Annotated in this window: 59 protein-coding genes (1 of these 59 only partly in view); 34 read left to right on the forward strand and 25 right to left on the reverse strand. The window is 45.3% G+C overall.

The genetic code is table 11. The annotated features are described in order from the left end of the window. From LYZ37_RS15270 to LYZ37_RS15320, 11 genes are all read left to right on the forward strand, one after another. Positions 1–2,091 carry a chemotaxis protein CheA gene (locus LYZ37_RS15270; protein ID WP_272787775.1) on the forward strand — a complete coding sequence of 697 codons (2,091 nt, stop codon included), beginning with the start codon at positions 1–3 and terminating at the stop codon, positions 2,089–2,091. A 48-nt stretch (positions 2,092–2,139) separates the two neighbouring features. Beyond that, on the forward strand, positions 2,140–2,661 hold the full coding sequence (locus tag LYZ37_RS15275) for a chemotaxis protein CheW (RefSeq protein WP_420794647.1): 522 nt from the start codon (positions 2,140–2,142) through the stop codon (positions 2,659–2,661). Next, positions 2,661–3,131, forward strand: coding sequence for a chemotaxis protein CheW (locus LYZ37_RS15280; RefSeq protein ID WP_272787777.1), 471 nt, complete (start codon positions 2,661–2,663; stop codon positions 3,129–3,131). The genes LYZ37_RS15275 and LYZ37_RS15280 overlap by 1 nt, the downstream gene beginning before the upstream one ends. 70 nt (positions 3,132–3,201) lie before the next feature. Beyond that, positions 3,202–5,601, forward strand: coding sequence for an aerotaxis transducer Aer2 (aer2, locus tag LYZ37_RS15285; RefSeq protein WP_272787778.1), 2,400 nt, complete (start codon positions 3,202–3,204; stop codon positions 5,599–5,601). Continuing rightward, complete coding sequence (locus tag LYZ37_RS15290) at positions 5,586–6,443, forward strand: CheR family methyltransferase (RefSeq protein ID WP_272787779.1); 858 nt, start codon at positions 5,586–5,588, stop codon at positions 6,441–6,443. Before aer2 ends, LYZ37_RS15290 begins: the two co-directional genes overlap by 16 nt. Positions 6,444–6,452: 9 nt before the next feature. Continuing rightward, complete coding sequence (locus LYZ37_RS15295) at positions 6,453–7,100, forward strand: chemotaxis protein CheD (RefSeq protein WP_272787780.1); 648 nt, start codon at positions 6,453–6,455, stop codon at positions 7,098–7,100. Next, entirely contained in the window at positions 7,100–8,140 is a 1,041-nt protein-coding gene (locus LYZ37_RS15300) for a protein-glutamate methylesterase/protein-glutamine glutaminase (protein ID WP_272787781.1), read from the forward strand. Before LYZ37_RS15295 ends, LYZ37_RS15300 begins: the two co-directional genes overlap by 1 nt. A 29-nt stretch (positions 8,141–8,169) precedes the next feature. Continuing rightward, a complete protein-coding gene (locus tag LYZ37_RS15305; RefSeq protein WP_272787782.1) occupies positions 8,170–9,333 on the forward strand; it encodes a methyl-accepting chemotaxis protein in 1,164 nt (387 codons plus the stop codon). Positions 9,334–9,378: 45 nt separating this feature from the next. Next, a complete protein-coding gene (locus tag LYZ37_RS15310; RefSeq protein WP_272787783.1) occupies positions 9,379–9,678 on the forward strand; it encodes an STAS domain-containing protein in 300 nt (99 codons plus the stop codon). A gap of 16 nt (positions 9,679–9,694) precedes the next feature. Beyond that, a complete protein-coding gene (locus LYZ37_RS15315) occupies positions 9,695–11,392 on the forward strand; it encodes a fused response regulator/phosphatase (RefSeq protein ID WP_272787784.1) in 1,698 nt (565 codons plus the stop codon). 120 nt (positions 11,393–11,512) lie between these two features. Then, the gene (locus LYZ37_RS15320; protein ID WP_272787785.1) at positions 11,513–13,192 is read left to right on the forward strand and encodes a DUF342 domain-containing protein; all 1,680 of its coding nucleotides are present in this window, start codon (positions 11,513–11,515) and stop codon (positions 13,190–13,192) included. 23 nt (positions 13,193–13,215) lie between these two features. Here the strand turns inward: LYZ37_RS15320 and mnhG are convergent, their stop codons facing one another. From mnhG to LYZ37_RS15375, 11 genes are all read right to left on the reverse strand, one after another. Further along, on the reverse strand, positions 13,216–13,533 hold the full coding sequence (gene mnhG, locus LYZ37_RS15325) for a monovalent cation/H(+) antiporter subunit G (protein WP_272787786.1): 318 nt from the start codon (positions 13,531–13,533) through the stop codon (positions 13,216–13,218). Then, positions 13,533–13,811: a cation:proton antiporter gene (locus LYZ37_RS15330; protein ID WP_272787787.1), complete on the reverse strand. Its 279-nt coding sequence runs from the start codon at positions 13,809–13,811 to the stop codon at positions 13,533–13,535. Before LYZ37_RS15330 ends, mnhG begins: the two co-directional genes overlap by 1 nt. Then, complete coding sequence (locus tag LYZ37_RS15335) at positions 13,804–14,280, reverse strand: Na+/H+ antiporter subunit E (RefSeq protein ID WP_272787788.1); 477 nt, start codon at positions 14,278–14,280, stop codon at positions 13,804–13,806. Before LYZ37_RS15335 ends, LYZ37_RS15330 begins: the two co-directional genes overlap by 8 nt. Next, the gene (locus LYZ37_RS15340; protein ID WP_272787789.1) at positions 14,277–15,773 is read right to left on the reverse strand and encodes a proton-conducting transporter transmembrane domain-containing protein; all 1,497 of its coding nucleotides are present in this window, start codon (positions 15,771–15,773) and stop codon (positions 14,277–14,279) included. Before LYZ37_RS15340 ends, LYZ37_RS15335 begins: the two co-directional genes overlap by 4 nt. Continuing rightward, positions 15,770–16,123, reverse strand: coding sequence for a Na+/H+ antiporter subunit C (locus LYZ37_RS15345; RefSeq protein WP_272787790.1), 354 nt, complete (start codon positions 16,121–16,123; stop codon positions 15,770–15,772). The genes LYZ37_RS15340 and LYZ37_RS15345 overlap by 4 nt, the downstream gene beginning before the upstream one ends. Then, positions 16,123–18,738 carry a hydrogen gas-evolving membrane-bound hydrogenase subunit E gene (mbhE, locus tag LYZ37_RS15350; RefSeq protein WP_420794648.1) on the reverse strand — a complete coding sequence of 872 codons (2,616 nt, stop codon included), beginning with the start codon at positions 18,736–18,738 and terminating at the stop codon, positions 16,123–16,125. The genes LYZ37_RS15345 and mbhE overlap by 1 nt, the downstream gene beginning before the upstream one ends. Positions 18,739–18,988: 250 nt before the next feature. Beyond that, positions 18,989–19,180 (reverse strand): hypothetical protein, encoded by a 192-nt coding sequence (locus tag LYZ37_RS15355; protein WP_272787791.1) that lies wholly within the window; start codon positions 19,178–19,180, stop codon positions 18,989–18,991. A 72-nt stretch (positions 19,181–19,252) separates the two neighbouring features. Further along, positions 19,253–20,191 carry a universal stress protein gene (locus LYZ37_RS15360; RefSeq protein WP_272787792.1) on the reverse strand — a complete coding sequence of 313 codons (939 nt, stop codon included), beginning with the start codon at positions 20,189–20,191 and terminating at the stop codon, positions 19,253–19,255. A 210-nt stretch (positions 20,192–20,401) separates the two neighbouring features. After that, the gene (locus LYZ37_RS15365) at positions 20,402–20,677 is read right to left on the reverse strand and encodes a nitrogenase-stabilizing/protective protein NifW (protein ID WP_004746340.1); all 276 of its coding nucleotides are present in this window, start codon (positions 20,675–20,677) and stop codon (positions 20,402–20,404) included. Between the two features lie 5 nt (positions 20,678–20,682). Then, complete coding sequence (locus tag LYZ37_RS15370) at positions 20,683–21,294, reverse strand: 3'-5' exonuclease (RefSeq protein ID WP_272787793.1); 612 nt, start codon at positions 21,292–21,294, stop codon at positions 20,683–20,685. 150 nt (positions 21,295–21,444) lie between these two features. After that, positions 21,445–22,344, reverse strand: coding sequence for a homocysteine S-methyltransferase family protein (locus LYZ37_RS15375; RefSeq protein ID WP_272787794.1), 900 nt, complete (start codon positions 22,342–22,344; stop codon positions 21,445–21,447). Positions 22,345–22,568: 224 nt separating this feature from the next. Between LYZ37_RS15375 and LYZ37_RS15380 the strand changes: the two genes are divergently transcribed. Together LYZ37_RS15380 and LYZ37_RS15385 are read left to right on the forward strand one after the other, a co-directional pair. Next, the gene (locus LYZ37_RS15380) at positions 22,569–23,093 is read left to right on the forward strand and encodes a TetR/AcrR family transcriptional regulator (protein ID WP_272787795.1); all 525 of its coding nucleotides are present in this window, start codon (positions 22,569–22,571) and stop codon (positions 23,091–23,093) included. Next, entirely contained in the window at positions 23,086–24,138 is a 1,053-nt protein-coding gene (locus tag LYZ37_RS15385; RefSeq protein ID WP_272787796.1) for an alcohol dehydrogenase family protein, read from the forward strand. Before LYZ37_RS15380 ends, LYZ37_RS15385 begins: the two co-directional genes overlap by 8 nt. 21 nt (positions 24,139–24,159) lie before the next feature. On the opposite strand, the gene LYZ37_RS15390 is transcribed toward LYZ37_RS15385, so the two are convergent. Genes LYZ37_RS15390 through LYZ37_RS15400 form a run of 3 tightly spaced genes read right to left on the reverse strand, consistent with a single transcriptional unit; the run spans position 24,160 to position 27,157 of the window. Next, positions 24,160–25,314, reverse strand: coding sequence for a winged helix-turn-helix domain-containing protein (locus LYZ37_RS15390; RefSeq protein ID WP_272787797.1), 1,155 nt, complete (start codon positions 25,312–25,314; stop codon positions 24,160–24,162). Continuing rightward, on the reverse strand, positions 25,311–26,516 hold the full coding sequence (locus LYZ37_RS15395) for a multidrug effflux MFS transporter (protein WP_272787798.1): 1,206 nt from the start codon (positions 26,514–26,516) through the stop codon (positions 25,311–25,313). The genes LYZ37_RS15390 and LYZ37_RS15395 overlap by 4 nt, the downstream gene beginning before the upstream one ends. Then, positions 26,516–27,157 (reverse strand): recombinase family protein, encoded by a 642-nt coding sequence (locus LYZ37_RS15400; RefSeq protein ID WP_272787799.1) that lies wholly within the window; start codon positions 27,155–27,157, stop codon positions 26,516–26,518. Before LYZ37_RS15400 ends, LYZ37_RS15395 begins: the two co-directional genes overlap by 1 nt. A gap of 268 nt (positions 27,158–27,425) precedes the next feature. On the opposite strand from LYZ37_RS15400, the gene LYZ37_RS15405 reads away from it, so the two are divergent. From LYZ37_RS15405 to LYZ37_RS15435, 7 genes are read left to right on the forward strand one after another with little or no spacing between them, the layout of a single operon-like run. Further along, positions 27,426–28,028, forward strand: coding sequence for a DedA family protein (locus LYZ37_RS15405; RefSeq protein ID WP_069668774.1), 603 nt, complete (start codon positions 27,426–27,428; stop codon positions 28,026–28,028). Then, positions 28,012–29,142: a D-alanine--D-alanine ligase gene (locus tag LYZ37_RS15410; RefSeq protein ID WP_272787800.1), complete on the forward strand. Its 1,131-nt coding sequence runs from the start codon at positions 28,012–28,014 to the stop codon at positions 29,140–29,142. Before LYZ37_RS15405 ends, LYZ37_RS15410 begins: the two co-directional genes overlap by 17 nt. A 35-nt stretch (positions 29,143–29,177) precedes the next feature. Beyond that, complete coding sequence (locus LYZ37_RS15415; protein ID WP_171320950.1) at positions 29,178–29,714, forward strand: hypothetical protein; 537 nt, start codon at positions 29,178–29,180, stop codon at positions 29,712–29,714. Between the two features lie 2 nt (positions 29,715–29,716). Then, positions 29,717–30,463 carry an NRDE family protein gene (locus LYZ37_RS15420; RefSeq protein ID WP_272787801.1) on the forward strand — a complete coding sequence of 249 codons (747 nt, stop codon included), beginning with the start codon at positions 29,717–29,719 and terminating at the stop codon, positions 30,461–30,463. Beyond that, positions 30,460–30,897 (forward strand): YHS domain-containing (seleno)protein, encoded by a 438-nt coding sequence (locus tag LYZ37_RS15425; RefSeq protein ID WP_272787802.1) that lies wholly within the window; start codon positions 30,460–30,462, stop codon positions 30,895–30,897. The genes LYZ37_RS15420 and LYZ37_RS15425 overlap by 4 nt, the downstream gene beginning before the upstream one ends. A 20-nt stretch (positions 30,898–30,917) precedes the next feature. Next, positions 30,918–31,370, forward strand: a complete 453-nt coding sequence (locus tag LYZ37_RS15430) for a hypothetical protein (protein ID WP_069668778.1) — start codon at positions 30,918–30,920, stop codon at positions 31,368–31,370. Between the two features lies 1 nt (position 31,371). Then, positions 31,372–33,123, forward strand: a complete 1,752-nt coding sequence (locus tag LYZ37_RS15435) for a lysophospholipid acyltransferase family protein (RefSeq protein ID WP_272787803.1) — start codon at positions 31,372–31,374, stop codon at positions 33,121–33,123. Here LYZ37_RS15435 and LYZ37_RS15440 read toward each other — a convergent pair. Further along, positions 33,108–34,907 (reverse strand): diguanylate cyclase, encoded by a 1,800-nt coding sequence (locus LYZ37_RS15440; RefSeq protein WP_272787804.1) that lies wholly within the window; start codon positions 34,905–34,907, stop codon positions 33,108–33,110. The two genes, LYZ37_RS15435 and LYZ37_RS15440, sit on opposite strands and share 16 nt — an antisense overlap. Further along, the gene (locus LYZ37_RS15445) at positions 34,904–36,055 is read right to left on the reverse strand and encodes a substrate-binding protein (protein WP_272787805.1); all 1,152 of its coding nucleotides are present in this window, start codon (positions 36,053–36,055) and stop codon (positions 34,904–34,906) included. Before LYZ37_RS15445 ends, LYZ37_RS15440 begins: the two co-directional genes overlap by 4 nt. 325 nt (positions 36,056–36,380) lie before the next feature. On the opposite strand from LYZ37_RS15445, the gene LYZ37_RS15450 reads away from it, so the two are divergent. After that, positions 36,381–37,556, forward strand: a complete 1,176-nt coding sequence (locus LYZ37_RS15450) for a lytic polysaccharide monooxygenase (protein WP_272787806.1) — start codon at positions 36,381–36,383, stop codon at positions 37,554–37,556. Positions 37,557–37,642: 86 nt separating this feature from the next. Here the strand turns inward: LYZ37_RS15450 and LYZ37_RS15455 are convergent, their stop codons facing one another. After that, positions 37,643–38,188, reverse strand: a complete 546-nt coding sequence (locus LYZ37_RS15455) for a nuclear transport factor 2 family protein (RefSeq protein WP_272787807.1) — start codon at positions 38,186–38,188, stop codon at positions 37,643–37,645. 12 nt (positions 38,189–38,200) lie between these two features. Continuing rightward, positions 38,201–39,064 (reverse strand): alpha/beta hydrolase, encoded by an 864-nt coding sequence (locus tag LYZ37_RS15460; RefSeq protein WP_272787808.1) that lies wholly within the window; start codon positions 39,062–39,064, stop codon positions 38,201–38,203. A 226-nt stretch (positions 39,065–39,290) separates the two neighbouring features. Here LYZ37_RS15460 and LYZ37_RS15465 point away from each other — a divergent pair, with 226 nt between their 5' ends. Both LYZ37_RS15465 and LYZ37_RS15470 read left to right on the forward strand, forming a co-directional pair. After that, positions 39,291–40,199, forward strand: a complete 909-nt coding sequence (locus LYZ37_RS15465; protein WP_272787809.1) for a helix-turn-helix domain-containing protein — start codon at positions 39,291–39,293, stop codon at positions 40,197–40,199. Between the two features lie 123 nt (positions 40,200–40,322). Then, positions 40,323–40,937: a TetR/AcrR family transcriptional regulator gene (locus tag LYZ37_RS15470; protein WP_272787810.1), complete on the forward strand. Its 615-nt coding sequence runs from the start codon at positions 40,323–40,325 to the stop codon at positions 40,935–40,937. 4 nt (positions 40,938–40,941) lie between these two features. On the opposite strand, the gene LYZ37_RS15475 is transcribed toward LYZ37_RS15470, so the two are convergent. Together LYZ37_RS15475 and LYZ37_RS15480 are read right to left on the reverse strand one after the other, a co-directional pair. Next, entirely contained in the window at positions 40,942–41,637 is a 696-nt protein-coding gene (locus tag LYZ37_RS15475) for a hypothetical protein (RefSeq protein ID WP_272787811.1), read from the reverse strand. A 33-nt stretch (positions 41,638–41,670) separates the two neighbouring features. Next, complete coding sequence (locus LYZ37_RS15480) at positions 41,671–41,901, reverse strand: hypothetical protein (RefSeq protein ID WP_272787812.1); 231 nt, start codon at positions 41,899–41,901, stop codon at positions 41,671–41,673. Between the two features lie 258 nt (positions 41,902–42,159). Here LYZ37_RS15480 and LYZ37_RS15485 point away from each other — a divergent pair, with 258 nt between their 5' ends. Beyond that, positions 42,160–43,866: a S8 family peptidase gene (locus tag LYZ37_RS15485; protein ID WP_171320403.1), complete on the forward strand. Its 1,707-nt coding sequence runs from the start codon at positions 42,160–42,162 to the stop codon at positions 43,864–43,866. A 64-nt stretch (positions 43,867–43,930) separates the two neighbouring features. Here LYZ37_RS15485 and LYZ37_RS15490 read toward each other — a convergent pair whose 3' ends face one another. Then, positions 43,931–44,623 (reverse strand): MOSC domain-containing protein, encoded by a 693-nt coding sequence (locus tag LYZ37_RS15490; RefSeq protein WP_239853997.1) that lies wholly within the window; start codon positions 44,621–44,623, stop codon positions 43,931–43,933. Between the two features lie 88 nt (positions 44,624–44,711). Here LYZ37_RS15490 and LYZ37_RS15495 point away from each other — a divergent pair, with 88 nt between their 5' ends. Then, the gene (locus tag LYZ37_RS15495; protein WP_272787813.1) at positions 44,712–45,518 is read left to right on the forward strand and encodes an AraC family transcriptional regulator; all 807 of its coding nucleotides are present in this window, start codon (positions 44,712–44,714) and stop codon (positions 45,516–45,518) included. On the opposite strand, the gene LYZ37_RS15500 is transcribed toward LYZ37_RS15495, so the two are convergent. Further along, positions 45,515–45,997, reverse strand: a complete 483-nt coding sequence (locus LYZ37_RS15500) for an Lrp/AsnC family transcriptional regulator (RefSeq protein WP_272787814.1) — start codon at positions 45,995–45,997, stop codon at positions 45,515–45,517. The genes LYZ37_RS15495 and LYZ37_RS15500 overlap by 4 nt on opposite strands. 121 nt (positions 45,998–46,118) lie before the next feature. Between LYZ37_RS15500 and LYZ37_RS15505 the strand changes: the two genes are divergently transcribed. From LYZ37_RS15505 to LYZ37_RS15515, 3 genes are all read left to right on the forward strand, one after another. Further along, positions 46,119–46,724: a LysE family translocator gene (locus LYZ37_RS15505; protein ID WP_272787815.1), complete on the forward strand. Its 606-nt coding sequence runs from the start codon at positions 46,119–46,121 to the stop codon at positions 46,722–46,724. 148 nt (positions 46,725–46,872) lie between these two features. Continuing rightward, positions 46,873–47,700, forward strand: a complete 828-nt coding sequence (locus LYZ37_RS15510; RefSeq protein WP_272787816.1) for an AraC family transcriptional regulator — start codon at positions 46,873–46,875, stop codon at positions 47,698–47,700. A gap of 33 nt (positions 47,701–47,733) precedes the next feature. Beyond that, positions 47,734–48,342: a LysE family translocator gene (locus LYZ37_RS15515; protein WP_272787817.1), complete on the forward strand. Its 609-nt coding sequence runs from the start codon at positions 47,734–47,736 to the stop codon at positions 48,340–48,342. Positions 48,343–48,396: 54 nt separating this feature from the next. On the opposite strand, the gene LYZ37_RS15520 is transcribed toward LYZ37_RS15515, so the two are convergent. After that, a complete protein-coding gene (locus LYZ37_RS15520) occupies positions 48,397–49,188 on the reverse strand; it encodes an MBL fold metallo-hydrolase (RefSeq protein ID WP_272787818.1) in 792 nt (263 codons plus the stop codon). A gap of 99 nt (positions 49,189–49,287) precedes the next feature. Between LYZ37_RS15520 and LYZ37_RS15525 the strand changes: the two genes are divergently transcribed. Further along, positions 49,288–50,247, forward strand: coding sequence for a GlxA family transcriptional regulator (locus LYZ37_RS15525; RefSeq protein ID WP_272787819.1), 960 nt, complete (start codon positions 49,288–49,290; stop codon positions 50,245–50,247). Positions 50,248–50,371: 124 nt separating this feature from the next. On the opposite strand, the gene LYZ37_RS15530 is transcribed toward LYZ37_RS15525, so the two are convergent. Continuing rightward, complete coding sequence (locus tag LYZ37_RS15530; RefSeq protein WP_272787820.1) at positions 50,372–51,334, reverse strand: transcriptional regulator; 963 nt, start codon at positions 51,332–51,334, stop codon at positions 50,372–50,374. Positions 51,335–51,561: 227 nt separating this feature from the next. Between LYZ37_RS15530 and LYZ37_RS15535 the strand changes: the two genes are divergently transcribed. The 5 genes from LYZ37_RS15535 (at position 51,562) to LYZ37_RS15555 (ending at position 54,873) form a co-directional block, all read left to right on the forward strand. Next, on the forward strand, positions 51,562–51,732 hold the full coding sequence (locus LYZ37_RS15535) for a hypothetical protein (protein WP_272787821.1): 171 nt from the start codon (positions 51,562–51,564) through the stop codon (positions 51,730–51,732). Positions 51,733–52,104: 372 nt separating this feature from the next. Then, positions 52,105–52,872, forward strand: coding sequence for a hypothetical protein (locus LYZ37_RS15540; RefSeq protein ID WP_272787822.1), 768 nt, complete (start codon positions 52,105–52,107; stop codon positions 52,870–52,872). Next, positions 52,869–53,534: a hypothetical protein gene (locus LYZ37_RS15545; protein WP_272787823.1), complete on the forward strand. Its 666-nt coding sequence runs from the start codon at positions 52,869–52,871 to the stop codon at positions 53,532–53,534. The genes LYZ37_RS15540 and LYZ37_RS15545 overlap by 4 nt, the downstream gene beginning before the upstream one ends. After that, positions 53,531–53,800 carry a hypothetical protein gene (locus tag LYZ37_RS15550; RefSeq protein ID WP_272787824.1) on the forward strand — a complete coding sequence of 90 codons (270 nt, stop codon included), beginning with the start codon at positions 53,531–53,533 and terminating at the stop codon, positions 53,798–53,800. Before LYZ37_RS15545 ends, LYZ37_RS15550 begins: the two co-directional genes overlap by 4 nt. A gap of 8 nt (positions 53,801–53,808) precedes the next feature. Then, positions 53,809–54,873, forward strand: a complete 1,065-nt coding sequence (locus tag LYZ37_RS15555; RefSeq protein WP_272787825.1) for a DUF6765 family protein — start codon at positions 53,809–53,811, stop codon at positions 54,871–54,873. Between the two features lie 122 nt (positions 54,874–54,995). On the opposite strand, the gene LYZ37_RS15560 is transcribed toward LYZ37_RS15555, so the two are convergent. Further along, positions 54,996–55,494 carry the end of a YdcF family protein gene (locus LYZ37_RS15560; protein WP_272787826.1) on the reverse strand. Its footprint extends 599 nt past the window's final position, so only the last 499 of its 1,098 coding nucleotides appear in the window; its start codon lies beyond the right edge, outside the window; the stop codon is at positions 54,996–54,998.

Raw genomic sequence — 55,494 nt, forward strand, 5'->3', positions numbered from 1 at the left:
ATGGCTTTAGATATGGAACAGCTGCGCAAGATGTTTTACGAGGAGTGTCGTGAAAATCTTGAGGTGCTTGAAGATGTATTACTTAATTTAGATCCGACTCAGGTAGAAGAAGAGTCAATCAACACCATATTTCGTGCGGCCCACTCGATCAAGGGAGGGGCAGGGACGTTTAACCTACTTGATATCAGCGAGTTTACCCATAACGTCGAAGCCTATCTCGATTTGGTGCGCAATAACGAGCGTTCACTTTCTGCTGAAACTGTCGACCTATTGCTTAAGAGTGGTGACTGTATTCACAGCATGCTCGAAGGTCACGAGTTGGGTAATGAAGTCAACGTTGCGCTAAAAGAAGAAGTCGGACTCAAATTAGCCGAGTTACTCGGTGAAGCCCCAACAGATACCGCAGATGTTCAACCGGAACAGAATCAACAAGCTAGTGCTAGTAGCACGGATTCGAGTCAGTCTTGGATTATCACCTTCTCTCCTCACCCTGAGATGTTTTTCAGTGGTAATGACCCATTACGCATTCTGCGCGAACTGAAAGAATTAGACGAGTCTTGCCAGATTATTGCGGATACAACAAAACTGCCTGACATCGATGACATTGAAGCTGAGCTCTGTTTCCTATCTTGGACCGCTAGCCTAGATAGCAGCGTTGAAGAGGCGCAAATTCAAGAGGTGTTCGAGTGGGTTGAAGATGAGTGTGATCTCACCATTGAAAAAGCACCTGCTCAGCAAGCGGAAGAACCGTCCGCAGATATTGTTGAAAATGCAGTAGATCAAACTCAAGCTGAGAGCGCAGAAGTCTCTGCTCCTGAAGCGACGAATAGCGCAAAAAGCAAAGAACCCAATAAATCGACTAAGGTGGCTAAATCAGACTCTAATGTCAGTTCTATTCGTGTCGATATCGATAAAGTCGATAGCTTGATCAACTTAGTCGGTGAGCTCGTGATTACGCAATCCATGCTGACTGAAATTGGCAACGACTTCACGATTGAAAAGCTAGAGAAGCTTAAGACGGGCTTAGATCAGTTGCTGCAAAACAGTAAAGACCTGCAAGAAAATGTCCTGAATATTCGAATGTTACCGATGAGCTTCGCGTTCAGTCGTTTTCCGCGCCTTGTCCGTGACTTATCGAGCCGATTGGATAAGCAAGTAGATTTGCAAATTAAAGGTGAGCAAACCGAACTGGACAAAACGGTTCTAGAACGCATTGTTGATCCTTTAGTTCACTTAGTCAGAAATGGTATCGACCATGGCATAGAGCAGCCCGAGCAGCGTCTGGAAGCAGGCAAGATCGAGATGGGAACTATCGAGCTAAATGCCTATCACCAAGGTGGCTCGATTGTTATTGAAATCAAGGATGATGGTGCGGGGCTAAATTGTGACAAGCTATGGAACAAAGCTCTCGAAAAAGGCGTACTTGCCGCGGATTCTCGCCGAGAAGAGTATTCCGATAAACAGATCATGAATCTGATTTTTGCCCCTGGTTTTTCAACCGCTGAAGAAGTCTCAGATATATCGGGTCGCGGCGTCGGTATGGATGTCGTGCGGCGAAATATTGAAGAGCTTGGCGGACATATTGAAGTGGAATCTGCGCTAGGAGAGGGGAGCTGCTTTACTATCAGTTTGCCTTTAACACTTGCCATTCTCGATGGACAGCTAGTCAGAGTGGGTGGAGAAGTGTATGTGATCCCACTTCTTACGATTGTTGAATCAATTCAAATTGATCCTAACTGTATCAAGCTTGCGTCTGGAGGAATCGAACTCTACCGCCTTCGTGAAGAAAACATCCCGATTCTTCGTCTTCAAGACGAACTCGAAATGGGCAGTAGCGAAGGCTTAGAGCAACGTATTCTCTGTTTTGTTGAAGCTGCTGGTAATCGAGTTGGCTTGTTACTCGATGAACTGCTTGATCAGCAACAGGTAGTCATCAAAAGCTTAGAATCCAATTACAGCAAAGTCGCGGGTATCTCGGGTGCGACCATTTTAGGGGATGGCTCGGTATCGCTCATTCTCGATATTCAGGGGCTAATCACTAACTTTTTGAAAAGAGCCTCCGAAACCACTCACAAAGGCGTGGCAGCCTAAGGAGCGAGCATGGAAGCAGTGACCAGCGAAGTAACCAATATTCATGATATGTCGGATGCCACTAAGCAGAGTATTGAAGCTCAGGCGGAAACATTATTAGACAATGTTAGTGGAGAGGTGAGTGAAAGTGCTGACTTTCTTAGCTTTAAACTCGCTCACGAGTTGTATGGTGTAGAAATTAAAGATGTAGAAGAGATTCGAGTGTGGGAGCGCCCAACCCCAATACCGAGAGCGCCTGAATATGTACGTGGCGTGATTAACTTGCGTGGGATGATTGTCCCTGTGGTTGATCTTAGATTGAGGTTTTCTGTTGGAACCAATGATTATCGCCCGACAACCGTGGTTATTGTACTCCGTTACAGCGATGAAGATCAGGAGCGCTTGATGGGGCTTGTGGTCGATGGAGTGAGCGATGTGGTCAGTCGTGGAGATAACGATCTCTACCCTGCGGTTGGAGAGTCTAAAGTCACGCCTTACCTACAAGGTCTTATCAATGTGGGTGACCACGTTATGTCACTACTCGATACTGAAGAACTACTTAATATTGACCGAATTCTGAGGGCTGAATAATGATTATGACAGAAGAGTTTCTCAGCTTTGTTTTGGAAGACGAAGAGTACGGTGTGCCTATTTTGGATGTACGAGAAGTTCGCGGATGGAATGCCGTTCGTCAAGTCCCAAATTCTCCAGAGTACATGAAAGGCGTGCTAGAGATTCGAGGGGAATACGTCCCTATCGTCGATCTCAGAATGCGCTTTGGTTTGTCTCCGGCAGAGATAGGTTCGACGACCGTTGTCATCGTCTTAAACGACTCACATAAACACCCGCTTGGCATTATTGTCGACGGTGTGTCAGAAGTTTACCCGTTAACAGAAGAACAAATTAAACCGTCACCACATGTTTCCACCAACGTCGATCATAGCTACGTGCGCGGCATTGCATCGGTAACTAACGGGCACTTAATACTTATTCACTTGGAGGCTCTATTTGATGTAGCCGAGCTTCCTGTACCCAACCAAGAGGAAGAGAGTTGGGCCTAATACCAAGGTGAATGCGGTCTATTTGTTTTGGTAATACACGTCAGAAGAAGCAACCAGTGAGGGAAAACTCATGGCATTTTGGAATCGGAAAACAGCGCCTGCTGCTCAATTTGAAGCGCCAACGCAGGATACACTAACTGAAGAATTTGAACCTGAGCAAGAACAAGGTGTCACCAAGGAACAGCTTTTCTCTGCATTAAATGCAGCGCAAACAGCTTTGATGATGATTGACCGTGACTTTAATATCACTTATCTCAATCAAAAATCCATTGACCTACTAAAAACTCACGAAGCTTTGTTTCAATCCATCTGGCCCAACTTTCGTGCTACGGAAGAGTTCCTATTAGGCTATTGCATTGATTTGTTCCATTCCAATCCAAGTCATCAACGCCAGATGTTGTCTAATCCATCCAACTTGCCGTATACCACCAACATTCAAGTTAAAGACGTTCTGATTGAGCTTAACGTCGGTGCTATTATCGATGCTCAAGGCAACTATGTCGGTAACACGCTTGAATGGTCTGACGTTACTGATAGTGTAAAGCGTGATAATGAAATTGCTCGATTACAGGCTGCGGTTCATCAAGCGCAAACCGCTATGGTGATGATCGATAGAGACTTCTTAATCACTTACGCTAATGAAGAAACCATCAATTTATTTAGAAAGCATGAGTCAACGATGCGCACTGTGTGGTCGGGCTTTACGGCGAGTGAAGAGTGGTTAATGGGGCGCTGTATTGATGAGTTCCATCGAAACCCTGCTCATCAAAGACAGCTACTCGCTGATCCCAACAATCTTCCGTACAGCACCGATATCTCGATTGCCGACCTTAAGATTGAGCTCAATGTCGCTGCGATTAACGATTCACAAGGCAACTATATCGGCAACACCTTGGAGTGGCGAGATGTGACGGAAGAAAGGGCGAAAGAAGAAGAGATTGGTCGTTTGGCCTCTGCCGTTTCAGGTATGACGACTAACATCATGATGGCAGATAAAGATGGCATCATTACCTATCTCAACCCTGCGTTACAAACCTTGCTCAGCAGCCGAGAAAGCGATCTGAAGAAAGTATTGCCTGGGTTTGATGCCAGTAAACTGGTTGGCAGGAACATTGATGTATTCCATAAGAACCCTGGTCACCAGCGAGGCATTATCACTAACCCTGATCGTCTACCATTCTCTTCCAACATTGCAGTCGGTGGACTTGAGTTTAATCTGACTTGTATTGCTATGCGTGATGGTGAGGGGAACTACATCGGTCCTGCACTCCAGTGGGTTGATATTACCGAGCAGCAAGATGGTCAACGTCAAGTTGAATCGCTAATTCAAAAAGCCATTGCTGGTGATTTGAACGAACGTATCGATACCAGCGTCTACAACGGGTTTATGAAAGAGTTAGGTGATGGTATCAATAACCTACTCGATACAATGGTAACGCCAATCGGTCAATGTATTGATGTAATGAGCCAAGTCGCTGATGGCAATCTTAATACCACAATGCCCGAAGATAATACCGGTGAGTTTGCTCGACTTTCAAATGCGGTGAACACGTCGATCCTCAACTTAAGAAACATGGTTGATAAGATCACTCAATCTTCTGCCCGAGTGGCGACTGCGTCTACAGAGATTGCCGAAGGTAATAATGACCTTAGCCAACGTGTTGAAGCTCAAGCTTCTAACCTAGAAGAGACAGCAGCAAGTATGGAGCAGATGACGGCGACAGTACGTCAAAATGCAGACAATGCGAAAGGCGCTAATGAGCTGTCTGATGATGCTGCGAAGAAAGCCGGAAAAGGTGGGGAAGTCGTTGGACAGGCAGTTTCTGCCATGGCTGAGATTAATACCGCCAGTAAGAAGATTGCTGACATCATTGGCGTCATCGATGAGATTGCTTTCCAAACCAACCTACTCGCACTAAACGCTGCAGTAGAGGCTGCGCGAGCGGGTGAACAAGGTCGAGGCTTTGCGGTTGTTGCGGGTGAAGTGCGTAACCTAGCACAGCGCAGTGCGGCGGCGGCGAAAGAGATCAAAGGCTTAATCAAAGACAGCGTAGAGAAAGTCGATGAAGGCTCTCGCTTAGTTGATGAGTCAGGTGAAACACTGAATGAAATCGTCGATGCAGTTCAAAGGGTAACAGAACTTATTGCCCAGATTGCGTCTTCTAGCTTAGAGCAATCAACCGGTATTGACGAAATCAATCGCGCTGTGAGTACCATGGATGAAATGACTCAGCAAAATGCTTCATTGGTAGAAGAAACCTCAGCGGCAAGTCAATCACTCAAAGATGAGGGCAAAGAGCTACTTCATTTAATGAACTTCTTTGTCACAGATAGCAACGTCGCTACGTTTGACTCTAAGCCAGCGCAGAAAGCCAATCAAGACACCAATATTCGAGATATTCGAGCACCAAAAGTGGCTAACTCTAGCTTTAAGCTCGAAGAGGATGGAGACGAATGGGAAGAGTTCTAGCTCAAACTGATAGAACAATGCCAGAAGCGGAGGAGTTCGAACTGACTGAAAAAGACTTTAAGTTTATTCAGTGGTTCATGCACAAAAACGTGGGTATTTTCTTTTCAGATCGAAAAAGAACCATGGTGTATGGAAGGGTTAGCCGTCAGCTTAGGCGGCTAGGCCTCAAGCGTTTTAGTGAGTATCGACCAATAATTGAGCAAGACTCTTCTGAGCAAATGGCGTTCATTAATTGCTTAACAACCAATAAAACGCAGTTTTTCCGCGAGTATCATCATTTTGAGTTTATCGAAAAAGTCTTGATGAAAGAGTGGCGTCAGCAAGGCGTTAAAAGACTTAAAATTTGGTCAGCAGGGTGCTCTACGGGGGAAGAGCCCTACAGTTTCATTTCATCTTTACACTGGGCGAATGCGTTGTCTCAATTTGACGATGTTAGCCTAACTGCCACCGATCTAGACACCAAAGTTTTGGCACATGCAAAAGCGGGTATTTATAGTGATGAAGCCATCGCAAGTATACCCAAAAAATATCTTAAGCCATGTTTTGTTCGAGGGGTAGGACAGCATCAAGGCAGTATTAAGTGCAAAGCTGGTTTACAAAAAAGAATCAAGTTTCATCGGTTGAACTTACTTGAAAAGTGGAACTTTGAAGAGAAGTTTGATCTTATCTCATGCCGTAATGTGATGATTTATTTTGATAGGCAAACCCAAGAAAAGTTGATTAAACGCTTTCATCAACAGTTAAAACCCAATGGGGTACTTTTCTTAGGTCATTCAGAGGGTGTGCCTGCGAGCTTAGATATCTTTCATCATCTAGGACATACCATTTACGTAAAAAAGTAGGCACTGACTATGAGCTGGGCTAGATCAGAAACACCTAAATACGAAAACAGTCACTTCAATCGCTTCTACCATCCTTCAAAAGAGAAGCATATTGTAAAAGTTTTGCCTGGTGGAGTGTATTGCAGCCAAAAAACAGATGAGATTATTGCCACTGGACTAGGCTCCTGTATAGCGGCTTGTATCTGGGATTTAGAAGCTGCAGTGGGTGGTATGAATCATTTCTTACTGCCTTTTGATAATAAATCACAGCTGAAAGCTTGGAAACCAGATGAAGTGGTGTCGACTGCATCGCGTTACGGTAGCTACGCGATGGAGATGTTGATCAATGCGTTGATTGAAAGAGGCGCAAGGCGTTCAGCATTGCAGGTCAAGCTTTTCGGAGGAGCACAGATGCTCGGTCGCAATAGCATGGTCGGCGAAAAGAATATTGCTTTTGTTTTGAGTTATGTTGAGCAAGAGGGGCTAAACGTCGTTGCACAAGACTTAGGAGGGTTAGAGCCTCGAAAAGTATTGTTTGATCCAACTAGTGGCAAGGCTTGGCTTAAACGTATTCCATTTACCGAAGTGCATAACCTACAACACCAAGAAGAAAAATATGCCAGTCAGTTGGATAAAGAAAGTCATCGCCCTCATGATGATGACGTGGAGCTGTTCTAATGAAAAAAATAAAAGTATTGATCGTTGATGACTCCCCAGTATTTAGAGCGTTACTTTCACAGCTGATCAACTCAGATCCAGATCTGCAAGTGGTCGCGATGGCAGAAGACCCTTTTCAAGCGAGAGATCTGATCAAGCAATATAATCCTGATGTGATCACTCTAGATATTGAAATGCCTAAAATGAACGGTGTTAAGTTCTTGAAAAACTTGATGCGATTACGACCCATGCCGGTCGTGATGATTTCAACATTAACCCAGCATGGTGCGGAAGCGACGTTAACTGCGTTGGAGTTAGGTGCCGTTGATTATTTTCCGAAACCAGCGGTCGAAAGCACCGCAGAGATGGTGAACTACAAGCAGCTAGTTAACGAAAAAATTAAGATGGCTGCCGGTGCTAATGTCACAGGTCAGCAAGCCCCTTTGGTTGAGCAGACTATCTCAACACCGAAAGGTCACCATAAAACGGAGGTGATCGCGATTGGCGCTTCAACAGGAGGCACAGAAGCGGTCAAACATGTACTGAGTGCCTTACCTGCGGGTCTTCCTCCCATCATCATTACTCAGCATATCAGTGCTATGTTCTCGGCCTCGTTTGCAGCTAGGTTAAATGACAGTAGCAAAATTGACGTTAAAGAGCTCAGCGCAAATCGTGCGCCTTTAATAAACGGGTGTGCTTATGTTGCACCAGGAGATAAGCACTTAGTGGTTGTTCGTCGTGGTAATCACCTATATTGCCAATTAGACGATCGCCCGGCAGTCAACCTTCATAAACCTTCAGTGGATGTTATGTTTGATGCGGTTGCAGAAACCGTAGGTAAAAACGCAATCGGCGTCATTCTTACTGGGATGGGGAAAGATGGTGCACAAGGTTTATTGAGAATGAAGCAAGCGGGCGCTAAAACCATAGCACAAGATGAAGCATCATCGGTTGTTTGGGGGATGCCGCGCGTTGCTGTGGAAATGAACGCGGCGCTCTCGGTGAGTGACTTAAACCAGGTCCCTAAGCAGATATGTAAATATTTGTCTTCAGACTCTTAACTCGCAAAGCACAACCTCAAGGAAGAACGATGAAACTAAAAATGAGCAGTATAAAAATCAAATACTTCATCGCAATTGGAATACAGATTGGGCTCTTGTCGATTGCGATGAGCATGTCAACGTCCACGGCTCATGTCGCCCTTACCATACTTGCGGCTGCCATTCCCTGGTTCGTTATACCTAAGCGTAAGAGTGTGAATGCGAATGAGCAAAGTGGCAAGCAGGGGCGTGCTGCTTCAGCTCAAAAACCGCCTGCGGAAGTCTCCCCTATGCTCAGTATTATTTCTCAGCAGTTGATTGACCCGCTAGATCATCAGCGAAGCGTAGTTGATGAGTCGGTTGAAACATTAAACGAAAGCTATTTTGAATTGCAAAAACTTGCGGAAGGGCAAAATCAGATCACTACTGAACTGGTGGATAATTTATTAGGTAACCGCGACCGAAATAGCGACATCAGCCAAGTACTACCGAAAACCGAAGCCATTATTCGCCAGTTTGTCGAAACCCTTGTTAACGTGTCGGAGAGAAGCATCTCGGCGGTACACAGTATCCATGATATGTCAGATAAACTAGACGCGGTTTTTAAGCTGCTCGCTCAGGTACGAGGATTGTCAGAACAGACCAACCTTCTTGCACTGAATGCGGCGATAGAAGCGGCACGTGCTGGTGAGGCTGGGCGCGGTTTTGCAGTGGTGGCACAAGAGGTGCGAAATTTATCCCTCAAAGCGAAAGAGCTTAACGATGAAATCGAGGCAGAAATTAATGTCGCTCAAGAAACCGTGCAACAGGCCAACAAAACCGTTGGTGAAATGGCATCAATTGACATGACTGAAGCGATTGAGTCGAAAGAAAAAGTGGATGAAATGCTGCGTGGTGTTCAGGAAGTGAACCAATCGGTAGAACAAGAAGTGCAGAAAATTCGCTCTAGTGGGGATCTGCTGCACGCTCAAGTTGATAACGGAATTCGAGCACTACAGTTTGCTGACATCATTGTTCAGCAGGGTGATTATGCCAAGCAGTCAGTCAGTTACTTGCAAGAGTTTATTGCGCTATGTGAGCAGTGGGCTAATCAAGATATTGATCAGCAAGACTTCACCGAGGCTGTTATAGCATTGCAGCAACAGATTGAGAGTAGAGGAGCGCCAGCCGCTTCTCAAGAAAGTATTGAGGAAGGAGAGGTAGAGCTTTTCTAAACAGTCTCACTCAGGTGTACAACGATAAGATCAATGGGGAAACGTATGACAGTAGAAACAGTTGTAGACTCAACATCAAAGCACATCACTATTCTGATAGAGGGTGCGTTTGGTTTCAATTTGGTTCAAGAATTTCGTCGTTGCTATAACGATCGCCAAGAGTTTCGCTTCACGATCGACTTACGCAAAGTCGACTATATCGATAGTGCGGGGCTAGGCATGTTACTCAATATGCACAACTACTTAGGTCAAGAAGACGGTATGATTAAAATTACCAATACTCTTCCGCAGGTAAGAAAAATCCTAACGATTTCTCGTTTCGATAAAAAGTTTGCTATAGAGTAAAACTCGGAGATTCGCTATGCATGTAATGATCGTCGATGACCATGCGACCAATCGAGAGTTGTGTCGATTCATGCTCAATCATCTCGTTGAAACTGTCACTACGTTTGAAAACGGCGAAGGGGTAGTGGATGCGATGAAAGAGATGGATACTTTGCCTGATGTGATTTTGCTTGATGTGATGATGCCAATTAAAGATGGCTTCACGACAGCAGAAGAGATTAAGCAAGAATTCTCTGATGTTCATATTCCCATTATTTTCTTAACGGTACTCGATGATCATGTCTCTTTTGAACGATGCTTAACGGTGGGAGATGATTTTATTCTCAAGCCTGTTGAGCGCAGTGTTCTTATCGCTAAAGTTCAAGCGCACTGCCGCATTGTTCGAATGCACAACGAGGTTAAGGAGCAGCGTGATGAACTGAGCCAGTTCCGTGAGCAAGTGAGCTATGACTATGCGATAGCCGAGTCTATCTTCTCTAACCTTATGCATGAGATGAGCTCTCAGGTTAAGAACATCTACGGAATTAACTACTTATCGACTCCTTCGACAGTATTTAATGGTGACTTGATTGTCGTTGCCAACCGGCCACATGGCGGTGTCTACGTGATGATTGCTGATGCGACTGGTCACGGTTTGCCTGCGGCTATTTCCGCCATTCCTGCAACGCGCGCGTTTTTTTCTATGGCAGCGAAAGGACTGGCACTGGGTGAAATTGCTCGTGAAGTTAACGATGTACTGGTGCGATTCCTGCCAATGGGAATGATGTTAGCAGCCAGTATTTTTGAGGTGCGAGCGAATGGGTTCGAGGTCTCTTGGTGGGGAGGGGGACTTCCCGATGGCTACCTGATAGATGGCGATGGTACGATAGTAAGACGGCTCACTTCTACTCATATGCCGCTTGGTGTGCTTAAACCCCATGAGTTCGAAGCGGATTTACAGCATTTTAAGCTTGAACCAGATCAACAGATAATTTGTTATACCGATGGGGTGATTGAAGCCACCAATGAAGCCGGAGAACAGTTTGGTCAAGAGCGACTCGAAGCCTCATTCTCGGGAGATCAAGCGGTAATCCCAGTCTTGTATGAATCGGTGCGCCAGTTTGCCGATAAGGCGGTGGGTGACGATTTATCCATACTGACAATGAAATTTCCTATATTGAACGGAAACTCACATGAGGCGCCTAAAGATCCCACGCTCTATAATAAAATCCCTTCCAATTCAAAACTGCGTTTAGATGGCAATGTCCTACGTGAAGTCACTGTTATGGCAGAAGTTCGTAAGTTCTTAGCGGGTGTCGTCACGAGTGGGGCTCATCTAGACTTGGTCTGCTCTGTTCTTTCCGAGCTATTTGCCAATGCTATTGAGCATGGGTTGCTTAAACTCGACTCCGCAATTAAAGAGCAACCCGATGGCTTCTTCCTTTTTTATCAGATGCGAGAAGAGAAAATTAAACAACTCGATAATAGCGCTTGGATTGAGCTTGAAGTGGATTATGACCCTGTCGCGCAAAGAGTTGCCTTTGAGTTAGAGCACAACGGAGAAGGGTTTGATTACGAGAAAGCCAACAACTCATCTGACAAAAACCTGACTCATGGTCGAGGCATTATTCTTGCTACTGAATTATGTGATTCGTTGGAGTATTCCAAACAAGGGTGTCGTGTTAAAGCGGTGTACTCTTTGATGGCTGCACACCACTTTCCTAGCTCTAGCTAACGTTATTTACAGTGTAAAAACGCCTTCTAGTGATGTACGCCTTAAATTGTCACACTCTTGATACAGTTGGGGGAATAACTTCTATACACTCAAGTAAGGAAGTACATAGGGCAGAATGGCATGTGGAACAAGTTTGTCGCTTTTTCTGAAGACAAGGAACAAGTAGTTGCGAAGCTGTCGCCGGATATTACGGTAGACAACAATTTTGATACGCGAGGGCTTAGTGATGCCCTATCAGAAATCGGTGCCGGTGAGTTACTCGTCTTGGACGATGAGGTTACGCGCTTTATCAACTTTGCTAAGGAGATGAAAAGCGAGGCTTACGTTGGAATTACCATCGCTGAAGTTCGAGATGCGACGGTTGAAGTTGTTCTGTCAGACCATGATATGTTAGCCAGTATGGTGGTTACAGGGGCTTACAAAGGAAAGCCACTTAAAGGCCCTCAAATTGTTCATGCTCTTGCCCAGGCTCATGTGACTAAAGGCATCAATAAACTGGCACTTAAAAAAGTGTTAGTGATGAGCCACCAGCTCAAAGCGGGCGAGACCTTCACCCAAGCGGTGGCTAAGGGTAAAAACCCAACCCAAGGTGTCGACGCTAAGTTTGTTCCCCTAGTTAAAGATCCCACAAAACAGGTGCTTGCTCCTAAAGCGAGCGATGAAGATGGTAAGGTTGATATGCTCAACCTCGGTGAAACCATCACGGTTGCCGAAAACGATCCGCTCATGAAACGCGTTCCCGCCACTAAAGGTAAACCTGGTATCACAGTGCAGGGCAAGATTATTCCCCCTAAACCGGGTAATGACTCCGTACTGAAAGCCGGCAAAGGCACTAAGGTTTCTCCAGACAACCCTAACCTTTTAATTGCTGAAGTATCAGGAATGCCGATCTTAAAAGAGCGAGGTGTGGATGTTGAAGACGCACTTTGCTTGCCAACAATAGGGGTTTCGACTGGACACGTTAAGTTTAAAGGTAATGTAGTCGTTTTTGGCAATATTGAGTCCGATATGGTTGTTCGAACTACAGGCTCACTGACTGTCGGCGGCTTTATTGAGTCTGCCGATGTTCAGGCTCAGGGCGATATTGAAGTCGCCAAAGGCATTATTGGCCATAATGTGTCAGAAGATGAGAAAAAGAGCTGCGTAGTGAAGTCGGGTGGCTCTATAACGGCAAACTATGCACAGTTTAGTGAGTTGCAAGCCGCAAATGATATCCAGCTTGCTGTGCATTGTATGAACAATGAGGTTCGTTGCGGACACAATCTGGTCGTCTGCGACGCGAATGAAAAGCAAGGAACCTTAAGTGGAGGCAGCGCCAAAATTGGTGGTAAGGTGACTTGCGTGAATTTAGGTGTGGAAGGTGATACGGCAACGCATGTTCATGCTTTTGCCCGCTTTCAGATGTTTAAAGACAGGCAAGCGAAACTAAAAGAGCAATACACCCAAGCACAAGAAGCAACAATGGGCATGGTGCGTAAGGAATTGGAGTTTAAAAAGATTCCAAAGTCTGAACGTACACCGGAGCAAGAAGAGAAGCTAGAAGCAGATAAGAGTAGTGCCAATGCGCATCTTGAGAAGGTTAAACATGCTCGCGACTCCCATGAACAGGAGTTAGAAGTGGCACTAGAAGAGTCCATCATTGAAGTGAAAGGTAAGGTCTACACTCACGTAACGGTTCAATTTGGCGAAGAGAAAGTGACGACTAAACGAGTGCATGGTCCAAGTACGTTTAACTTTAATCAGTTTGAAATTAAGTTCTCTTCAATGCTAGAGGAAGAAGATGTCGGCCAAGAGGTTTAGTTAATTATGTCGTTGCAGCGGGTTTAGTTGTTTTGGTGGGATGAGGCATTTCGATTCCGCCAAATTTGGTAGCCACTTTGCTGCATCGCTTTACCAAGTAGGTGGGCAGCGACGGGAGCGGTTAGAAAGATAAACAACATAGTGCCAATGACGCGTGAAATGACCGTTATCTCTGGGATGGCGATGGCGACAGCTAATAGCAGCGAAGCGAGCCCAACTGTTCCCGCTTTTGTCGCAGCATGCATTCGAGTATAGAGGTCAGGCATTCGCAAAATACCTAGGCTTGCGATTAAGGTAAACAGGGTACCCGCACATAATAATAGACTTATCACTATATCCATCATGGTTCTCCTTTTCTTTTGTATATCAACCGAGCGAAAGCAATGGTGCCTAAGAAAGCAACCAGTCCAAGCGTAATTGCGATATCGAGCAATGACTGTTGGCCGCTATCTAAGGTGTATACAGCGATGAGACCTACGGTAACAAACGAAATTAGGTCGAGAGCAACCACTCTGTCGGCTAATGTTGGTCCCAATATTAGTCGAATGAATGCCAGAACTACGCTCAGTAGTAGGCCTCCATAAGCGAATGTAATGCTAAGTTCTAACCAGTTATCCACGTGTCACCTCCAAGATTCGCTTCTCTAAGCCCTCTTTGATTTCCCGAATGACTTTTTCGTGATCCGGAGCAAACATCGCGTGAACTACCATATGCTTTTTATCTTGGGTGATATCCAGACTTAAGCTGCCAGGAGTAAGTGAAACCATATTGGCCAGTAGAGAAATTTCTAAGTCTGTGCGTACATCCAAAGGGATGTAAACAATGTCTGGATCACTTAAATGGGTTGGCGTCACCACATCCCATACCACACGTGCTACGGAGATAACCATCTCGTAGCAGAAGTAAATCAGTAAACTTAATAGGGCGGTAAAGCGTCGAAAGTAGCTGGTTTTTAATCCAAAAGGTTGGCTTAGTCTTAATGCAAGAAAACCGACGGTAAATCCGATGGCGAAACTCAGGCTAGTGTAACTACCATTGAGCATCATCCATGCGATTGCGAGAAAGAAGTTGAGAAACAGATAGATCATGGGTTATCTCCCAAGACAGCACTGATGTAGGCTTGTGGTTCCAGTATTTGCTGTGCTGCCATTACTGCAAACTGATAGAAAGGCTCAGCAGCAAAACCAATGATTAGGCTAAGTCCGGTTAACGTCGCAATAGGAATGCAATACAGCCACTTTGTGTGTTTTGTAATTGCGGTATCCATGAGCTCTGCTGGTGGTTTTTTCCAGAACACATGGTTCCAGATTTTTGTCATGGAGAACACCGTTAACAGACCGACTAACAGAGCGACTCCGGCCAGCCAGTAATGCTCGGCTTGCAAGCTGGCTTTTATGACTAAAAACTTGCCCCAGAAACCCGACAGTGGTGGGAACCCAGCTAGTGAGAAAGCAGGAACAAGGAATAGCAATGCAAGCCAAGGCATCGCTTTATAGACTCCTCCCAACTGACTAAGGTGAGACGTCCCGTATCTGCGTTCAATAAACCCACCAATAAGAAATAAGTTTGCCTTTACTAATATATGATGAATGACATAGAAAACAGCCCCTGCGATCGCGATAGGTGTGTATATAGCGAGGCCCATAATCATATAGCCAATCTGACTGATTATATGAAAGGAAAGAATCCTTTTTATATCAAACTGACTAGCGGCACCGAGTACCCCAGTGAGCATAGTGAGTGCGGCAACCCAAATGAGTACAGGTTGCCAACCACTATTTGCAAGTGGGAAGACTAAGGTAAATAGGCGTATCAGTGCGTAAACGCCAACTTTAGTCAGAAGAGCGGCAAAAAGCGCTACAACAGCACTCGGTAAAGTATGGTAAGAGGCTGGGAGCCAAGCAAACACCGGAAACAAAGCGGCTTTTATTGCAAAAGCAAACAAGAATAGAGCGGCGAGTATGGTTTTTGTTTCTGGGGCAATCAGAGAAGCTTTAATATGTAAGTCAGCAAGATTTAGGGTTCCTGTAGCACCATAAAGTAAACCTATGGCTAACAAGAACACCAATGTGGAGATTAGGTTGAGCATGACATACTTAACTGCACCATCGATCTGTGTCTTGGTTGCGTCAAGGATCATCAAGCCAAATGAAGCAATCAACATCACCTCAAACCACACATAAAGATTGAAAATATCACCCGTTAAAAAAGCCCCATAGATGCCTGCGAGCAAGACGTGAATCAAAGCATGGAAAGTGCCGTATGAACGTTTGTTCTGAAGATCTGCCATCGCGTAGAAAACGCAAACGATGCCGATAATTGCGGTGACCATTACCATGGCTGCGGCAAATAGGTCGGCAATAAACACGATGCCAAATGGTGCTGCCCACTGCCCGAAAGCCACGGCTTGTGGACCTGTTTGAACAACATCATAAGTTAGCAATGTTGCGACAACTAAGGTTGCAATTGCGCTAGTTCCGCTGATTGCGTCAACTAGAGCGTAGTGTCGTTTAGCGCAAAAAATAGCAACGGCACTGAGGAGTGATAAAACAACAGGTAGTGTTAGCCAAATCGTGGTCATTGATCTTCCTCTGAGCGCTGCAACCTATCAATATCTGCTGAGCCCGTTTCAGTGTAAGCGCGATAGAACAACATCAAGGCAAATACCAGCAAGCCAAACCCAATGACAATCGCAGTGAGAATCAATGCTTGAGGTAGTGGATTCGCCGCTCCTTCTGGTGGTAATAAAGCATTAGGCTCAATGAGTGGTGGCTGTCCTGGCGTTAAACGACCCGCTGTAAAAATGGCGAGATTGACGGCACTACTTAAAAGAATTAGACCAAACAGAAGTCGTAACAAATGCCGCTCTAGCATCAGATAAATTCCAGTAGCAACAAAAACACCAACGACAAGGCTCCACAATACTTCCATCAGTCAAGCTCCTCATTTACGCGTAGCAGCATGCCCATCACGCCACCAATGATGGCGAGATAGATACCCACATCGAACAGTAAAGGTGTGCCCAAAGGGAGAATTTCTTTCCACCACAGGCCTGTTAAGAAAGGCAGGCCAAAAGCAAAGCTAGTTAATCCGGCGATAAAGCTGAGTAAAATACCAAAAAGAGCGATACTAAAAGGTGAGTAGAATAAGCGCTCCCTCACATAGTTAGGTGACTCTGCGAACATCAATAAAGCAAAGCCGATCACAGCGATAAGTGCGCCAATAAATCCACCTCCTGGTTCGTTGTGCCCTCTCAGTAACAAGTAGAGTGAGAACACCAGCATTAAAGCGGCGACGATGTGTGCGGTTGTTGCAAAAATGACCGAGTTAATTCGGTTACGTTTGTGATAATGCGTTTTGAGCAAACTGACCGCCGCAATTCCCGCCATCACAACAACAATGACCTCTCCTAAGGTGTCGAAAGCACGGAAGTCGACCAAAATTACATTGACGATATTACGTCCATGCCCACCAGGAACACTGTTTTGGCCAAAAAAATCAGACAATGTTGAATCCAATGGATCTGAGGTAATGTTAATCAGCAAAGCACTGACTGAAAGACCGATGACTGCGGCAATACTTACGTTAAGTAGTTTGCGTTGAACTGAGTGCTTCTCGACCATTGTTAATTGAGGCATATGGCGCATTAGAAGAACCACGAAGATCACCATTAGGGTCTCAACCAACAGTAAGGTCTTAGCTACATCAGGGGCGCTGTAAAGCATAAAAACGAGCGTGGTCATAAAGCCAATGACCCCTAAAGCAGCAATGGCCAATAAACGTGAAGTTGAAGCGGTACAAACTAAAGCGGCAACCATGAGAATGAGCGCAATAGCCATTTCGTAAAAAGTCACGGTTGTTAGCTCTAGGAGTCGCTCTGATGGAATCATGACGAAAGTGCTGAGCAGTAGCGTAGCCAAAACGAAAAAAAACATTGAGACATAATGGCTAAGGCGTTTTTGCTGCAATAACAAAGTTTGCCATTTGGCGATTTTCATCATGCTATCCAGCGTCTTATCAAACACTGATTCTGCTTTTGGCATACTAGGGAAAGTGCTCTGCCATTGCTTGAGCAAAGTTGGATAAATTCGATAAATGCTAAAGCCTAAAAGGAGTGTCGCAGCGCTAAGAAATAGCGGTAGGTTAAATCCCTGCCACAGTTTAGCAGCCAGAGGTGTTGATGCAGGTATGCTGGAAGCCACTCCCGGAACGATGATGTGGGTGTTAATCCAATTTAAACCGAATACTGGCATCAACACGCTACCTAGAGCGAGTATCATTGCTGGCATCCACAAGCCAAATTTAGACTCGATTTTTTTTACCGTGGTGGAGGGGGGCTGCGGACTGGTAAAGAAAGGTTTGACTACAATTGCTATCGCTAATGCGACCATCAAGGCATTAACTAGGAGGAAAACCGCAGTCGTTATCGCGCCGAACTCTGACCCTGATTTATACATGTATTCTTTGCTTAAAAAGCCCAGCAATGGTGGAACGCCAGATTTTGATAGTGCCGCGATGATAGCCGCAATTAGGCTAAACAGTAGAGCCGTTTTAAGACCGTTCAGCACTCGAATATCGCGCGTTCCTGTGGCTTTATCTATGTTACCCACCACCATAAACAGCGCCGCTTTGTAAAACGAGTGCGCTAAAATAAACAGCAAAGCTGCTGTAATAGCGAGCTCAGTACCTAGACCAATCAGCAGTATTAGCTTGCCGAGCGCAACATTGGTGCTGTAAGCCAACATCAGCTTCAAATCGGTTTGCTTTAGTGCAAGCAAGGAGCACCATAGGGCAGTAAAACCGCCGACTAGACCTAGTGTGTAGAGCCAAATCTCGCTGTACGAATAGATTGGAGACACTCTAGCAAGTAAGTAAATACCAGCTTTAACCATAGTGGCTGAGTGTAAGTAAGCACTCACTGGTGTTGGGGCCGCCATCGCATTTGGTAACCAAAAGTGAAATGGAAACTGTGCCGATTTGGTGAAGGCACCAAGCAAAATTAATATTAATGAGGGGAGAAACCATTCATGTTCAGCAATGCTTGAACGGCTTTGTAGGATTGCATCTAACTGATAACTTCCCGCCATTTCTCCTAAGAGAATTAAGCCTGCAAGTAAGGCTAAACCACCAGCCCCCGTTACGATTAGCGATTGCAGTGCATTTTTGCGCGATTTCTCTTTTTCATGGTTAAACCCGATGAGTAGGTAAGACGTTATCGTGGTGAGTTCCCAAAATACAAATAGCAGTAAAATGTTGTTACTTGTTACGACCCCGAGCATTGCAAGCATAAACAGGGTGAGGTAAAGATGGAAAGAGAAACGTGATGCATGATTGCGTAAGTAGGCGAGAGCGTAGACTTGTATTAAGGCACCTATCCCGCTAATCAAGCAGGCAAATAGGAATGAGAGCCCATCCAGTTGAAAATTGAAGTTGATACCCAGCCCTGGAATCCAATTGGTTTGCCATCTCACTCCCTCTGGTTGATAGCAGATAAAAAGAGCGATCAAAATAAACACTGGAATTGTTGGGAAGATCAATAGCCAAATAGAACGCTGTTTTACTTCAGCTATTGCTTTGTCATCACTGGTAGTATTCAATAGCGCCGCCTTTTGCTCATAGAAGAAAGTCACAGGTTTAGCAGCAAAAGAGTAAGGACATTAATCTAACAGCAGCAGCTAGAAACAAGGCCATCTGGTTAACAGTATCAGATGGCCTAGATTCTATTGACTTTCAGTTGCTGTAGGTTGGTAAGATCCTAGGCTTAAAGCGGCTCTAACTATGCTGTTCCAAATTAAACTATTTGAGGTCTGATATTGCATACGAGCGTAAGTCGCTGTTGGATTTTTGCTGATCCAACAAAAACGCCGAGCTGTCTTCTTCAAGACTTAATGCATCGTAAGTACAATCTCCGATATCATTTCGTGGGCAGACATGGATGTTAGAACGTTCAAGCATTTCTGTGTGACATATAGGGCATAGTGGTTTCATACCATTCTCCTTTGAAACAAAACAATTGGTCCTTCGCCTTTTTATGCTTCCCCTTAATATGAAGTAATGTGTTTAGCTAATCGGTGAAATAAAGCCTTCAGGCTTCATTGCAACTAAAGAGCAATTAATGGATTGGAGTATATTCTCCGCGGTATTGCCGATTACAAAACCAGAAATTCCGGTTCGTGCTAATGTACCCATAACCAACACATCGATGCCTGCCTCCTCAACACACTCAGGAATTTTGTCGTCTGGCTTTCCATGAACGTGGTGGATGACCATTGCACTACCTGAAATCCCTGCTTCATCGATGAGCATTTGCAGAGCTTGTTCATGATTGCGTTTGGCTTTCGAGACTTCATTCGCTAATTGTTCTTCGTCTACTTGGATCCAGACATGGCTGTCGAGGTAATTTTCCAAATAATGTTCCCAACAAGAGATGATGTGCAGGCGACTATCGCATGTGTCGGCAATAGAGCGTGACAGTTCAAGTAATCGCAGTGAAAGTGCATGTTGCTGCTCGTTTAACGTCATTGGGTCTATAGCGACTGCTACGCGACGCTTGCCTCTTGGTGTATCGTTAGCGCGTTGCAGCCAAACAGCGCAAGGACACTTACGAAGCAAGGTCATATCAATTGCTTTAAAGCCGTCCGCACCTTCACTGAGTGGTTCTGCTTCCTTAATGATGAGATCGTTGTGATTAGTGATGGCTTCCTGAATGATGCAGACAGCAGGTTGTTCACTACTTTTGACTGTTATAGGGAGTGCCACTTCTTCGGTTGTGATGTCATGCTCAACACGAAACTGATCGACACTCTGTTGAACTGAGTTTTGCAGAGATTGTTCGTAGCTTTGTTGGTATTGCGCCATATCGCTAGGGAAGTCTGGGCAGGCGATTAAGCCAGACACAGGTACTTTGTTATTGGCAGCAATGCGAATGGCTTGTCCTAGAGCGTCACTATGTCCAGGCATGCCTTGTGTAGCAAAAAGTATGTTCTCGAATCGTTTCATACATACCTCCTTGTGTGGTTAAATTTTAGCCAACAGAAAGCTATGTGTGCTAGTGCGCAATTGTAACGGCTTGTGAGGGGAATGATATTTGTTCTCACTCAGTAACTTGCAAGCCAAAATAGTGAATTATTGGTGGGAAAAAAGACGATTATTACCGGAAAATGTAACAAACTACGAACAGGATTAACTGATTAGGTACCGTTTTGACCGTTACCTTCTCTGACACGAAGTACACCCGCGACATGCCGAGCGGGTGTGCTTATCTAAACGGCTCCGTTGCACCTTACAATAGGCATTTTTAAGCGCTCGTCTACCCGCAAACCAATCCTCAGGCTTTTCTAGAATTAAGTAGCCGTTAAACCGCTTCACTAGCACAGTTCGATACTCGTCAATGAACTTACTGTCGTAACCTATTTCAAAGTAATCTAACGCTTGCTCAATAGACGTGAAGCTAGCAATTTTCTTCTGCAGTTCGTTTTGACTCATACTTATTATTTATACTGACTCAGTAGCTTTTCAACCGCGTGTTTACTGGTTTTGCTGATTTTCTGCATCAGTTCAAACGAAGGCTGGTGGATACCTTGTTGTTCCATTTCATCAATCATCATTAGCCATAATTTTGCTGTCATTTGCGAGTCAGCTAAAGCGCGGTGAAATACGCCATCATTGTCAATATTTTTGAAACGCACTAGGTCTCCCAGTTTATGGCTTGGCGCTTCCTGATTCAGTCTGCGAGAGACCAATAGCGAACAAGCAAAATGCCCCTGGTAGGCAAGACCGATACGCTCTAGTTCTCCGTCCAAAAAACGTTTATCGAACGAAGCATTATGAGCAACGAGGTTGTCGTCAGCAATAAAGTCACAGAACTCTGCCATGACCTCCTCACAGCTTGGCGCATCTGCCAACATATTGTTGGTAATACCCGTATAACCCTCAATAAAGGAGCTGACTCGAAAGCCCGGATTCATCAGTTGCTGAAAGGTATCCACCACCTCGCCGTTGACGAGCTTGACTGCACCTATTTCAATAGCGCGATCGCCCATATTTGGCGACAAGCCAGTGGTCTCAAAATCGAGCACAATAACGGAATTTGCTGATGACATAAAAGGTTCCAAAGGGTGAATATGCGGTGCGTAAATAAGCGAGAGTTTAGCTAAAACAGCGTGTTGATGAAGATGCTTAAGCGGTGAGCCAGATTATAAGTTTCTAAAACCTGTCGGTAAAGGTTCTGCTCACCACTAATCTGGTCGGCGCTAAGACTTGAGTGTGCTTTGCCATTCACTGAGTACTTTTATGTGCTCAGGGCCTATTCCGCAGCAGCCTCCGATGATCGTCGCGCCACTCTCAAACCACGCCTTACTGTATTCAAGATAATCTTTTGGCGTTAGCTCTCTCATCGCTTGAATGGTGTCATTAGCTTCATGTTCATTACCGATTGGGGTGAAGTTGTTGGCGTAGACGCCAATCTCGATTGAGCACCCAAGCTCATCAAGAACTTGTTTCGCTTCCGTCACCGCGTTAACCATGACCTCAGGTACTGAACAATTAAAAAAGATGCCGTCGCCACCTGCTTCACAAACGCGTGTTGTTGCCTCTCGCACCGATTGACCAGAGCGCAGCTGAGCAGGCCCACTAGTGGTATCAGCAAGAGTGAAGGCGTAATAACTGGCTTTCTCTGTCTGAGAGAGAATGGATGCGATCGCATCGAGCTCTTCCAAACTTGAGATGGTTTCTGCTAGCCAAATATCAACGTATTGATCTTGTGCCTGATAGAGCAGGGTAAAGATCTGCTTTGCTTCTGCAGGACGAAACAAATCAGGTCGATAGCTGCCAAAGGCAGGGGGTAGAGCACCCGCTACTTGTACGGCATGTGAGGCTTTGTCGGCAGATAGTCTGGCTATTTTGGCGGCTTTTTCAGCCAGATTCGGCCCTTCAGCGTTGAATTGCTCTTGCCCGAGATGAAACGGAACACAGGCGTAACTGTTAGTGGTAATGATTTGAGCGCCAGCATCAATGAAGTTGGTGTGGGCAAGCTCTACGCATTGCGGTGATTCAATCAGTGCCTGAGCGCTCCACAGAGGCTGAGAAAAAGGCGCGCCCATTCGCTTGAGCTCGCGTCCCATTCCTCCATCTAAAATAGTCAGTCTTTTCATTATGTCGATATTTGTTGCTATGACTCTTCGTTGATAGTTAACCATCTTGGTTTAGAGATCAATGACCATGTAGAGATCTAACTTGTTAGACATCACTTGCTGACAAGCAAAAGAAATCTTTTGACAAGGGTAGAGCGTCCATTCTACTCTGTGGGTAGAATAAACGTTTTACTTTTCGACTCTCTGAGTTGAGTGAAAAGGAACCTGAAGACTTAGAGGTAAAAATGTCGGTAAAGAGGCAAATAGCTGAAAACTTGGAGAAGGCGTTCAGTCAATATGGTTTCGCTGAGCCAAGTGTGTCGCAATTGCAAAAAGCGTGTGGAGCGAGCTTGCGCACCTTGTATAAGTACTACCCATCCAAAGAAGAGATGATTGTCGCGGCATTGGAACATCGTCACCAACGCTATATGGACTTACTGAGCCAAAACAAGCCGGAAAATGGTATTGAGGCGGTTTTTCACGTAGTAGAACAGCTTGAAGAGTGGATGAAACATCATGCGCCTCATGGCTGCTTGTCCACTCTGGCGGTTGCATCTTTCCCTGACAACGAAATTATATCTGGTGTCGTGACCGAACATAAACAAGCCGTGAAAGCATTCCTGAGCGAGCTTGTCGGGGATGAAGCTAGAGGCTATCAGTTATACGTTATACATGAAGGCATTTCAGGAACTTGGCCAGTTATGGGGCGAGAGTCGATAGAGGTAGCCAAACAGATGATTGCACAACTCGTTGGGGGCCCACATGAGTAATATCATTGCAGAAAAGATGAATGCGGTACAACTTACCGGCCACGGTGGGTTTGAGGTGCTGAACTACACAACAGAAGCCGAAACGCCGAAGCCAAAACAAGATCAAGTGCTGATTCGTGTTAAAGCCGCAGGGGTTAACAACACCGATATTAATACTCGTATAGGTTGGTACTCAAAGGGCGATAAAGCGAGCGAAGATGCAAGTTGGGGTGGAAATGCTCTCGAATTTCCAAGAATTCAAGGCGCCGATGTTTGTGGTGAGATAGTGGCGGTGGGCAACAACATTGATGCCGAGCGGATTGGCGAGCGTGTACTGGTAGAGCCATGTTTGTCTCAAGTTGAAGGTTCGAGACCGCAAGTACCTTGGTATATCGGTTCTGAGTGCGATGGTGGCTTTGCCCAGTATGTAGTCGTGGATTCTGTTCACGCTTATTCGATTAACTCATCGATGACTGATATTGAACTGGCCTCGTTTCCATGTTCGTACTCAACGGCTGAGAACATGCTGACTCGCTCTAAACTTGCTCAGGGCGAGCGAGTATTAATTTCCGGAGCATCTGGCGGTGTCGGCTCTGCCGCGATTCAGCTTGCCAAAGCTCGTGGCGCTTATGTCATTGCAATCACTAGCCCGAGCAAACAACAGCAAGTTTTGGAGCTTGGTGCCGATCAAGTGGTGAACCGGTCTGATTTCCTACCCGATGTACTGGGAGAAAATAGCGTCGATGTGGTGATTGATCTGGTCGCAGGTTCCGCTTGGCCGCAATTTTTACAAGTATTGCGGCCTAAAGGTCGTTATGCCGTCTCTGGTGCCATTGGAGGTGCTATGGTCGAGCTGGATGTGCGGACACTCTACCTTAAAGACTTGAGCTTCTTTGGCTGTACGGTTTTGGAACCTGAAGTTTTTCGCAATCTCGTCAGCCATATAGAACAAGGGGCGATTAAACCGCTTGTCGCACAAACATTTCCTTTAGAGCAGATCCAATTGGCGCAGGAGTTTTTCCTTGAGAAGGGACACGTGGGCAAAGTGGTATTGACGGTTAGCTAGCCCTGCAGTTCAACAGATATTCTAGCGGTTTTCTGAGAGCTTCAAGATGGCGAAATGTTCACAGAGATTGAACGTGGCAAATGCTTGAAGTTCTTCGTCTAATGCGGTTAAAAATGCCGCTTTATCCTTTATTGAAGGCTCGGTGAACAGGTGGAGTACGTTGAGCACAGACTTCTTCTTATCAACCTTGCAGTCTGCGCGTGCGACTAATTTTCCATCCCATAAAATCGGTAAACAGAAGTAACCAAACTGCCTTTTAGCCTGTGGTACGTAGCATTCAATCAGATAGTCAAAGTTGAATACGGCGTTGGCACGTTTTCTTTGAATAAGCAGATTATCAAACGGAGAGAGTATCTTTGCCCGTCTGCGATTGATGCGTTTGTCGAGCAACTGAAGTGCTTCGCTTTCTACCACATACTCGCCTTCAGCTATTTTTATCTGCTCAACTTCTCCACTCTCGATTAAATCATGTAGCGCTTGCTTCACATCCTGTTTGACGTCTTTAAGCAGGTAGGTCATCTCTGCGAGAGTGCCAAAGCTGTGCGCTTTGAGGTAACTCATGACAAGAAATCGCGCGTGTTCTTGAGGCGTTGGCATGGAAGTATCGACGCTAGTGGGTAACACGCGTGAAGTTAAGTCATAGACTTTGTGAAACCCTCTTCGTTCAGCAATCATTAGATCGCCCTGCATATATAAGTTTTCTAAGGCTTGTTTGGTCGGCTTGGTATGCCACCCATCCGTTTTATGGGCTTTTGACTCAAAGTCTTTTGCCATCAGTGGGCCTTCGGACTCGATGCGCTTAAGAACATCGCCCATCAATTGACGGTCATTACAGTACCAGTGTTTTTGCTGACCGGATTTGATCGCCGCCTTTCGCGGTAAACTGTAGCGAAAGTTGCTCATAGGTAGATAAGCGGCGGCGTGAGACCAGTATTCAAAGACTTTACGGTCAGCGACAAGCTGATCAAGGTGCTTAGGTTGATAGCTTGGGTTACGACTCCAAAGTGTATGGTGATGGGCTCTTTGAACAACGGAAATCGTATCTATCTGCACATACCCGAGTTGCTCGAAAGCGTTGAGTGTTTTGCTGTAAGCGCTGCCTTTTGACTTTCCTACGGGAAGCCCTTGGGCGATGAGGGCAAGTTTTTGTGCTTGAGATAGAGACAGTGACTTCATGTTGTGATGCTTTTTCCTTGTTGCTCCATGGATTGCACCGCATTAAAGCCGCGCAAGATATTCCCTAGGGTAATCACAGCAAAAATTACGATAACAATCGATAAATGCCATGCCTGACTTAAACCAAGTTGAACCAGCGCCATACTGACAATCGAAGAAACGATCATTTGTCCACCCCCAGACATTGCCGCTGCCGCTCCTGCCTGTTTTTTGTATGGTTGCATGACCATAGCTTGGGCACAAGGGAGTGCAATCCCGTTTCCGAGAATCATCAGCAATTGACCGATCATCAGATAAAGAGGTTCAAGCGGACAAAAGAAAAACCACAGTGCAGAGCTTAAATGCAGCATCGGAGTAAATAGCAGTAATTTTTTACTGCCAATCATAGGTCTGACACGATTGCAGATACTGGTACCGGTAATCATCCCCAGTGCGGGAATGATCGCCCATAGTGCGTATTCGTCTGATGTCATACCGATCTGGTCTTGCATGATAAAAGGCATGATGGAGACGGTGGTAATCATCAAACTAAAGTTAAGCCAACCTATGCTGGCAAAGCTCATGAAATAGCGCGATGTCAGCAACTGTTTATATTGCTGAACCATCTGTTTTGGCGAAGGGATTTTGTTGGTCGCTGAGAGCGTTTCATCAAATTTAAATGCGAGTAGTCCCCAGGCTAAAGAGACATAACCAAGTAAAGAAACAAACACCATAGTCCAACCAAAATGGTAGTTAATAAAACCACCGATAACAGGAGCAACCAATGGAGTAATGGAAGCGGCCATTGCGATGTAGGATAGGGCGACAGGTAACTGGGCACCACTGTATCTGTCTCTGGTTGATGCTCTAGCGAGTACTGCGCAGCAGCCCGTACCTAACCCTTGCAGAAAGCGCCCTAATACCATGCCATTAAAGGAGTCTTTCAACACAATGATCACCATCAGACCGGAAAGGGCGATCAGTAACCCGGTAAGCAGGACTTTTTTACGCCCCAGAGCATCGGAAATTGGACCATAGATAAACTGTGAGGGGCCAAAGCCTAGTAAGTACACACTGACTAAAAGCTGTGCTTGATCGAGCGAGATAGAAAAGTCTTTCGCGATCCATGGCAGCGATGGGAAAACCAACCCCATGCTGAGTTGACCAATACTGATGATTAAACACGCCAGTAAGATGGTTCGAAATTGAATGGGTTGACTCATTACACCTCACCAGATGGGTCGCTATGATGACCGCGACGACGTAAACAACCTTCTTGGTCGAGTTTGTTGAGTTTGGCTTTGACCCGTTTGACGGTCGATAGGCTAACATCGCAGGCAGTGGCGACACTTTGCATCGTCTCACCTTCAAGAAGCAAAGACTTGATCTGCTGATGCTTTTGTTTGTCGGCAGGTCGACCACGAAACTTCTCTTTCCAACGCTTGGGATCTCCCTTTAACTCTTCTCGACCTAACTCAGCAGCAAATAGCCGATGTTGGATTTGAACTTTCGCGTAACCGGACAGCAAGCTGAGTATTGATTGAGTGTGAGTACACCCGCTTTGCAGAGTTAATGGTTCGCACAGGGTTTTGATGGTTAGCCCCTTTTCAAGCAGTGCTTCTAGCGTGTTTTTAGCTTGAGAAAAATCGCGGCCAAACACCGTTAACCACCAGATGTATAGGGTGTCGCCGGGCTTGATCTTCTCCAGTAACAGCTTGAAACCAGGGCGTTCCAGTGGCGGTACATTCCCCCGGACTTTGTCTTCAATGTGTTCACTCTCTGCAGCAGCACTTTGCAGTAACTCTAGGTGTTCAGAGTAGGCTCGGTTCTTAGGAGAAAAACGCGTGTAGATGTAAGTGGCCATAATAATTGCATTGGTTCATTTAATGTAATGGCTCATAATATAGTTTGGTTCATATTTGCAGTCAACACCAAATGAACCCATTGCTTCCAATCAGCAAAATTTGCCCCTAAGTGAAATTTTTCTACGGACTATCCTATCTTTATCAATGTAGCGTATGAAATGGGTGCGAATCATAAACTTACTAACCCAATCACAGCTACGAGATAAAACACTCAGTTAACACGCCAGTAGCGTGTTGTTTTTAGGTAAGGGCAGTTCGGGGCGAGTTATGACAGAGTTAGCGGCGACAATAGAAGCTTGGCTGTTTCAAGACAATGTCTCTGTGACGATGCTATTTATTGGCATCGTTTTACTCTCTTATCTATTAGAAGACCTAGCGATAGTGACCGCAGCGACCTTAGCGGTTGAGCAGTTGATGCCGACCTCTGTTGCCCTGATGGCGATATTTGTCGGCATCAGCACTGGTGACCTTGGCCTTTACTTGATGGGCAAGGCGGCGCAAAAAGTGCGCTTTCTTCGTTATCGTTTGTTCCGTTATCAGCGAGCGAGGAGTATGCAGCGTAAGCTTCATCAGCAAGCGTTTATGACCTTGTTTATCGTGCGTTTTATTCCTGGTCTCAGAACGATTGGTTTCACATTGAGTGGTTTTCTAGATGTGCCAAAAATCAAATTCTTTATTGCAGTCTTGACGGCGACGGGTCTGTGGACAGCGCTGGTTTTTGGCTCCTTCTTCCAACTTGGCAACGCGCAATGGCTTCAAGATAGTCAAGTGAGCTGGCTACTTATTCCACTGGGTTTGTGCTTAATGTTGCTGCTAAACAAACTGATTACTAAAACACTTTTAAGGGATGCGTATGACACAGCTCGCTAACGTTGAAATGATTCCACAGGGAATGGTCAATGCGGGTATGCCCGTACTCCAAGAGCCTAAACGAGTAATTTCTCCGTTTGAATTTCTACCTGCTTGGTTTTTCTACACACCTGTTGTACTGCAAAGTGCGGCGTTGAGTGTCGTCCATCGAGATTGGGCACTGCCATTGATAGCCAATCCAGCCATAAAATTGAGTGGTATGGTCGGGGAGTCAAAGCACGACATTTTCACTTCTGCGGGTAAACAAACCAAAGAATGGATTCTGCCATTTATCACTTTGACTAAAACTGATCAAAGTACTCAAGACTTACTCAGTGATGCTAAAAGCCAGCTTGATAAAGCAGAGCTAGTGTATCCGTTAGTGGCAAAGCCTGATCTGGGTTGCCGTGGGGTTGGGGTGAAACTCATTCAGTCCGATCAGCAGCTACAAAATTATATTGAAACCTTTCCTGTCTCTGGTCGTTTCTTATTGCAAGAGAAGTCGCAATACAGTGCCGAAGCTGGCGTGTTCTATGTCCGGCAGCCTGGAGAGTCGCGCGGGAAAATCATCTCTATTACTTTGAAGTATTCCCCAAGGGTGATTGGAGATGGTCATTCTACCCTGAAAGAGCTAATCGAAAAGTGTCCAAGAGCAGGCAAACTTCAGCATCTTTATCTGCCTCGCCATAGTGAACACCTCGATCTGGTGGTTGCAGATAAGGACGAGTTTCAATTGGCATTTGCAGGTAGCCATTCTCGCGGTGCTATTTTCCGCGACGGTAACCATTTCATCACACAAGCGCTGGAAGAAAAGTTAGATCAGATTCTCGGCGACTTTGAAGGCTTCCACTATGGTCGTCTCGATATCAAGTTCCAAGACATCCAAACCCTAATGAATGGTGAGTGTTTCGATATCTTGGAAATCAATGGGGCGAGTAGCGAAGCCGCGCATATTTGGGATAGCGATACACCGCTAAGCGATATCTTTACTACGCTTTTAAAACAGTACCGTTTGCTTTACCAGATTGGTTCTAAGCATAAAAAGCAAGGACACAAAACCCCGACATTGGGTGCATTACTGCAAGCTTGGCGGGAAGAGAAGCTCTTAACTCAGCTTTATCCAATGACCGATTAACCGCCGCGCTTAGGAAGAAAAACATGAAAAATGTAATGACACGCTTAGCGACAAATGCTCAGACGCGCCCTTCCCAAGCTGTGGTGGGATGCATTGAAACACTCAATCAAGGTTACGAGTTTTTAGAAACGCTCAGTCAGGAAGATTATGTCTTTATTGCTCAACCGCATGTGAGTAGTTCGATAGGAGAGCACTTTCGTCACTGGCTTGATTTGTTTCACGCCATCAAGCTTGATCCGCTCAAAATCGACTACAACGTTCGCCGTCGCGGACACGCGGTAGAAAGAAGCTTAGACGTCGCCAAACAGGAAATCAGAGAGCTGGTCGAGTGGCTGTTTGAATTACCGTCCAATGAACTTCACCAAGTCGTCAGCGTTGAAACGGAAGTCATGTTGTCGCAAACCCATGTCGAGGAAGTCTCTTCAACATTCGTTCGTGAGCTGACGTTTGCTGCGCTACATGCTACCCATCATTTTGCGATGGCTAAAGTCGTTGCCTCTTTGCGTGGTGTCGACTCTGACAGCCATTTTGGCGTCGCTCCCACAACGGCAACTTACCAGAGGGCTCAATAGGTATGTGTACATTATCTTGGGTTTATCATGGCAATAATCATTACGAAGTTTACTTTAATCGAGATGAGCAACGTTCTCGCCTGCCTGCACTTGAGCCGCAAAGTGTTCTGATTGATGGTGTTCATTGTCTGATGCCGATTGATCCTGTCGGTGGTGGTAGTTGGATTTCAACCAATGAACATGGCGTCACTGTCTGTCTGCTCAACTTTTATCAAGGCATTACGCCAAATGGAGAGTTAACCAGCCGAGGTCTTATCATAAAACGACTGGCGAGCAGTTGTTCGAGCCAGACTGTCGATAGCCGCCTGCTCGATATGGATTTAAGCTCGTTTGCCCCTTTTACCGTCGTCTCTTTTGACACCAGACGCACCGCCAATGAAACCGTACTTTGGACTTGGGATGGCGAGCAACTTAGGCGTTCTCATGCTTTTGCCCCGATAGTGTCTGCTGCGATGCACTTTGAAGAGGCGCGTCAGTATCGCCTAGAACTGTTCAATGAGTTGATCACAACCATGCCTGATCATGAAGTGGGTCGCCTGTTCCATCAAACCTATGACGCAAACTATCCGCATCTTTCACCATTAATGGAAAGAAATGATGCGCGCACTGTAAGTTTTACCTCGGTTGTCGTGTCTTCTTCTAAACAAGAAATGAATTACCAATCTATCGACAATCATCGCAATGTTGATTTTCGCACTAGCCTAAGTTGTCTTAAAAACGACATTGTCGAACAAGGAGTTTTCAAATGAAAAAGTTATTCGCCCTGCTGATCATGTTATTCAGTTTTCCTACCTTTGCTGCGGATGAGATTTATACCGGAATTTTTAGCAACAAAGCCGTTAGTGGTTATGACACCGTGGCCTACTTCACTCAGGGTAAGCCAGTGAAAGGAGATAGCAAATGGCAAACCGAATATAAAGGCGCTGACTGGTATTTCTCTTCACAAGAAAATCTCGACAAATTCAAAGCAGACCCAGATGCATACGCACCGCAATACGGTGGTTACTGTGCATGGGCGATTTCAGCCAAGAATGACTTTGCTTCATCCGATCCGAAACAGTGGGCAATCGTTGATGGCAAGCTTTACCTTAACTATGACGCAGACGTTAAAAGCTGGTGGGACGATGACCGCACGGGTCACATCTCTACGGCTGATAAAAACTGGCCGACATTAATCCAATAACAATAATAAGGACCGACCCCATGAAATTTGCGCCACTAAAGCATATCCCCTCTGCCTTTATCGCCTTTGTATTTATTCAATCGCTATTCTTTAAGTTTTCTGGCTCTTACGAAACCGAGCATATTTTCGGCACTTTAGGTGAGTGGTCAGGAATTGAATGGTTTGGAGTTTATGGCGGTTACATGATTGGCTTTGCTGAGCTCATTGCTTCTATCTTGCTGTTCACTCGATTACATGGTGTTGGAGCTGCCATGAGCGCGGGCATTATGACCGGTGCGATCTTCTTCCATCTGTTTACTCCGTTAGGTGTGGTTATGCCAGAGTTTAATGCGATGGGCGAAGTGGTGGGCAGTGACGGAGGTCTACTGTTTGGTATGGCGTGTATCGTCTGGAGTTGCGGTGTCTTCTTGTTTATTCGCGACGTTAAAACACAAGGTACATTCACTCACAGCCTGTTAGCGAAAGGAGCTTAGTATGATTGATAGTCCTTTTCGATTACCGCGTAAAACACCATTTGGTATTGGAGAATCCGTCTTAGAGTGGGCGACAGGGCTTGCTACGCTCGACTCGTTGTACAAACAAGATGCTCTACCTGAAGACAGTTTTGAGTTTATGCATGAAGCCTTGGCTCGAATTGGTACCCAGTATCAGGTTGATCATGGCAGCCTTGAGAACATCCCAGTGGAAGGCTCGGTTTTAATCGTTGCCAATCACCCATTTGGTGGTATAGAAGGGATTATTCTCGCTTCTTTGATTTCTAAAGTACGCAAAGATGTCAAAGTACTGGCGAATGAGCTGCTCAAGCGCATACCAGAGCTTGATGAGTTGTTTATTGGAGTTGATGTGTTTGGTGGTGAAAAAGCCAAACGAACCAATCGACAAGCGATCAAAGAGGCCAATCATCACTTAAAAGAAGGTGGAGTTCTGATTATTTTTCCTGCTGGTGAAGTCTCCTCGTGGCAAGCCAGTGAGAACAAGATCACCGACAAAGCGTGGAGTAAGTCAGTTGCTAAGTTTGTTAAGCATGCCGAGGCGACCACCGTTCCGCTATTCATCAATGGAATGAACAGCAAACTGTTTTATCAGGCGGGGCGAATTCATCCATTACTCAGGACGGCGATGTTAGGTCGAGAGCTACTCAATAAATCGGGAGAAACCATCTCGGTCTCAGTGGGTAATCCTATTCCTTACAGTGAGATTAAAGACTTCGATAACGAAGAGGATATTACTCAGTACTTTCGATTAAACACCTATCTGATGGGGAGTATGGGCAACGAGCAAGCGCCGACCCTACAAGATGAGAATGCTGAGCCTATCATTGCTCCTGTATCTGTCGAGACATTGGAAAGCGAATTGCTCGCACTAGAGTCTTATAAGCTGCTAGAGCAGGGGGATTTCGAGGTTTACTGCGCGCCAACGCCAAGCATGCCAAGCATGATGCGCGAGATTGGCCGAGTTCGGGAAGAGAGCTTTCGGGAAGTCGGGGAAGGCAGTGGACGTAGCTGTGATATTGACCAGTTTGACCAGCATTATTATCAGCTCTTTGTATGGAATAAGGCCAACCGTGATCTAGTCGGCGCTTACCGTTTGGGTTTGGTTGATGAGTTGCTTACCAAAGGTGGTATTGAAGCGCTCTACTCGACGAGCTTGTTTAAATACGATGAGGCTTTCGTTGAGAGTTTAGGTCAGTCTATCGAGTTAGGACGCTCTGTGGTCGCAAAGCAGTATCAAAGGAACATGCACTCTCTACTTCTACTGTGGAAAGGCATTGCTGGCTTTGTTCAACGTAACCCTAAGTACACCCATTTGTTCGGCCCTGTCAGTATAAGTAATGACTATAGTCCAGTTGCACGTCAGTTAATTGCCTCAGTCATGTCCGTTCACTATTACGATGATGAAAAAGCTAAGCTGGTGGCACCGACAACGCCGCTAGAAAAAAGTGGTCAGGAATTCTGGCGACCGGATATGCTCAGCTCATTGTCCAAGTTACCTCTGTTGTCTAAAGTGTTAAGTCGTTTAGAGCAGGGTATGGGGTTACCTGTTTTGCTACGGCAGTACTTGGGGATGAATGGCAAACTGGTTTGCTTTAATGTCGACCCTGCATTCAATTTTGCCCTAGATGGTTTGATTGTGGTTGATTTGACCACAGTTCCTGCGCGAACCTTAGGTAAATACATGGGCAAAGAGCAGGCTCAGGCTTATTTGGATTCTCATTTACCTTCATAAACCACTTGATTACGCCCTTGCTTCTTAGCGCGATAGAGATGTTTATCCGCATTCGCAAGGGCTTTTGAAAAGCTTCCACCTTGCCAAACGCTGACACCGATACTTATTGTCAGCGCTTGATGGGATGAGGGGTCAGGAAGAGAGTCCCCCAAGAAGACTTCAATTGATTTTCGAATCCTCTCTGCAATTTGTATCCCTTTCTCTAGTTTTGTCTCTGGAAGAATCACCGTAAACTCTTCCCCTCCCATTCGACCAAAAATATCACTATGACGAATATCTTGTTTGATTAGCGCAGTCACATTGCGCAGGACATTATCGCCGACGGCATGACCAAACTGGTCATTGACCATTTTAAAGTGATCTAAATCGAGCATAAAAACGATGGTTGTATGGTGATTCAGTGCCTCAATATCTCTGACTGCATCCATCAGAGCCCTTCGGTTAAAGATCCCTGTCAGCGGGTCATATTGAGCAAGTTTGGTTAACTGCTGCTCTTTATGGCGGATGGTCTGGGTCATTTTCTCAAAGGCGTTGAGCAGTTCACCGATTTCGTCTTTTCGCGTGGTTCGCTCTATTTTAGGGTTACCTCCTTTCGCAAGAAGGCGTATCTGCTTGCGTAAGGTAATGATTGGTTTAGCCACATAGCGGGAAACAAACAGAAATAGCAGTATGAAGAGCGTAATTGAAACCGCGATATAGATATCGACTTCTTTTCTGATGGTTTGGCTGATTCGGTTAATTTCGTCTTGGTCGACAAAAAGCACCACACTAATGCCCGTCTTACGTGATTGACTCGTGTCTAATAAAAGCGATGAAGCGATATTGGGATTGATTTCAACCGCTTGATTGGTGAGAACACCACCAAGATCTTCTCGCATTACAGGTGCATTGCTTTGATTGAGTTTGTAGTGTGTGAGTTTGCTCTGTTCTAGGTAGCGATAACCTGTAATGAGGTGTTCATCTTTGTGACGAACAAGCGCCACGTCTACAGCATGTAGCCCCTGTTTTAGAAAACTCTGTTTTACGGCAAACAGCTGATCTTCCAATATGGTTCGATCGAGTACAACGGTATAAAAGCCGACGAGGTTGTGTTGGCAATCCAAAAGAGGACGAGAGAAAAAGTAAGTCGAGGTATCATAGATTAAGCCGAGTTTGGCAACGGTCTCATCATCAACAATAGTCACCACAGCTTTGGGTAAATGCTTAATCTGGCGCAGCTTGATGAGCTCTTGGGTTAAGTTGCGGCTTGCTATAGAGTTTTCTTCACCTCGGATTTTAAGCTCTGAAAGTGCAGTGACCAGCTGTCTTAGCTGCTTTTCTCGTTTCGGCGCATCCAATTTCCAATCTGAAGCAGAGCGCATCAGTAGTGATAGATGATAGCTATCGAGTAGTTGCTCGCCATTTAAGTTCTTGCGCAGCACATAGCGGTTACTAGGGTTGGCGGAAAGTGTGAACTGATTGGAATGGCCGTTGATATCTGAAACAAAAAGGGCAGAGAAACCCGCAGAATAACTCAGCGCACTGGCGACCGAAATCGGAGAAACCGACTCTTCAATCTGGTGGCATTGCTGGAGTTGAGCGCTTATGTCGTCGAACTCGCCAAGTCGTCTTTCGGCGAAATAGCCAATATCGACGGCTACTTGGGCTGTTGCCAGTCGACTGGTTTGGTTTATGTGCTCTAGCATTAAGTTTTTGCGAGCAACAAAGTAGCCGTGACCAAACAAGAATATGCAGGCTATCAATGGGATAAACAGTAAAAAGATCTTATATCTCAGTCGGCTCATTGCACTCCCAGTCGTTGATCTGGTGGAACGATGACCCCAAAATGTTTGATGACTTTTAGCTCTCCTTGTTGGTATTGCCCAAGGTACATAGGTAAGTCCAAATGATTGTCGTCTCTCAGGACGATTTTCTCTGCACCTGAATAGCGAGTCAGACCATGTAAGTTATTCATTACCTGCTGGTGAGTGGCAAGGTCGGATTTTTCTATTGCCGCCTTGAGTAGGTAGATTAAGTCGTAGTGGGCTTTGGATGAGTATGTGACTATCTCATCTTCACCATGAAAGTGCCGATACTGCTTAGTGAATTTTTTGGTGAAATCAGTTTGCAGGTCACTGAAAAAGTGTAATGGCGTATAGATGCCTTCTAATTGCTCTGTATCTACAGCGGCGAGATAGGTTTCATCGGCGGCGAAAGCGACCACTTCTATTGAGCGACTAAAAGGGTAGCGGCGAAACTGCTGAATAAACTCGAAACCATCCGTGCCAGGTAGGATAAGCATTAATACATCACTTTCAGAGGCTTCCAACCTTTCTAGAACTGGGCGGTAGTCAGTGACTCCAAACGCGGTAAATTCTACACCGGTGATCTCGCCTCCATTAGCGTCGACAGCTTGTTTGATGCGCTGAGACATCTTATGGGGCCAGATATAGTCATAACCAAAGATAAAATACTTCTGCTGTTTCTTGGCAATAAAATAGGGAATAACGGGGTCGATGTAATGCTCTGGAATTGAGCTGTAACATATCAAGTAGTCCTCGTAATGTCCGCCTTCATAATCGATACCATACAACATGGGAATTTGATATTTATTGGCAAGCTCACTCATTACGTAACGAGCAGAGCTGCTTACAGGCCCAAGCAAGGCATGTACGTTGTGCTGCTGGATTAGCTCACGAGTGTATGCGACGGTTTTTGCCGGATCGGTATGGTTATCTCGGACAATCAGCTCTATCTGGCGGTTATTGACGCCTCCGCCTGCATTGATTTGCTCTACTGCGAGCTGAGCCCCTTTCAGTGCTTTCTCTCCATAACCACTAAAAGTTCCGCTAAGGGGTAACACGACACCAACTTTAATTGGTGTGATGGGCTCGGTACAGCCAAGAAAAATAAAGAGCCCAACTATCGCGAATACTCTGATGAAATGCGGCATGTATTACTGTCCTTAGTAAACGATTGAACATGCGTACTGGCTTTATCCTTAATAATAATACAGTTATATGGATTCGGTCGTAAAAAGGCGGCTTTCACTCTAATCTTCACCGACTCTTGATGAAGTGATCAGAATTTGAAGTGACTCGAAACGGTGAACTGGCTCTTGAGAGAACCGACAAAAATATTGGAAAGCAGGCGAAAGTCTAACAATTCACCTCTTCAATCTAACCTTTAATCTCCATTCATCCTGCTAGCTTTGATGTGCAAACAAAGGGATTACTCTTTGTTTGAGCAGTCAGCTGGTGAATAAAAAAGGATGAAAAATGAAGATGAATCTAACCCTACCTCTAATGAGTTTAAGTGCATTAGCCGTATTGAGCTCGATGAATGTGAGTGCTCATGGCTGGGCGGAGTTTCCTAGCGCGCGCCAAAATACCTGTTATGAAGATGGCGGCTTTTGGACGAATGAAATACCCAATCAGGCGTGTCAGGCTGCTTATGACCAATCAGGTGCTTATCCCTTTGTGCAGCGCAGTGAAGTGGCTGCGAATGTGGCCAACTACCGTGACATGGCTCATGTTAAAGCCATAGTGCCTGACGGTGAGTTGTGTTCCGCTGGCGATTCGGCCAAGAAAGGGCTTAATGCTGTGTCTCCACACTGGCAGCGTACTAACGTTGCATTGGATGCCAACAATCAAATAGATTTTGTCTTCTACGGCCAAGCGCCGCACAACCCCTCTTATTGGGAGTTCTACTTAACCAAGCCAAGTTATGACCCTTCATTACCTTTAACGTGGGATGATCTTGAGTTAATTGATACCGCTGGCGATATTGCAGTCGATGCGCAAAAGCGATATCGAATGAAAGTCACTTTCCCGGCAGATCGCTCTGGCGACGCGATCCTATACACTCGATGGCAACGTATCGATGTGGCAGGTGAGGGCTTTTACAACTGTAGTGATATTACCTTGCGAGGCAGCGGAACCAACCCACCAACCGATCCTACCGACCCAACGGATCCGAACAACAATCTGACGGCATTGGGCTACTTTGTGCCACAAGGGTTTGGTCCTGTAGAATCTGGCGATACGATCAGGTTCCGTACATTTGATGCGACTGGGGCAGAAATTGCCGATGTATCTTTAGCTATTAGCGCCAACAATACCACGACTTGGGCGGCTGAAATTGCTGACCAGTTTAACTCTCAGCAAACAGGTGATTGGTACGTGGGGATTTGGCATGCAGAAATGAACCACTATATGTTTGATACCAACAATATCTACGCCAACCAAGTCTTAGCGCCCAACAATACTTTCAGTTATGCCCTTTCGCTCATCAAAGCAGATACCCCCCCTGTTGAACCAACAAACCTTTGGGATAGAGATAAGGTCTACGATACCGGTGATGTTGTGACTCATAATGGTAGAGAGTGGACTGCGCAATGGTGGACAAAAGCTGAAGAGCCAGGAACCACTGGAGAGTGGGGCGTATGGCGATAATTTACATTGTAAATCTATGCTAGGTGATAAAAAAGTGGCGACTAATCAGTCGCCACTTTGTTGTTCAGCCCATAGAGAAAAGGCAGTTAGTCGAGCTTAACCAGTAATTCACTACGCTGCTGTCGATTTTCTGCAGCTCGCTGAGGAGCTAAACCAAGGATGTCTCTGCTGCCTTTCTCTGCGAGTCGATTCAGTTTTACAGTCTCTATCTGCCAGCTATCTCCTGCCTTAATAAGGGAAAACTCATACTGACCTGACACTTGCCAAAAGCCTTCGTCACCTAGCCAGTGGCTCGCAGTGATGTCCGCTAGGGCATCCGCTTTGTCACCTGAAATGGTTACTTTCTCAATGTCTAAATCGTGGAAAGTGGTATCAAAACCCGGCAGGAAGCCAGCCCATTGTTTCATCAAATCTCGACGGTTGGTTGAAGAGACTTCTCCACCAAATAGAGAGGTGTAATCGAGAGTAACTACAGGGGCAAACAAGCGACCAAGATATTCGTAAGCACCTTGGTCAGCCATCGCTGAAAAGCTATTTAAAGCGCTCTTAATTTGGGCTTCGTCGCGGGTTATCGTATTGGCTTGTGCTGTCATGGCAAATATCCCCAAAAGTAAGATGATTAAACGTTGCATCGCTATTCTCCTTTATAGATTGGCTGCAAAGTGCTTAGTGATTGCCTCTACAGCGTTGCTCACTGCTTGTGGTTGATCGTAGAAATCAAATTGAGAGACACCCTCAAACCAAGTCGCAGTGACATTGTCTCCTGCAAGCTCTAAGTATTGATGAGCACCTGCTGGCAGAGCCATATCTTCCGAAGCGACCATAAGAACGGGTTTATTTTGGATCAGTGCGCTTAGGTGTGCGTTGTAATTTAGCCAACCGTCCCACGATGCCACATTGAACTGGTTGTCATACTCGGCAATTAGGCCACGGTCGGTTTCAGTGTAATAAGGTGCTTGATACATTAAGGCGCTTTCATTGGTTAAGCTGGCAGCCTCAATGTAGACAGGCTCTGCACTTTGAGATGCTTGTTGTGAAGCGAGCAGAAGATTGTTCACGCTCTCTTCGCCACCATAGATTGCTGTTGCCATTGATTTGTCATGCAGCCAAGGAGCAACAAGAGCAACCGCTTTAACGTTGGCATTGGCAGCGGTCGCGTCTAGCATATAGCCTGCAGAAGCACAGATCCCTAAACCGGCAATACGGCTACCATCTACTTGCTCAAGCGATTTTACTGCATCGATAACCGCACTGATGTCTTGTGCTTTTCGTTGTGGGTTTTCTAGGAAGCGAATGTCATCGTCTGATTGTCCCCATCCGCGAAAGTCAAACGTGAGAGCGGCATAGCCCTGCTCAGCTAAAGCTTTTGCGTATACCGCAGGCATTTGCTCTTTTACTGTTGTCCAAGCACCGGTCACAATGACAACAGGTGGTTTCTCAATGCCTTCAGGTAAGTATAGATTTGCTGCTAGTGAACCAACTCTTGTGTCTAGTTGAATGGTTTGCATGATGCGCTCCTCAGTATTGGCGTTTGCTTTGGTTATCTGCAATGGCGGATTGTCTAACTGAGTTCAATAGTAGTGAGATTGGCTTAGCTAAGATTGAAGATTACTGCTTGGCTTTTTGTACTTTATTGCACAAACTCATCTAGAAAAGGTGGGTTGACGGCAAAGTGAAGTATCGGCTAGGTTACTTAGGTAAATGTAGCTAAGTAAGAGATGTAAGGGATTAGAGATGGAATCTCAGCTTAAGTTCTTTGATTTTGAATCAAATCAGCTTTCAAATTGTGGAAACGTACTGGATATTGAGTTTTCCAATCACGAGTTAGATTGGCAAGGTGTGGTGCTCGAAAAAGGCAGTTCTCCCCACTTTTATCCGACCAATGTTTACACGCCTTACTTCTATTTTGCCTTAGCACTGGATCAAGATCTTAACTGGAACGTAGAAAAGGACGGCAACGTTGCGTCACTTAAAACAAGCCCAGGAAATATCTGGATTAACCCACCTAAAACCCCATTTACTCATGATATCTCTGAGCCTTGTTACTTCGTTATTTTAGCGATTGAAGAGCAAGAGTTTCTTTCCCAGTGTCCACTCAATATTGAAGGGATGGATCTGCAGTTTCTGAATAACTATAACGTGTTGGATGAAACGATTAAGGGCATCATGGAGCTGTTTATGCTTGAAACTAAGGCGAAAGGGCGCAATGGGCCTGCTTACTTCAAAAACCTTATTGCCTTACTTGCTACGCATTACATACAGAACTATTCCAACTACTTTGACTTAAAGCACAGCCAGCAATCCTCATCAAGGTTCGAGCAGGCTCAGGTGGACAAAATTGATCAATACATTGCAGAAAATATTGGTTCGAATATCTCTGTTGATGATCTGTCAGACTTACTTAATTGCAGTAAGTTTTATTTTCTGCGCGAGTTTAAGAAACTGGTCGGGGTTACGCCATACCAGTACTTAATGAGTAAACGACTAGAGCAGGCGAAAGCTTTATTGACCGCTGATAAAGTGAATATCGCATTGATAGCCCATGAATTAGGCTTCAACGATCAGTCGCACTTTACACGAGCTTTTAAGGGCCACTTTGGAGTAACTCCAGGGCAGTTCGCTAAGCAGAATCAACCGGAATAGCACGACCTGTTAACCGATGAGGCTATTTTGATTGTGACGCAGACTGTGTGGCACAGCTTAGAGTATTGCTATCGATAACATATTGTTTACACTGATTTCGATGTGAACGTATAAGGGTATCGAATGAGTCGTATTAGGCAGAAAAATCAGCAGCTAATTATTGAAGTAGCCAGTGAACAGTTTGCTACCCATGGTTATGCGGCGACAAAAATTGTCGATATCGCTAAAGCGGCTGATATTCCTAAGGCGAACGTTTTTTACTACTTCAGCTCCAAAGATAAGCTCTATTACGCGGTACTAAAGACAGTAACTCAGCCATTGCTTGAAGCATCACGACCGATTGAAGAACTGACAGACCCAGTTCAGGCTCTAACCGAGTATATCGAAGCGAAACTTCGTATTTCACGCGACCATCCTTATGCATCAAAGGTATTCGCCAATGAAGTGATGTCAGGGGCCAAAGCACTACCAGAAGATATTGGTCAAGAGTTGTTTAAGCAGTCACAAATGATCATCGATAAGTTTTCAACCTGGTCACAGCAGGGGCTTATGGATGACGTTCCAGCACACCACTTGATGTTTACCATCTGGGCCGCCACTCAAACCTATGCCGACTTTGGCTGGCAAATCTGCAATGTCATGAAAAGAGAGCAGCTAGATAACGACGATTATCATCAAGCCGCTCAGTTCATCACTCAGCTTATTATCAACGGCTGCGGCGTTAAAACTAACAGTTGAACGGTTAAGCGAAACGTCCCCACACTGTTAAAGGCGTTAAAATCTCAAAGCCAAGTGGCTCAAGTCGCTGTACTTCTTGTTCATCTGCATAGCCGACAATATCTTGATTAGGGTAAAGCATTTGCACATGCTCAATAAGAGCGGAGAATAACGCCGGCTCACCCCATAAGTTGTAGATGCCGAGCGTGTGTGTATCGTTGAAACTCGTAATACCCGCCACTTGCCCATTTGATTCAGCAGTGAAGAACCGGACGGCCTCAGAATCTAGCACGCTGCTAGGGTAAATAGGCGTATAGTTTTCTTCCCCACGCCAGCGAGTTTCCCATTCAGCCAACCCTTCAGCGCTTGTCGCTTCTGAGATTTGGACACTATCGCTTTGTCGAAGCGGCGGCAGAGCTTTCTTAATATACCAATTTGCATCAAATAATTTGGTGAATCCTAGTGGGTCGAGGCTTAACGCGGCAAAGCAATCTTTTACAAAGTAGCTGCCTTGTACGGGAATGACTTCTTCCAATAGCGCTTGTCTAGCGGACTCATTGAGTGTGACTAGGTTGGGGAAAAAGGTCGGCATTGGGTCTTTCGAACACCAGTAATTCACTTCAAGTTTTGTTTCCACTTGGTGTATTTCTGCTACACGCTGGCACCAGTTTTGATTATTGGTTATGGCGCTAAGAGTGGCTTGTTCCATTCTGTTTTTCACGATATTCCCTGTATTTGCTGATAACCCTAGTGGTTAGCGGTACTTGTTTTGGTGTTTAGATTTGGCTGACTTTTCATTACCACGCTTATAGTTACCCGTTTCTCTCGCCATCAACTGTTGCTGCTGTTGATGGTTCATTTCGGCAGCCCGCGCTGTAAAGTGATTTGCGCTTTTTCCTCGGAGTGTCGTTACCAAGGTTCCATCACGGTAGATCTGCACGTAATTCTCTGTTGAGTGGTAGGTAAAGCCTAGATGTGTTTCCATACTGATTAATCCCTAATTTCTATAAAACCCAATCAATCCTTATTGTCTAATGTATTGATTACAAAGAGTTTTCAACACAAAGGGCGGTAAGGGTAAATGTTGAATATGTTAATAGAATGTGGCTCAAACTTTGACAGAAAAATAATACTCACAATGAGATCTTAAACTCAATTAATTACTTTCGTGAATGATATTCATAGTGTTGCATTTTATCTTTTGCTCGCTTTTTAAGCATACAAAAATATAGGATGTAACATAATGAAAAACGGATATAAACTTTCCGCCCTTGCTGTTGCTATTTTGGCTTCAGCGTCGGTTTCAGCAAACGTCAGTGCTGACCCAACTCCAGTCAATTCTCCTTTCATCACAGATGTTAAAGGCAATATCGTTGAAGATTATTCGGCGAAGCCCGCTGAACCTGCGTTTTTCTCAATGCGTATGTTCAGTACACCTGCTGAAGATCGCGGTGATTGGTTCAATATGTCAGCCAATTACTCAAGTATTCAAGGTGTAGGCTCAGACATTGTTTATGATTTCATGCTACCACCACTTAAGCCTCAGCCTATTATTGTTGCGGTGCTAGATTCAGGTGTCGACATTGACCACGAAGATCTAAAAAACAAGCTTTGGACCAACGAAGATGAGATCCCAGGTAATGGCATCGATGATGACGGTAACGGCTACATTGATGATGTGCATGGTTGGAACTTCTTGGGTAACTCGCTAGGTATTAACGTTGATCAAGATACGTTAGAAGTGACCCGCGAGTACAAAAAGTACTTGGAACTCAAAGAGGGTAACCACTGGATTCCGCCGAAGAAACGCAAATACTATCAAGGTGTTGAGGCTGACTACTTAGAGAATGTTGAGTATTACACCACGGCTCTAGAACAAGTGACAGCAGCGACTGAACAAGCCAATGGCTACAAAGCGCAAATCTTGGCCTTGGTTGAGCACAAAGACTTTACCGTTGATGGCCTACAAGTTCTGCTTTCTCACTCTAACGCTGATGTAGTTGCAGCGGCGCAAGGATTACTTGGGGTGTTTGATTCTTGGTATTCATTTGAGTATCTAGAGTCACGTACAAGCCGTTATAAGGAATCTTTGGACTACCACTACAATCTAGACTTTGATACCCGTAGAGACATCGTTATGGACGATATCACTAACCCTTGGGAAAAAGGCTACGGCAACAATGATGTAAAAGGTCCAGTGGGCGCTCATGGTACACACGTAGCGGGTATCATTGCCGCTGAGCGTAATAATGGCTTAGGGATTGAAGGTATTGCAGATCACGCACAGATCATGGCAGTGCGTATGGTGCCAAATGGTGATGAGCGTGATAAAGATATCGCGAACGCAGTCCGCTACGCAGTAGATAACGGTGCAAAGATCATCAATATGAGTTTTGGTAAGAGCTACTCGCCACGTAAACATATTGTTGACCACGCTTTCCGTTATGCAGCGCGCAAAGGGGTGCTTATTGTGCACTCTGCGGGTAACAGCAAAACGGACAACGATATCAAGCCAAGCTTCCCGAACCGTTTCGCTAAGCACAAATGGTCTCGTCCAATCTCTACTTGGATGGATGTCGGTGCATCGGCGAAATACGCAGATGATTCTATGGTCGCAAGCTTTAGTAACTTTGGTCAGGAAACGGTAGATGTGTTCGCTCCTGGCTATCGCGTTCTTTCCTCTACACCTGACAATAACTATGCTGCGTATAGTGGTACCAGTATGGCTGCGCCTGTGGTTTCGGGTGTGGCTGCCTTGGTATGGTCTCACTACCCAGAGCTATCAGCAAAAGAGCTTAAAGCGCTGTTGATGAGCAAATCACGTACGTATCCTGAGTTATTAGTGAAGAAGCCATCGTCTCCAGAAGATTTAGTACCATTTAGTACGCTCTCTATCTCTGGTGGTATTGTTGATGCCGAAGCGATTTTCGCTGAGCTAGCAAGTCGATAGTTTGATTCTCTGATGTAAAAGAGGTCGCGTGATGCGACCTCTTTTTTTGGTTTGTTGTAAAGGCTCAGCCTGCGGTTGGCCCAACGAGTCTTTGCTGCCAGTCTTCGAGTATACCTGTGTCTAAACGACGTTGAATCAAAGCTCCCCATGATTCAACTAAGGGTAAGGTAGACATCTCTTGTAGAAGTGTCGGCTCTAAGCAACCTTCAAAAACGGCGCCCATGACACGCGCTAGTGACCAATCTGGATAAGGTCTCTCACACAGAATAATTTCGTCACCTGCGCCAATGTCACCTTCTTCTAAGACACGGAAGTACCACCCGGTTCTTAGCGTATCTTGAACTCTTTTCGCCATATCATGTTGGTCGATTCGGACATTGAGCTTCCAACACGGCATTCGTCCTTGCGACACTTCGAGCAGAGTTGAGCCAATACGAATTTTATCTTTAAGGCAGATGTTGGCTTCTGTCACTCCGGATGAACTTAGGTTTTCGCCAAAAGCGCCCACGGATTGCAAAATGGCTTTATCACCGAGATCTTTTTGCCAAAGTGGGTAGTGCTCACTTGGGTAAATGTGAAGGGCTTTTTGAATGCCACCATGAAAGCGCGGATCGCCTTGTTCATCGTTGGTAAAGCCAACTTCATTGGCGTGTTGTCGCTCTGTGCGAACCTGTTTGTTGATGGCACTTTGTGCGCCATGCGCGAAGGGCTTTGTTGTTCCTGTCAGAACCGCGTTTACAACACCGAGCTTTTTCATGCTTCCTCTCACACTCTCTTCAATCAATCTACTTGGCATGATAGCCTAGCCCAGTAGTGACGGAATAGGGATGTAAAGACAGTTAACCATGCTAACTCGCCAAATAGAGTCTAACTCAGGGGTGGCCACTTCCAATGAGATGATGGCTGCAAACCCTCATTTGCCTGCTTTAGTGAAAACGATAGATATGCCGAAAGGCTATATTGACCATCTGCACCAACATACTTGGCACCAGATTATTTTTCCATTAAAGGGCTTGCTACAAACTCAAACAGAGCAGTACCAGCATCTTGTGCCTCATACGTCGGTTTTGTTTGTCCCAGCGGGTGTCCAGCATGAGTCGATCGCGTTAAGTCATACTACCTTCATTGGTATCTATCTCAATCCAGCGTTTGGTGCGCCTTACGAGTCTGATGTGCGCACTATTGCTCTTACGCCATTTCTCAATGAGCTATTGCAAGAGATTCGTCGCCAGTGTGAGCGTCATGTAGAGGATGATGAGTTAGTGCGTTTGTTAGCGGTGCTTCATGACCAAGTATTGCGAGATAACGTCCAGACTTATCAGTTACTGTTGCCCAAAGATCGGCGCTTAAAGCTTATCTTCGAACAACTTACAGAAACACCTGCATCGGCAATCTCACTCAAAGAGTGGGGAGAGAAAGTAGGCGCCTCGGAGCGAACATTATCGCGCTTGTTTGCCAAGGAGTTTAATACCTCATTTCAGTTATGGCGTCAGCAGATCCGCTTAATTTATTCGCTCTCATTGCTGGATGAAACGCTTTCGATTCAAACCATCGCCGATCGCGTCGGGTATCAAAATGACTCCTCATATATCAAAGCGTTTAAGGCGTATTTTGATGTGACTCCTCAGCAGTTCCGTCATCAAACCCGTTAATCTAAAGGCAGTTGGAAGGTACTCTTGATCTCTTTAACCGACACATTTGATTGAATAGCGCTGACTCCTTTGACGCGTCTTATCGAGCTGATTCGTTCAAAGTATTCATCAAGATCTTTCGCGACCACTTGCACAATGTAATCTGCTCCGCCAGCAATACAATGACACATGAGTATCCAATCGGACTCTGCGACATAATCTTCAAATGGTTGGGTATTTTCGACCTCATGGCTGCCTAAAGTCACCAGTGTAAAACCCGAAACCTGAAAGCCGAGTTTCTTACGATTCAATCGAGCGGCATACCCCTCGATATAGCCCTCTTCCTCCATCTTTTTCCAGCGTCTCCAGCAAGGCGTTTCGCTTAGGTTCACTGTCTCTGCCAATTTGGAGTTACTCATTCTGCCATCTTTCTGTATATGTTCTAAGATGGATAAATCTGTATTATCTAGTTCAAAGTTGGTGGATTCTTTCTTTTTCATATCTTAAATGGAAATAGCCTGCCTTAAATTGCTTTAATGTTAACCCAAATAGCAATTATATTCCTGAGCGAATCGTTAGACTGGATCTCATATTGAAATTATCACTTTATGGGAGAGAGCAATGAGTGCTCAACTGATGACAGCTTTCATGTTGTTTGCAATATCGATTTCATTGACGCCAGGGGCGGGAAATATTGCTTTAGTAGGGCTGTCGAGCCGCTATGGCATTGGGGCAACGCTACCGTTTATCCTCGGTAACGCGGTCGGTGTGGTCGCGATTTTGGGCGGTGCGAGTATTGGCTTGGTGAGCTTGTTTACTCTTTACCCCGATCTTTACAATGTCTTGAAATGGTTAGGGGCGGGTTACTTGCTCTATATGGCTTGGGGCATTGCCAACATGGAGATGGATGGTAACTCCAGTATTAAGAAATCTGGTTTTATGTCCGGCATTTTGGTTCAAATACTCAACCCGAAAAGCTGGGTCGCTTCATTGACGGTGTTCTCTCAGTTCATTTCCCCAACTAGTGATTACCTATCTCAAGTGGTGATTATTATTAGCGTGATGGTGTTTACTGGTGTCATTGGTATGCTGCTATGGGCGTATTTTGGTTCGATGCTTAATCGCTTTATCCAATCTCCGCAAAAAATGGCCTGGATAAATCGAGGCTTTGGTGCCAGTTTAGTACTTGTCGTGATGTTTATGGTTAGTCAACCCAACTTGCAGTAAGCAAGAGAGCTATCGCAGCGCAAATACAGCCATCCAATAGGCTTTGGTTCACTGATGGCAGTTGAGCAATTTTGTTCAAGTTTTTTATTGATGACTTGAATATATTGGCCTAGGAATTATGTGAAAGGACTCAAGAAAAGGAGGGAGCGTGGGTAAAGATAATCACTTTAAATATACAAGCAGTTCTCAGCAGGATGAGGTTTCTATGCTGTGCGCGGTGATGAGTGATTTTACCTACGCGAAGCATGCGCACGAGGAGTACTCAATCGGCTTAACGCTTCAAGGCCGACAAGACTTTTTCTGTCGCAGCGCTTTTTATAAAAGCACTCCCGGTAGTGTGATGCTTTTCAATCCGGAAGACATACATGATGGCCACTCAGGTGTAGAGCAAAACTTAGAATACGTGATGCTCTACATTCATCCTAATGAGCTGCATCCTCTGTTTCAGGCACTAGGCCATAAAAAGAACACGACACTCAGGTTAAACCAAACTTTATTTGATGACTCACTGTTAAGGCGTCAGGTTTACGCTATGTCACAGCGTTTACAAGGAGAGTCTTACTCGAAGATTGAGCATGAAGCGAGCCTGTTTCAGTTAGCACAATCTTTAACTCGCCTGCATGGAAGCCTTGAACTTCCGATTCACAAGACGCGAGCAGACAGGCTTTTGCTTAGAGCGAAAGAGTATATTTTGGCGAACCTTGCTTATGATATCTCTATTGATGACATTGCAGAGGTCGCCAACATGTCGAAGTTCCACTTCATCCGCGCCTTTCGCGAGCACTTTTGCATAACTCCGCACCAGTACGTTTTGAATTGTCGCATCAACTATGCGCGCAGACAGTTATTGGCAGGACACAGCGCAACGATTGCCGCTGTCGCCTCTGGTTTTGCAGATGCAAGTCACCTTAACCGTAACTTTAAACGCGTATTTGGCATGACACCAAAACAGTTTCAGCTTCAGTGGAGCCGATAAGCTAAGCGGCTCACTGTGTTTTTGGAGTGCTAAATGTCAGAAATCTTCGCCTACGCGATCGGGGTGATGTATACCCCTGGCCCTGTGAACCTTTTGGGGTTACATAGTGGCTTGAACAGAAACACACGTTCTCACCTTGGATTCTTTATTGGCGTCGGAATGGCGATGTTCATTTTGTTCGTCATGCTGGGATTTATTGGTTTAAAGGTGATTAATCCGCAGGTTCTACCTTTCATTAGCTTGGCGGGTTGCCTGTATATATTGCATATCGCGTGGAAGGTTGCGGGCGCGAATGTCGAACTCTCTCAGGATACCTGCGATTCAAATTCGCTGAGTTTTCGCGATGGCTTGTTTATGCAGCTACTCAACCCTAAGGCATTAGTCGCGACCTTGCCTGTATCAACAATTCAGTTTCCAAGTGTTGGTATTACGGGCAGTGCGATTGTGTTGTGGTCTTTAGTGTTAGCTATTTTGGCTTTTGGCGCACCGACTGGCTACTCATTGGCGGGGTTGGTGTTAGGCAAACGAATTTCTAATCCGAGTTACTTTAAAGTGTTCAATCTTCTGATGGCGGCGCTACTTGTTTATGTTTCGCTGACCATAGGTTATGAGCATGTGGTTACACCGCTTTTGGCTTTGTAAGTAACTAGGCTCTCAGGAAGCGCCGAACGGGGCTGTCCTGAGAGCTATACCGACTTAAAATTCCAGTGTTTCACCATCTTGCGGGATGAGTACTTTATTACTTAACCCTTCTGCTTCGAGCGATCGCTTCAGAGTGTCTCGATCTATTGGGCAGTGGTTTAGCGCTTCCATATGGTTGGCAATAACCTTGTTCGGCGATAAGCGAATAAACTCCATCACCTCATCGCTCGACATAAGCAGCGGCTGGCCGACATCCATCTGAGCTTGCCCTGTTGCGACCACAGTAATATCTGGTTTTAGCTCACTCAGCGCTTTTTTTACATCGGGTGTTAATACGGTATCACCGCTAATGTAGATGCTCGGCTCGTTCGGCAGTTGCAAGAAGAAACCACAGCCATTCGCCATCACTTTATGAATCCAGCCATGACCGTGTTGAGCCGGTACGGCGGTAATCGAGCCTCCAAGAAATGGCGTGGTCTGCCAAGGTGTTAGCCCATTAGCAACCGTCATTCCGTACTTCTCTAGGTAAGCTTGGTCTTTGCTTAATGTGGTCACTGGCACGTTCTGCTCAATCAGGAACTTTTCACCGGCAGGATCTAAATGATCGCCATGCTGTAGCGGCTTAAAGCCAAAGCTCTGGCTATGGGTAATCAATGACTGGTTAACCTTGCAAAGCAGGGCGTTCGCATTGTTTGGTAAATCTACAGTTGGGTTCTTTGCTGCCTTAAAGCGAAACACGGAAAACGGCGGCATAGAGCCCTTACCACCTAGCATCGGGTCAATCAAAATATAGTGCTCGCCAGATTCAATAACGAACGTCGCGCTGCGTAAGTGGTGAATTTTCATGTGTAACTCCTATCTGGTTGATAGAGTAAGTATGCAGCTTAGTGGGATTGTGCAATACTGGTCAAAAGGACAACTACCGCTCAAATCGGGTCAAAGTGGATGACGAAATACAAGATTGCTTTAGTGGCGCTCGATGACATCAGCGCATTTCATCTTTCGGTGCCTTGTTTGGTTTTTCAAGATATCTTTATCGACCAACAGCCAGTGTTTGATCTGGTGATCTGTAGTGAAAATATGTCGAGCGTCTCTCTGAGTTCTGGTTTTAACGCCTCAGTAAGCCGTGATCTATCGGCGATGGATGAAGCGGATATTGTGATCATTCCGAGTTGGCCCAACTCATTGCCCGAGCCAAGCGCGTTTTTGCTAGAGAAACTAAATAGCGCCTATCAACGCGGTGCGACAGTCGTCGGCCTTTGCTTGGGTGTTTATGCGCTCGCCAAAGCAGGTTTACTGGATGGCAAGCGAGCAACAACCCATTGGGGCTTTAAGCAAGCTTTCCAACAATCATTTCCTCACGTGACTCTCGACTGTGAGCCGCTGTTCATCGAGCAAGATAGAATAGTAACTTCTGCCGGAACGGCTGCTTCTCTAGATTGTTGTCTTAATATCGTGCGAACCCGTTGTGGTAATGAAGTGGCATCGCAAATTGCCCGTTTGATGGTGACAGCGCCATTTCGAAGTGGTGGACAGCAGCAATATATCCCCAGCCCAATTGCGGCTAAGTCAGATAACGTCACCAGTTTTGGCAAGGTACTCGATGATATTAGTCTGAACTTAGTTAACGACTATGACCTAGACTCTGTCGCTCAGCGCTGTGCAATGAGTCGACGGACATTTACGCGCCAGTTTAAGGCGGTATATGGCTGCACTTTCGGCGAGTGGTTGCTTAATCAACGCCTAGCATTAAGTCAGCAACTGCTAGAATCTACCCATCACCCAATATCCACCATCGCAGAGCTTTCTGGGATCGGCTCAGAAAGTGTTTTCCGTAAGCACTTCAAAAAGAGCTTCAATGTCTCGCCCTCTGAATGGCGGCTGACGTTTCGTGGGGAGGGGTGATTAAAAGAGGGGCTTGACCCACCGAACGGTTAGGACATATATCGCGACTTTACCTGACTTAAACAGTTCTACGCCATTAACACTTCTTCAATAAATTAATGGCGCAGCGGTGGGCGTGTCGTGGTTAAACACATTGCTTTTGTAGGAACTCAACACTCTCTCGGTTAGTCAGTTCAAATTTAAAGAACGTCGGGTTGTTTTGACCTTCATCCATTGCTTTTTTTAATGGATCTCGTCTATCTATGAACCACTTCCTTTCTAATATCCAGAGATATGCGCACTTAATAGAGATCATAGTTTCTTCGGCTCCGTCAGCCATACCAAAGTCCATTCGGATTTTGCGCTTCATTTTTTGTTTCTCTTCAATCACTTTAGGTGTATCGCCATCTTTGATATCAAAATTACTATGTAGCTTAAGTTGAAGAGGGATGGTTTGCTGCCATGCTTTGTCATGAATTAATTCCTCATGAGCGGCGCGTTTGTATATTCCATGGGAGCTGTTTTCAATTACTTTCTTAGATCTGCAGAAGTGAAAATTTTTAAATTGTCCGGTTCCATCTGCTTTGCGATGGTAGGCGCGATACATCCAAGTTGTCCCATCATACATTATTGCAAGTGGCAGCAGGGTCCTAGCACCATGTTCATCGCTGTTCTCAGAGATATAATTACAGCAGATAGAGTAGCCGCCATAGATAGCCCTAGTTATTTTGGCTACGTCTTCTATATTCAGTTGGTTTGGTACTTGATCTATTCTATCAAATGGTATTGCCGTCGGTGCTGTCGGTGTAAGTTTGTTTCGATTGAACCCATGAGCTAACATCCCTAACGCTGTTTCGGCGTCTAAATTGATATAAGGATTATACTTTTCTCTGATAATTGCATTGGCTTTTAGAGCTCGGTTGTGTTCCATGTTTCCTGTCTTGCTGTACTCGGATAGTGCTTTAGACGCAGCAGCTTCTCCAATAGAAAACATCTCGCCGATATCAGCTCTTCTTACCACACCAGTAAATCTTAGTTTGAAATCTATATAGGCGAATCGGTCTGCATTACTGGAGTTCTCTTGCCGTAATATATCAAATGTTTTCATCTTCTAGCTTCTCTCACGGGGTATTAGCAATTCATTGTTAGCTAGTATTGATCTTACTTTAAAGTATCAAAAAATACAGTTAATAAATTAAACAAGATCTTTAATTTATACTTAAGTTTAATTTTAACGTATTAAAACGATACGTGTTATTGACTTGGTTGTTTAGTTTATGTAATATGCTCAGAGATGGAGGGGCTGGCTCTTTATCATTTTAAATTGGAGGCCTTATGGCTACTAACGGTAAAACAGGCGATAACCGTCGTCATGGTATGGTTCGCGAACGTTCGCAGACGCAAATGCCTTCGGGTAACTGGGTGAAACGTGATGCGAACACAGGGCGTTTTATGGATGTTAAGCAAGATGGCACACCATTCAAAGGCGTTCGGAAAGAAAAATAAAAAGGCACTTTCAGTAGAATACTAAAAGTGCCTTTTTACTAGCGAAGTGAAATGTAGTCGTCATTGGCGTGATCGATTACAAGACCCAACACTAAGAGGTCTCAGGTCTCTATAGAAACCCAATCGCTCGGTGAGAATTGCGATATTACCTTTCTATGGCTTTCACTTCAATCGTTGAGTTCCCTCTTTGTTAGGAAGTATGGAGGAATCTCTCATGAGTATTCGACCAAAACTCGTTGATGTTTGCGCGTATGTACGTCGCCGTTTCGGCCGACTCGAATACGTTTGTAAGCATAAACGCTCATACCCACGATAAGTGACATCAATTTAGTTTGGCGGGCTTCGCTCGCCTTATAGAAAGGTACAATACCTATGTTAGATCTACTGACAGATCCAATCGTGCTCGCGGTTCTTATTGGCCCGATCGCTGGCATTGTTTGGACAAAAATACTTAACGCAGACTCTCGCAATAGCGAGGCGCTGTCAAAGGGCCATATTAGAGTCTCGAATAGCGGCACAATCACCGCGAGCGATGACAGCAATATCCAGATTGGTCATGGTAATAACGTTACCAATCATAACCATAATTACAACGGCGGCCAGGTAACGAAATCGCAAGCTGAAGGTGAGATTTTCCTCTTTGGAGTGTTAGGGGTTATCGCCGCAATTCTCTATGTTCGCCATCGAGAATGGGCTCTCGGGTTTAGTCTATTATTCCTTCTTTTCAATGCCGCTTTTACGCTCGGCTATTTTGAATCTAAGAATACAAAAGTCATTAAAACCTTAGCCTATGGTGTTCTGTTCTACATTCTTTATTCCATCTATCGATCGCCCATAGACCCATACTATGTCAGTGTTGTGCAAGCGTTAAAGGGGCAAGGGCTAAAAGCCTACATCGAAGCCATTCGTTTGGATCTCCTTCCTTTCCACATCATTTTGGCAGCAATAAGCCAAGCAGGGGCCCTGTTCCTCACGGTGTTTGCTTCCCATGCGATTCGAACAACACATGCGGAGCGAGGGTTCGCAAATAATCTCAAAAAGATTGGTGTAATGGTTATTGCATTAGCAATGCCGTTGTATCTACTTAATCTTGAGGCTGTTAACGCTCAGATTATCACCTTCATAGGAGAAGCAATATGAAGTCATTATGGATAGTCTTGTTATCTGTGCTTCTTTCCGCTTGCTCGGCCTCTATCCCCAAAGAAGTCGTTGAGCTTTCCTACAAAATGGATAAGGACATGACGCATGTGGAACAGGCCTATATGGACTTGGTTCGTCAGCATATAGATGTTCTTAAGAAACAGCGAGAAGACTACTTGTACAACGAGTGGGTGCCTGCATTGCTTGAAGACTGGATAGTCGAAGGAATGCTGATTGAGATGGCGCAGGGGAAAGTGGTTTATGACAACCAAGTGGAAGATTTCGTCCCGGTGGATAAACCCAATAGGCTGGCTCAGCTCAACGGTGTTAAGGAATGGGCGCTTGTTGCGACTGAAGAAATTGAGGCGAAGCGCCGTGAGCTCATCGTGCCATTGGAAAAAGCTGAGTCTGTGATGTTAGCTGATATCCGTCAGAGTTTCGCATTAATGAAGCAAGGGAATCAGACCATTACCGCTCATCTTAATAGCATTAGAGAAGTGCAAGATGTGCAGAATGAGCTACTTGAAAGTGTCGATTTAGAGCAGTTAAGAAATAATATCAATCAACAACTTAGTGAGTTATCGGATCAGGCTGCTAAAGGCTTAGATAAGGTTCGTGAACTCGATCAGAAAGCACAACCTTACCTGGAGAAAATCAAATGAGTATGAGAAACCGAATTAAGAAGTCTGTAGCAACCGCAAACCGTCAATTGGCAGAACGAGAGTTTCAACTACTGTTGGACACTCGCCTTGATTTGGAGGCGTTAAGTCCTGCGATTAAAGGCCATGCCCAATATCAAGCCTTGATGGATGTGATACAGGCGGCATCCGAACGCAATTTGAGTGTGGCTGAGTTTGAAAGCAATGTTCGCCAATTGGGTGAAGGGGCTTGGGAACTCACACAAGATATTATCAACGCGGTTCGCTAGGAGGACTTATGCAAATCGATATGCATTATTACGGTACTTACTGCCTAGCACGTGCTGCTGGGCTAACCCGAGAAGCTTCTCGCATTATTGCAACCTCTGCACAGTTTGTAGATGATAACGCACAGCAAAGCGGCATTAGTCTAGAGGACGCTTCCAGCTGTCAAGTGGAGGCTACTGCGCATCATACCACTTCTTTTGAAAATCTAGACCCTATAGATCAGCGTAACGTTTGGGTTCCTTTTCACTTTCTTCCTGGCAATGAAGGTAATTCATTTACTGAGAAGTTGATTTGTCGAAAAGACAGTGACATTGCACAACAGATGTGTACCAACCACCTAGCACAATCTACGAAGCCCTATTTCTTAGAGTTGCTTGGGGTTATGGCGCATGTCTACGCTGATACCTTTGCTCACTATGGGTTTTCTGGCGTGAGTTCTCGACGAAATAGTGTAAAGCAGTTTTCCTTTGAGTTTAAAGACTTAGATGGAGAAATTAAAGATTACATTGTGACCAAAAAGAACAGTGTTTGGGATAGGTTTAACCCCATCATTCGCAATATTAAATCGAGTGTTGCTGAAAGTGTCTCCAATGCGCTCGGTCATGGTAGTGTTGTTACGTTTCCAGATAGGCCTTATCTCCACTGGAGTTTTGAGTATGAATTGTCAGGACATTCAGGGTGGCGAGATAATGTCGCGACTTTTACTGAGTACTGCCAAAAGATTCATCATATCTTTACCCAAATTGCTAACGATAATCCTGATTGGAAAGACGCGTCTCAACAGCAGGCTTGGGAGCATTTAGCGCCTAAAGTTGTCGATGTTTTACAGTATCAGGCTAAAGGAGATGAGCGGATTGCGAAGTGGAAACATGAAGCCCAGTACGGTGAATTGTTCAATATCGCGGAAGATATTCCAGAGTACAGAGACTGGAATGATGGGTTTGAAGCTCTTAGCCATCGAAGTAGCGCTGAGGCGATGGAACATCCTATTTATCGTTTTTATCAGGCGGCGTCATATCACCGTTGGTATGTTCTGCGAGAGCTCTTACCGCAACATGGTTTGATGGTGAGTTAGAGCTTCAGTCATCCTGCTGATATGTGAAAATCTAAAAATACGTATAGGTTTCGTGTCTTTTTCACCGAACCCTGATCCAAAAACTAAAAAGGTCGCATCACGCGACCTTCTTGTTGTTTGTCTTAGCGAGACTCTAACGGGTATGAGCGATAGCTCCACATACCGTAGGTTCGAAGGGCATCGCGGTAGATTCCTAGTAGCTCACTGTCGCTCGCTTTGGTGAGCTCTTTTAGCGGCTTATCTGGGTAGCTGACTGTATCGAACGTGATGCCTTGTGGGCCTGTTTGCCAACTTGCAATTTCAAACAGTGTCTGACCACGACGAACATGGCTTGCAGAGCTAATGATGGTCGCATGTTTGATGTTGTGGCGGGCAAGGGCGTAGCTGCTAAATAACGCGTTGCCAACGGTGCTGGTGGCGTAGTTTTCTTCAATGATTCTGTCTTTGCTGACGCCTTTCTCGATCAGCCAGTCAGCCATCAACTTGCCTTCGGTCTTGTGGTTCTTTGGTACGCCACCTGTGAGCACGATAAGCGCATCAGGGTTCGCTTTTGCCATTGCTAAAGTGGTTTCTAGACGCTCAACTAAGATCTGGTGCATTGAGCCATCTGGATTTAGTGCG

It is taken from the genome of Vibrio tubiashii (assembly GCF_028551255.1).
Taxonomy (GTDB): Bacteria; Pseudomonadota; Gammaproteobacteria; order Enterobacterales; family Vibrionaceae; genus Vibrio; species Vibrio tubiashii_B.

What these genes read in the sequence shown, in the direction of transcription:
- LYZ37_RS15305 (WP_272787782.1), top strand. Translation starts at nt 8,170, where the DNA reads ATGAAACTAAAAATGAGCAGTATAAAAATCAAATACTTCATCGCAATT.
- LYZ37_RS15335 (WP_272787788.1), bottom strand. Translation starts at nt 14,280, where the DNA reads ATGATCTATCTGTTTCTCAACTTCTTTCTCGCAATCGCATGGATGATG.
- LYZ37_RS15490 (WP_239853997.1), bottom strand. Translation starts at nt 44,623, where the DNA reads ATGAAAAAGCTCGGTGTTGTAAACGCGGTTCTGACAGGAACAACAAAG.
- LYZ37_RS15485 (WP_171320403.1), top strand. Translation starts at nt 42,160, where the DNA reads ATGAAAAACGGATATAAACTTTCCGCCCTTGCTGTTGCTATTTTGGCT.
- LYZ37_RS15320 (WP_272787785.1), top strand. Translation starts at nt 11,513, where the DNA reads ATGTGGAACAAGTTTGTCGCTTTTTCTGAAGACAAGGAACAAGTAGTT.
- LYZ37_RS15270 (WP_272787775.1), top strand. Translation starts at nt 1, where the DNA reads ATGGCTTTAGATATGGAACAGCTGCGCAAGATGTTTTACGAGGAGTGT.
- LYZ37_RS15400 (WP_272787799.1), bottom strand. Translation starts at nt 27,157, where the DNA reads ATGGCCACTTACATCTACACGCGTTTTTCTCCTAAGAACCGAGCCTAC.
- LYZ37_RS15365 (WP_004746340.1), bottom strand. Translation starts at nt 20,677, where the DNA reads ATGAGTCAAAACGAACTGCAGAAGAAAATTGCTAGCTTCACGTCTATT.
- LYZ37_RS15315 (WP_272787784.1), top strand. Translation starts at nt 9,695, where the DNA reads ATGCATGTAATGATCGTCGATGACCATGCGACCAATCGAGAGTTGTGT.
- LYZ37_RS15370 (WP_272787793.1), bottom strand. Translation starts at nt 21,294, where the DNA reads ATGTCATCAGCAAATTCCGTTATTGTGCTCGATTTTGAGACCACTGGC.
- LYZ37_RS15480 (WP_272787812.1), bottom strand. Translation starts at nt 41,901, where the DNA reads ATGGAAACACATCTAGGCTTTACCTACCACTCAACAGAGAATTACGTG.
- LYZ37_RS15535 (WP_272787821.1), top strand. Translation starts at nt 51,562, where the DNA reads ATGGCTACTAACGGTAAAACAGGCGATAACCGTCGTCATGGTATGGTT.
- LYZ37_RS15500 (WP_272787814.1), bottom strand. Translation starts at nt 45,997, where the DNA reads ATGAAAAAGAAAGAATCCACCAACTTTGAACTAGATAATACAGATTTA.
- LYZ37_RS15360 (WP_272787792.1), bottom strand. Translation starts at nt 20,191, where the DNA reads ATGAAACGATTCGAGAACATACTTTTTGCTACACAAGGCATGCCTGGA.
- LYZ37_RS15290 (WP_272787779.1), top strand. Translation starts at nt 5,586, where the DNA reads ATGGGAAGAGTTCTAGCTCAAACTGATAGAACAATGCCAGAAGCGGAG.
- LYZ37_RS15405 (WP_069668774.1), top strand. Translation starts at nt 27,426, where the DNA reads ATGACAGAGTTAGCGGCGACAATAGAAGCTTGGCTGTTTCAAGACAAT.
- LYZ37_RS15295 (WP_272787780.1), top strand. Translation starts at nt 6,453, where the DNA reads ATGAGCTGGGCTAGATCAGAAACACCTAAATACGAAAACAGTCACTTC.
- LYZ37_RS15460 (WP_272787808.1), bottom strand. Translation starts at nt 39,064, where the DNA reads ATGCAAACCATTCAACTAGACACAAGAGTTGGTTCACTAGCAGCAAAT.
- LYZ37_RS15390 (WP_272787797.1), bottom strand. Translation starts at nt 25,314, where the DNA reads ATGAAGTCACTGTCTCTATCTCAAGCACAAAAACTTGCCCTCATCGCC.
- LYZ37_RS15355 (WP_272787791.1), bottom strand. Translation starts at nt 19,180, where the DNA reads ATGAAACCACTATGCCCTATATGTCACACAGAAATGCTTGAACGTTCT.
- LYZ37_RS15280 (WP_272787777.1), top strand. Translation starts at nt 2,661, where the DNA reads ATGATTATGACAGAAGAGTTTCTCAGCTTTGTTTTGGAAGACGAAGAG.
- LYZ37_RS15340 (WP_272787789.1), bottom strand. Translation starts at nt 15,773, where the DNA reads ATGACCACGATTTGGCTAACACTACCTGTTGTTTTATCACTCCTCAGT.
- LYZ37_RS15440 (WP_272787804.1), bottom strand. Translation starts at nt 34,907, where the DNA reads ATGAGCCGACTGAGATATAAGATCTTTTTACTGTTTATCCCATTGATA.
- LYZ37_RS15430 (WP_069668778.1), top strand. Translation starts at nt 30,918, where the DNA reads ATGAAATTTGCGCCACTAAAGCATATCCCCTCTGCCTTTATCGCCTTT.
- LYZ37_RS15415 (WP_171320950.1), top strand. Translation starts at nt 29,178, where the DNA reads ATGACACGCTTAGCGACAAATGCTCAGACGCGCCCTTCCCAAGCTGTG.
- LYZ37_RS15445 (WP_272787805.1), bottom strand. Translation starts at nt 36,055, where the DNA reads ATGCCGCATTTCATCAGAGTATTCGCGATAGTTGGGCTCTTTATTTTT.
- LYZ37_RS15395 (WP_272787798.1), bottom strand. Translation starts at nt 26,516, where the DNA reads ATGAGTCAACCCATTCAATTTCGAACCATCTTACTGGCGTGTTTAATC.
- LYZ37_RS15300 (WP_272787781.1), top strand. Translation starts at nt 7,100, where the DNA reads ATGAAAAAAATAAAAGTATTGATCGTTGATGACTCCCCAGTATTTAGA.
- LYZ37_RS15275 (WP_420794647.1), top strand. Translation starts at nt 2,140, where the DNA reads ATGTCGGATGCCACTAAGCAGAGTATTGAAGCTCAGGCGGAAACATTA.
- LYZ37_RS15455 (WP_272787807.1), bottom strand. Translation starts at nt 38,188, where the DNA reads ATGCAACGTTTAATCATCTTACTTTTGGGGATATTTGCCATGACAGCA.
- aer2 (WP_272787778.1), top strand. Translation starts at nt 3,202, where the DNA reads ATGGCATTTTGGAATCGGAAAACAGCGCCTGCTGCTCAATTTGAAGCG.
- LYZ37_RS15345 (WP_272787790.1), bottom strand. Translation starts at nt 16,123, where the DNA reads ATGGAAGTATTGTGGAGCCTTGTCGTTGGTGTTTTTGTTGCTACTGGA.
- LYZ37_RS15525 (WP_272787819.1), top strand. Translation starts at nt 49,288, where the DNA reads ATGACGAAATACAAGATTGCTTTAGTGGCGCTCGATGACATCAGCGCA.
- LYZ37_RS15530 (WP_272787820.1), bottom strand. Translation starts at nt 51,334, where the DNA reads ATGAAAACATTTGATATATTACGGCAAGAGAACTCCAGTAATGCAGAC.
- LYZ37_RS15380 (WP_272787795.1), top strand. Translation starts at nt 22,569, where the DNA reads ATGTCGGTAAAGAGGCAAATAGCTGAAAACTTGGAGAAGGCGTTCAGT.
- LYZ37_RS15495 (WP_272787813.1), top strand. Translation starts at nt 44,712, where the DNA reads ATGCTAACTCGCCAAATAGAGTCTAACTCAGGGGTGGCCACTTCCAAT.
- LYZ37_RS15550 (WP_272787824.1), top strand. Translation starts at nt 53,531, where the DNA reads ATGAGTATGAGAAACCGAATTAAGAAGTCTGTAGCAACCGCAAACCGT.
- LYZ37_RS15420 (WP_272787801.1), top strand. Translation starts at nt 29,717, where the DNA reads ATGTGTACATTATCTTGGGTTTATCATGGCAATAATCATTACGAAGTT.
- LYZ37_RS15555 (WP_272787825.1), top strand. Translation starts at nt 53,809, where the DNA reads ATGCAAATCGATATGCATTATTACGGTACTTACTGCCTAGCACGTGCT.
- LYZ37_RS15385 (WP_272787796.1), top strand. Translation starts at nt 23,086, where the DNA reads ATGAGTAATATCATTGCAGAAAAGATGAATGCGGTACAACTTACCGGC.
- mnhG (WP_272787786.1), bottom strand. Translation starts at nt 13,533, where the DNA reads ATGGATATAGTGATAAGTCTATTATTATGTGCGGGTACCCTGTTTACC.
- LYZ37_RS15545 (WP_272787823.1), top strand. Translation starts at nt 52,869, where the DNA reads ATGAAGTCATTATGGATAGTCTTGTTATCTGTGCTTCTTTCCGCTTGC.
- LYZ37_RS15450 (WP_272787806.1), top strand. Translation starts at nt 36,381, where the DNA reads ATGAAGATGAATCTAACCCTACCTCTAATGAGTTTAAGTGCATTAGCC.
- LYZ37_RS15540 (WP_272787822.1), top strand. Translation starts at nt 52,105, where the DNA reads ATGTTAGATCTACTGACAGATCCAATCGTGCTCGCGGTTCTTATTGGC.
- LYZ37_RS15410 (WP_272787800.1), top strand. Translation starts at nt 28,012, where the DNA reads ATGACACAGCTCGCTAACGTTGAAATGATTCCACAGGGAATGGTCAAT.
- LYZ37_RS15425 (WP_272787802.1), top strand. Translation starts at nt 30,460, where the DNA reads ATGAAAAAGTTATTCGCCCTGCTGATCATGTTATTCAGTTTTCCTACC.
- LYZ37_RS15465 (WP_272787809.1), top strand. Translation starts at nt 39,291, where the DNA reads ATGGAATCTCAGCTTAAGTTCTTTGATTTTGAATCAAATCAGCTTTCA.
- LYZ37_RS15310 (WP_272787783.1), top strand. Translation starts at nt 9,379, where the DNA reads ATGACAGTAGAAACAGTTGTAGACTCAACATCAAAGCACATCACTATT.
- LYZ37_RS15515 (WP_272787817.1), top strand. Translation starts at nt 47,734, where the DNA reads ATGTCAGAAATCTTCGCCTACGCGATCGGGGTGATGTATACCCCTGGC.
- LYZ37_RS15520 (WP_272787818.1), bottom strand. Translation starts at nt 49,188, where the DNA reads ATGAAAATTCACCACTTACGCAGCGCGACGTTCGTTATTGAATCTGGC.
- LYZ37_RS15505 (WP_272787815.1), top strand. Translation starts at nt 46,119, where the DNA reads ATGAGTGCTCAACTGATGACAGCTTTCATGTTGTTTGCAATATCGATT.
- LYZ37_RS15470 (WP_272787810.1), top strand. Translation starts at nt 40,323, where the DNA reads ATGAGTCGTATTAGGCAGAAAAATCAGCAGCTAATTATTGAAGTAGCC.
- LYZ37_RS15375 (WP_272787794.1), bottom strand. Translation starts at nt 22,344, where the DNA reads ATGAAAAGACTGACTATTTTAGATGGAGGAATGGGACGCGAGCTCAAG.
- LYZ37_RS15435 (WP_272787803.1), top strand. Translation starts at nt 31,372, where the DNA reads ATGATTGATAGTCCTTTTCGATTACCGCGTAAAACACCATTTGGTATT.